Here is a 57,671-nt window from a genome sequence, read left to right as displayed (position 1 = left end):
GTCTTTCCAGCCATAGTTGACGCGGCCCATGTAGGAGAGCAGCGCTCTTTCAGACAGGTCGCTGTTGATGCCCACAATGGTGCCGGCGGAGCCGAGGTTGTGCCAGCCTGATTCGTACGGCAGGTCTTTTACGGATATCATATACTGCTCGTCCCTTCTTTTATAGGCGCTTTGCAGGGCGGTGATGTTCAGGCTGTGTTTGGACACGTTCAGCTTGTAGGTAACCAGGTTATCCAGCGTATAGGATGTTTGTGACTGCGTTTCGTGTGAGGCCGTGGGTTTGGCGGAGCCCAGGTTGGCCTTGGTAAAGGTACCACGGTAGTCCCCAATGCCAGTACCATACACGAAAGTAGAAAGGGAAGAGCGGATAGAGAGGCCTTTCAACGGCGTCAGTTCTACAAAGCCCCTGGCGTTGAAACGGGATTGCTTGGTTTCCAGCAGCTGGTTACCGTCATAAGACTCTACCAGCGGGTTCAATACCTGGTGGTCGTTAATGCCCATCCAGAGCGCATAACCTTTAAAGTCTACATCGGTGCTTTCTGAGGGGTTCAGCACTTCATCGTAATAAGACACGCCGGTAGGGCGCGCGCGGTAGGCGGAGCGGATGGTTTCCAGGGAACCGGTGTTCTGCACGCTGTACGCAAAGTTGGTATTGAAGCCGGCTTTCAGCACTTTGTTGATCTGCGTGGTGATGTTGCCGTTCAGCGTATATCTTTTATAGTTGATGCCGCGGGCAATACCGTCCTGGTTGAGGTAGCCGGCGGAAAAGTAGTAGTTCACTTTTTCAGTGCCGCCGGAAGCAGCCAGTACATGGTTGGTCTGCATGGCGGGGCGGGTAATGAGGTCTATCCAGTCCGTAGATTTGCCGGCGTCTACCAGGGCCTTTTCGGTACTGGTAAGAACGGCAGTGGGATTGGCTTTTACCCATTCCTGCGCGTTTTGCATGGCGGGCAGGTGAGCGGCCTTGCGCATGCCTACGTAGGCATCATAGGTAATGCGGATGGTGCCTGCAATACCCTGTTTGGTGGTAACGATGATCACGCCGTTAGCGCCGCGAGACCCGTAGATGGCGGTGGCGGAGGCGTCTTTCAGCACATCTATGGACGCAATATCACTGGGGTTCAGGCTGTTGAGATCGCCGCCCATGTTACCGTCTATCACCACCAGGGGCGCATTGTCATAATTGATAGAGCCGAGGCCGCGGATGTCTATCTGGAAATCTGTGCCGGGCAGGCTGCTGGTTTTTGCAATGTTAACCCCCGCCGCCTGGCCCTGCAATGCCTGCAGGGGGCTTACCGGGTTGCCGCGCTCTATAACGCCGGAGCTGACGGTGCTGATGGAGCCGGTGAGGTCTTTCCGCTTTTGCGTACCGTAACCTACTACCACTACATCGTTCAGCGATTGTGAAATGGGCTCCATCACAATGTCTACCGTAGCCCTGCCGGCCAGGGGGATTTCCTGGCGGTTGTGGCCCACGTAGGTAAATATCAGGGTATCGTTCAGGTTGGGCACATCCAGGGAATACCGTCCGCTGGCGTCTGTAACGGTTCCTTTTTTGCCTTTTTTTGCTTGTACGGTAACGCCCACCAGCATGGTGCCGGAAGGGTCTGTTACGTTGCCGTTAACGATCACCAGGGGAGCGGCGGGGGCAATGGTTTCCCGCAGTTCAGGCACCGGCGCCCGCACGGGAGCGTCTAGCGCCTCATAGCTCAGCGCTATGCAGTCGTTAACTACCCTGTACCGGATCTTTTTTGGCAGCAGCAGCCTGTCCAGTACTACTTTGAGCACTTCTCCCTGTGCGTTCAGCGTTACTTTCTGGCTGGCGTCAATAATATTGTTACTGTATATGAATTTGACATCTGCCGATCTTTCCAGTTTTTTCAACACCTGGTCCAGGCTGATGCTCTGAACCGAAAGGTCTACCTGGCGGTCAAGAATGGCCTGTCCGTCTGCCGTATGCGCATAGGTAAAGCTGGTAAAGGTGAACGCTATCAATAGCTGGCTAAAGGTGATTCTCATGATTTTACACCAGTTGACGCGAGTTTGTAAATTAAATTTCATAACTTGGAGTGTTTCATTTTGTTAAAAAACTGAGACATAGCAATCTCCCTTCACACGCCAATGTGTTCACTCAGGGTGGTTGCCTGTAACGGTCTGAAGGTGCTGACTCACTTTCAGGCCGTTTTTTCTTTTTTTCCGGTTAGTTAGTTACGTTATCACGGTTTATTATTTTTTGAAGAAAATGATTTGGTTGCCTTGTAATTCATAAGTGATATTCAGGGATGTTTGCATCATGTCTAGAATATCGGGAAGATTTTGGCCGGTGAAATCCGCGTTGAGCAAATATGCCGCGGTAGATTCATCTTTCAGTAATATCTGTACGCCAAACTGCTGGTTGAGCGCTTTAATAACTTTGCTGACAGGGGTGTTGCTGAATGAAAGGCCGGCTTTCTGCCATATGAGCATGGATGCGGCGGCGGAGGAGTCCATGTCCAGCTGCTTGCTCCCCGGTTTATAGGTAATGTGCTGGTCCGGCAGCACGAGCTTTTCCGAACGGTTATCCCCTTCAATGGCAACAGACACCTTGCCTGTGGCCACAGCCACTTCTGTGGGGGCATTTTCGAAAGATCTGATCCGGAAACTGGTACCCAGCACCTTTGTCACAATGCCGTTGCTATAAATGATAAAAGGGCGGCGGGCGTCTTCCTTTACCTGGAAAAACGCTTCACCCGTCATTTTCAGCTGGCGGGCGTTGCCGCTGAACTGCTGCGGGTATTCCAGGCGGGAGTTGGGGCTGAGCCAGACAATGCTGCTGTCTGGCAGCATTTGTTTATGCATGCCCGCGGTAGTGTTGGAAATGGATATCTCGCCGGTAATGCCGGCGCCCGGTACCGCCGGGCCGTCTTTTATCAGCCACCGCGTGCCGAAGGCCAGCGCCAGTACCGCGGCCGCGCCAGACAGTACATAGGCCAAACGCCTGACGGTGGCCTGGCGCTTGTAAACGCGCTGCTCCGCTTCTGTGATGTTTGCCCGTATCCGGCCTCTCATCCGTTCCTGCAATGCCTGCTGGCTGGAAAGGGGGAGTGTCTCGTCAAGCCCTTCTCCAGATTCCAGGGCATCGTACCAGTCATACAGTGCCTGTTCTTCCTCAGCCGTACATTGCTGCTGAAGGTATTTTTCTATAAGCCCGTATGGTATTTCGTTTTTCATTTTCGGGTTGCGGTGTTTGATAGTATGTCCGTTCAAAACACACTTACCCCCAAAGCGGGTCAAAATTTTTTTTCTGGAAGGGCAGGAGGAGATCAAAAAAGGAACAGGAACATTTCCTTGAGGTTCAGGCGGAGGTACTTCAGGGCGCGGGTGAGGTGGTTTTCTACGGTCTTTTCGGAAATTCCCAGTTCTTCCGCAATTTCCCGGTTGGTTTTATGCGAGTGGCGGCTCAATTCAAATACGGAGCGGCACTTTTCCGGCAGCTGGGTAATGGCCTTTGAGAGGTTGTTGCTGAGATCGTTGGCCAGCACCATTTCCTCCGTGAAATTGGTATCACGCACGGGCTGGGCTTTCAGCGATTCGCTGTATTTTTTCCTGATAACTTCTTTCTGGATATAATGGAAGAGATGGTAGCGCACGGCGGTAAAAGCGTACGCTTCAAAAGAGCTGCTGATCTTCAGCTTGCTGCGTTTCAACCAAAGGCTGGTGAAAAAATCCTGCACAATGCTTTCAGACCATTCCACAGACCTTGTTCTGCTGTAGATGGCATTGTATAACTTTTTCCAGTAGCGGTTATAAAGTTCTTCAAATGCAGCCTCATCGCCCTGCTGCATCAATACCAGGATCTCTTCGTTCGATAGTTTATACATACGTGGCTATGTTTTGGCGATGGAACAAAAATATTCATTTGAACATAAAAATTTCATAAATAAAAAACAGATCATGTTATCAGATCAGAACATGTGTATTTTTGATGGCAGTATGGTTGTTTTTAGGAGATTCTGGTTATTTTTATCTATAAAACGGATAAATAATAGCGTGTTTTTGTATTTTACGGTCAGTAAAGTTGGTATGTAAATATTAATAATATTATTTATTCAGTAACCGGAGGGTCTCCCAGCGGCCCCAATTCCTGCATGCATGTGAAAGCCGTGAAGGAACCCTCCGGTTTTTAGGCCGATTTGTCTTTATCCTGTACGCAAAACATTGTGGCTCATGATCAGTGTTACCGCCGCCATTCAACAGATCGCGGCCTGCCGGACCAGTTGGGGAACAGAACAGGTGCTGCCGGAGCACGCCGTTGGCAGGGTATTGTCTGAGCCGCTGGTTACGCCGGAAGGGAAGCCGTTGCTGGATGCCGGCACCCGCATCAACTTTCAGCATATGGCCCTGTTGATGTCTGAAGGCGCCGGCGCGCTGAAAGTACACCGGCCGCCCCGCATCACCGTTCTCAACCTGGGGGAGGAAGCGGCCAATAACTATACGCTAAACACCTTGCTGAAGCAATATACCATTCTGCCGACCGTGAATGAAAGGGTACCGGCGCAGCCCGCGGCTTTGGAAAATGCCATCAGGGAGGGGCTGGAAACAGACCTGCTGGTGATATGCGGAGAAGAAGGCGTACTCAAAATATTACAGGAGCTGGAAGTGGAGCAGGTGTTCCACAAAGTACGGGCAAAACCTTTTAAATCTTTCTGGCTGGGTTACAGCCCTACCAAAACCAGGGTGATGGTGCTGCCGTCCAATACTTTCGGGGTGCAGGTGGGCGGCAAGCTGTTCCTGGAATCGTATATCCGCGCCTGTTGGCAGCTGCCGGCCCTGAAACCCTGGCTGCTGCCCTTTTCGGAAAACAGGTCTGCGGTCAGCGTGCTGGACGAGTTTGTGCCGGCGGCCATGGTGAACAAGAACGGGTTGAAGATCAGGGGGCTGCATTTTTCCAGGAACGCCGAGGTGGCCGCCGCCGCGCATGCAGACGGGTTCATCTGCCACAGTACAGACGCCGGCAGCCTGGAGCCGGGCTCACTGGTGCCGTTCTATCCCTGGATAGATCCGTTCTCGCCACCCGTAAACGGGAGTCATTAACCAACAATTGCCATAATCGGGAAAGGGTGCTTCCAATGTTGCAGAACAGGAAGCACCCTTCAATTTTCAGCAGCGGACCATATTTTTGAGGGGTAGTATCTTATTTAAAAAGCCGGATCTTGATACCTAAACCAAAATTTCCATCAATATTCATATTCCCTTGTACATTTGCGGTTTGCGAAGTGTAGCTGGCCTGCACTTCAATAGAGTTCTTGAACTGGAAGCCCACCCCGGCAGATACGGCGTTGTTGGAGTGGTACAGCGCAAACATGTTCACCGTATTACGGTAGAAGTTCACCTTGGCGCCCACATCGGCTACGGCCTTGTATCCCTTCACGGCGCGGAAAGCCACCAGCGGCTCAACGGAATTGATCTGCGGGCATTTGGTACCGAGCTTGTAAGAAGCGGAGGCAAAAAAGCTGGGACTGCTGCGCGGTTCCACCTCATCCGTATTCCTGAACGTGCGCGTCAGGTTGGGCAGAGACGCCTGCAGGGTCAGCTTCTCATTGGTATAGGCTACGCCAAGGTCTGCCTGGAACTCGTTCCCTTTATTGTTAAATTCATCCACATAAGGGTCTTGCGGGGCGTTCTTGCGTTTTTCTATATGCCGGTTGTCTATTGCACCGGTAACGCCTATATGCAGGTCCTCTTCTTCACTTAGTTCCACATGGTAGGCATAGGTGAGGGCCACACGGTTTTGTTTCAGCACGCCGGCCTGGTCATTCAGAACGGTTAAACCGATCCCCATGCTTTTGCCAAGGCGGTAGTCTCCCGTAAGCGCAAATGTAACAGGCGCGTCCGTTACCTCTTTCCATTGCTTCCGGTAACCGATGTTGATGTTCAGGCCGGAGTCCGCGCCCGCCATAGCGGGATTGACCAGGTACCGGTTCTGGAAATAGGAGGTCAGCAGCGGGTCCTGCGGAGGCATGTTTTTATCAAAGCCCTGTGCTTGAAGTAAATTGGGCAATGAAGCCATGCAAACTATTAAAAGTAAACGAAGAGTAGAGTTTCTTTTCATCAGATATCAATTAGGTACAGGAATATCAATGGGTACAAATCAGTCGGACAACAAATATAGAATTAAAATTAAATTAAACAAAAACATTAATATGATTAAATTTCAATGGGGTGGCGGGTTTGAGAGATTAACTGACTGGTTTTTAACCTGAAGAATACGTATGATGAAAGTTGAAATGCAGGAAATGTTTTTTTCCAAATTGAGGTAAGGGGCATAGAACAGTGCCGGGAAAGGATACTTTGCCCGGCCAGATAAGGGAGGGAGACATCTTTCAGGTTACCTCGCGGCGTTTCTCCCATAAAAGCCTAGAACGGGTACCCGATGGCAATGTTCAGTATCAGGTTCTCTTTCCGCCACTGGCCATCCCCGAAGCTGATCTGGTCAAATACCCATCGCTCTCCGTCAGGCAGCCAGGGTTTCCTTAAAGGGAATGCCACATCGAAGCGTATCAGCAAAATGGATGCGTCAATTCTTAACCCCAGGCCCGCACCTACCGCAATTTCTTTCATGAAGCGGTTAAAGGCAAACACCTGAGACTGCAACGTATCAGGCGCTTTGCCCAGCCAGATGTTGCCGGCATCTACAAAGGCGGCCAGTTCAAGTAAATTGTTAGGCTTGTAGCGCAGCTCGGAGTTGTACTCCAGCTTGATGTCCCCGGCTGCATTGGCCAGCAGCAGGTTGCGGTCAGGGTTGGTATCGCGGTAGGAGCCGGGGCCCAGCGTTCTGGCCCGGAAAGCCCTGATGCTGTTGCTACCGCCGGTAAAGAATTGTTTTACAAAAGGCAGCGTGGGCGGAACGCCCTCTGAATTTTTCCCATAGGCGTACCCGTACCCGGCAAACAGCCGGTTCACCCAGCGGAAGTTATCACTTAGTTTCCAGTAGTGCCGGCCATCCACGTTGGCACGGATGTACTGGGATATTTCGTTGTTCAACAGGCGTTTCACCCCGTCCGCGGCAGTGGGTACCACCAGGCCAGACAGGTTGCCGGCTATGTCTATGTTGAACAGGCCAAAGAAACTGTGATATTTTACAGGAGATTGATTATTAAATATTAAGCTATAGTTACTTCCTAAAATGAATTGCTTGGAAATGGACTGTTTCAGCGCCGGGTCCTGCTCTTTTTGTGCCAGGAACTCGGCAGATTCGTTGCCGGGCAACACGTAGGTGATGGCAACAGGGTAAAGGGCGTGATCGAGAAAACGCGTCTGTTTCCAGAGGTAACCGTACTGGCCGGTAAAGGCGTTCAGGTTATAGAGGTTGGGCCGGTTCAGCAATTCGTATCCCAAACTGAACCTTGTTTTAGGCACAAAAGGCGTGCGGGGGTTGAACTTGATGAAGGGGGTATAAAACCGCGGCATGGTAATGGCCACTTCCGCATTGAGACTATAGGCATTGGTAGACAATTGCGTGGTTTTGCCGCCCACCTGCGTTTCAAAGCCGCCGCCCAGGTTGATCTCCAGCAGGTTGGCCTTTCGCTGAAAGTTCCTGTTTTTGGCGGAGACCTTCACCTGCGACCCTACAAAGCCATTAGACTTGGAGGTGCCTGATACCTCAAATTGCAGGGAACGCTTGGGGTAGGGCGTCAGGAAGAAACGGGCCAACAGCAGCGCGCTGTCACGCATGGGCCTGAAATTGCCGCGTACAAATTTGAAGGTGCCCAGGTTCACCAGCCGCTGCAGGGTGATGTTGTGAGAACTGATACGGTACAGGCTGTCCCGCTGCAGGAACACGCTCCTGTCAAATACAACGGGTTTGTACAGGGAGTCCGGGTCAATAATGGTGAAGTTCTGGTACTTGACGCCCTGGGCATTGCGCTGTACGCTGTCTTTGGCCAGGTCATAGTTGGTGTACAGCTCTACTTCCTTCATCCAGTACTGGCGGATGGCGGTGGCGGGCGTGTTGGGTTTCAGTTTCACGTACAGGTCTACCTGCCCCCTGAGGGAACTGTCTATCTGCACCAGCATGTAGTCAGGCGTAAAATAGTAGAAGCCTTCTTCCTTGAGATGGTCGTGTATGCGCTCCCGTTCGGCCTTTATTTTATCAAGACTGAAATTGTCGTCCGGTTTCAGCAGGGTTTTCCTGGCGTGCAGCATGATCATCCTGCCCAGCACGCCGGTATCGGTATCGAACCGAACGCGGTGAATGGTGTACCGGTGGTTGGGAGTGGCGGTAAATTCCACGCCGGCCTTTTTCTTTCCCTTGTTTTTGATGGTATGGGTCACCTCGGACTGGAAGTAGCCGTTGTCTTCGAGGTAGCTGGTCAGCACTTCATCGTTCCTGTCTGCATTCAACTGGCTCAGCAGCACGGGGGCCTCTCCCCATTTTTTGCGCAGCAGGTAATTAAGGCCCTTGCCCTTGGGCTCGTTGCCGAGGTTATACAGCCACAGCTTGAAGGGCATGCCCAGGAACTTGCGGTTGGGAGTGGGGCGTACGCGCTCGTCTATACCGGCTTTGAGCACGCTGTAGTCTTTTGGTTTCTTTTTTTCCGTCCATTTAACTTCATGGCCGGTGTACAGGCGGTCTCCCTCCGGCACGGTGCGGGTGGAGGAACAGGCGGCCAGTAAAAGGGCCAGTCCGCATAAAATGAGATATTGTCCTGATCTGTTCATGCTACTTATCTTCTTTCCGCAGCCGTTCCTGCTTTTTTTCTTCTTTTTTCCTGCCAAATATTTCCCGGAACTCGTCATAGTCCATTACCAGCATAAAGGTCAGCCCGGTTTCAACGATCTGCCCCTGCACCACGGTTTCCGTTACGTTCCGCTGGTAGGCCCTGATGCGGTAACGCCCGTCCCTGGTGAGGGTGTATTCAGCAGATACGTCTCCTATAATGGAACTGGCGTTCTGGTTTTGAGACTGGGCGCCTGAAATACCGATGTTGGAGCCCACGCTTACGGTAAGGCGGTCACTGAAGAGGCGCTTGCTCACGTCTACCTTCAGGTTGGTGCTTTCTTCCCGGCTGCCGGCGTCTGTATATTCGTTTTCGCTCTGCAGGTCAAAATTCACGTCAAAGCCTTTTATAAGACTGCCCGCCAGGTTGTTGAGCTGCTGAGACACAATTTTGCTCACGCTCTTGCGGGCAATATCTTCCGCCGCGCTACCGCTCTTGCTGTCCAGCTGGTCAAAGGGGCTTTCGGAAATGAAGCGGTTCAGCACCAGCAGGCCCATCACCTGTTTGTTCAGCTCAGACTGCACCTGGTTGATCTGTTTGATGCGGGTGTACACCATACCGCCCAGGGCGCCCTGTTCCCGCTCCGGCATGTCCAGCTCAAAGGCGATCTCCGGCTTCAGCAGCTCCTTGGTGATCTTCAGGTATACCTCTACGGGCACCTTCTGGTTGAAGCGGCCGCGGGTAGGGTCTGTTGAGGATATCTGGTCTTGCAGCAGGTCTCCGGCCACGGCGTTCACGTCGTAGCGGGCGGTTATGTTCACGTCCGCGCTCAGGGGATCGCCGTTCCAGATGATGGTGCTGCCTTTTTCTATCTTGAACTCGCGCTTGATCAATTGGTTGAGAGACATCTGGTATTTACCGTCGTCTATCTCGTACCGGCCGGTAAGGCTCATTTTGCTGCTGGGGTCCATGGTGAGGTTGAGGGTGGCGTTGCCCTTCACTTCCAGGTAGTCTCCGTTGGTACGGTCTATCACTATTTTCATGGTAGATGCCGGCGTTACCGTAATGTCTCCGGAAAATACAATGCCTTTGAGGCCGGTGGTAGCCAGGCGAACGGTGTCTTTGAGCTTGAGCGTGGTATCCAGCCACATGGCGGGATCAATAAATTCCACTACGCCGGCGCGGTCCGCAATGCCGGGGTCTTCTTCGGGTATCATTACCGTTACCTGGGATTTTTCGCGGAGCTTGAGGTCCATTTCCACGCGGGGAAGGTCAAGCGTGCCGCGGATGCGGGCGTCTACATCCACCCAGGCCGGGCCGTAATAAAACTGGTCAGGGTCGTTGTTGGCCTGCGGGCCCAGCGCCTGAAAGTTCTGGGCGGTAAGGTCCAGCTGCAGCTGGAAGCGCTCCAGGTCCCGGGTGAGTATCTGCCCGGTGATCACGGCCTCATTGCCGCTGCTGTCTGCAATAACGAACTGGTTGAAACGCATGCCGGCATCGTCCAGCACCAGGGCTTCAGCGGGTAGTTGTATGATGCTATTGATGGCGGTTACCCGGCCTTTTACTTTTTCAAAATGCAGGTTACCCCTGATTACCGGCTTCTCTGTAGTGCCTTTTACAGTAATGCTGCCGGTGGTAACGCCGCTCATGCCGCTAACGTTGCCAAAGGTGAAGGGCTCGGCGCTTTTCATGCTGAGCGCGGCAATGTCCAGCCGCAGGTCCATAACGTCTGCATAGGTGCCCTGCAGGGTAAGGTCATTGCCATTGCCCTTGATGCCCGCGTTGAGGCTCACGGCTTTTTCCGCAGTGGTCCGCGCGGTGAGGTCAAGGGTGCCGATGGCCGCGCCCATGGCGGCAAGACTGTCTATTTTCAACTGCCCGTCTATAAGCGGCGTGGCATCCAGGTTGCTGACGGTGATGCTGCCGTTGCTGATGCCTTCCGCCAGGGCGGTGTCTTTTTCAATGAGGCTGGTAATGGTGCTGAGGCGGAAGTCTTTGAGCATCACCGTCAGGTCAGGCAGGGTAGCGCCCCCGGCGCGCTGGCCGGTGGTGATTTTCAGCTCCTGGTTGCCTTTCTGCAGGCCAATGTCTGCGAAAGCCACGCCGCCGCCCTGTATCACCATATTATTATCCCCGCTTACGTTCCATGGCTGCCGGTTCAGCAGCAGGTCTTTTTTGAGGGAAATGAGCAGGCTGTCTTGTTCCCCGAACCGTACCAGGCCGCCGAGCTTATACTTGGGCCGGTCGCTGTTGCGGCCCATGAGCAGGTCCCAGTCAAGCAGGCCGCCGCTGGCAGCCACGCTGAGCGAGGTGCGTTGCAGGGGGATCTGCGGATGGTGCAGTGCGCCCAGCAGTATTTTGGTGTCCATGCGGGTGGTGTCTGCGGCCAGGTCTACCTCCAGGGTGTCTACCTTGAACGAGTCGTACCGCATGGTGGGCACGGCAATGTGGGCCAGGAGGAAGCTGCTGTCTGTGTCCATGCGGCCGTTAAGCGTTACGGGTTTGGGCAGGTCTATGTCAGGCAGCAGGCTGCGCAGGCTTTTGGGAATGGAGAGGCTGCCGCTGAACTGCACCCACTGGCTTTCCTGGCCGGCGGGGGCGGGCGGCGCCTGGGCTTCCAGGTGGCGGGTAATGAGGTTGCCGGCGGCGGTGGCAAGGGTCTGGTAATTGAAGTCCCCGAAGGCGCGGATGTAGCCGAAGGGGCCGGTGAGGCTGATCTGCTGCAGGCTGTCTGCCGTGGTGGCTTTCAGCAGAATGCTGTCCATGGCGTACATCTCCTTGTCATCCGTGATCTGTATTTTATGAATAGCGGCAAACCCGGTGAGGCGGCGGGGGGAGAGGTTGTCTACCTCCGCGTCCAGGCATGATTTGACGGTCATGGGAGTGGCGCTGAAGTTGGTAGCCAGCAGGTCCAGCTTGTCCAGGTCGGCGCGCAGCCGCAGGTCAGGGTGAAGGGTGTCCAACTGGCCGGAGGCCTCAAAGCGGGCCACGGCGGCGGGGTCATTGATGCCGCCTTTTACGGCGTAGGCGCCTTTTTGCAGGCGGCCGTCTATTTTCACGCCCTGGTAGGTGTAACGGTTATAGGTGAAAGAGCGGATGTCTACATTGGCCAGGGCGCTGGCGGTTTGCGGATCTGTACCGCTGCCTTTGGCCGTTACGCTGCCCGTGAGGTTGCCCAGGGTGGTGTCTCCCAGCAGGTTGCCCAGTTGCAGGCGGTCTGTATGGAGGGCTACATCATAGCGGATATTTTTGGTGTCCATAAAATTTGCCAGCTCGCCTTTGATGCTGGCGTTGCCCATGTCTGTGGTCAGCGCCAGGTCTGGCCGCAGCAATTGCATGCCGCCGCGCATGCTGCCGTTGAGGGCCAGGCGGTTGGGCAACTTCACGGAGGCGGGCAGGGTGTTGGGCGGCAGCCAGGATGCAAGGCCCCGCCGGCTGCTTTGCAGCTTAACGTTCACCAGGTCTGCCCCCACACGGTCGGGATCTGTTACCTGGTAAGCGGTGCCTTTTACGAAGAGGTAATTGGCGTCATTGTCTTTCACTTCCAGCCCGTCAATGCCGAGTTGGGCCAGGCTGCCTTTCATGCTACCGTGGAGGGATACACGTTTTTTCCAGAGCGGCTGCAGGGAAGGGGTGTTGCGCATGTCCGGCACAAAGAACAGGGCTTCCTTCATGGCCAGGGCAGATGGGCGGATGTCTGCGTTTATTTCCAGCAGCGGCAGCTGGTCTGCCACCGTGGCCCAGGAGCCGGTTTTCAGGTGTATGTCCGCATCAATATTGCTTTCCGCTGTTTGCAGCAGGAAGTTGCTCAGCTGCGCTTCCTGGCTGGTGTAGCGCACCTTGCCCCTGAGCGCTTTGAGCCGCAGGCCGCTTTGCTCCTGCATGGCGCCGCCCAGCAGGGTCACCAGCGTACTGTCTGCGCTGTAGGCCAGGTCTTCCGCCCGCAGCGCCAGCTGGCGGATGTTCATATAATTATAGTCGAGGGCGTTGCGGTAGGGCAGCCTTTTTTCCAGGTGGTTGGACATGGCAAAGTCCACCCCGTTCACCTCCAGTTTTTTGGCGGCCACCTTCCAGGTGTTAGGCGCGGTGCTGGTGTCTGCCGGGGTTTGCAGGGTGTCTTGCGGTTGGGAGAGGTCCAGCGCGGCGGTGGTTTTTTCCAGCAGCAGCTCGTCCGCGGCTACAAGGGTCTGTACCAGGTCAAAACGGGCCTTGCGCAATTGCAGCTTGCCCATGCTGCCGGTGGTGCCCAGGCCGCTGGCTTCGTCTGTATAAGACCATTGGGTATTGCGGATGGCCAGCTCGCGCACGGCCAGGTCAAAGGGCGTGGCGGCCGTGTCTGGCGGCGCGGTGTCTGGCGGGGGAGTGCGGTATTGCTGCAGAACGGAGGCCTGCAGCCCGTCCAGCTGGAAGTTCTTTATATAATATACGCCGTTTTCCGGCTGCAGGGTATCGGGCAGGGCTTCCAGCTTTTGCAGGCGCACGGAAGCCAGCATGCCGCCCAGGGAGTCATTGAAGTTTACGTGTATCCGTTCAAGTTGTATGTTCCCGATCTGGTACCGCAGCGTGGTGCCGGATTCTTCAATGAGGGTATCTTCCTTTGCGCCGGGGCTGCTGAAGGCGTCTATGATAAACTGGTAGTTGAAAGAAGAGTCTGCCGCCGGGCGGTAAATGTTCACCACCGCATCTTCCCAGCGGAGGGTGTTGATCTTTAGCTCGTTGCCGAGCATGGCCAGCAGGTTGTATTTTACGGCCAGTTCCCCGCTGGAGAGCAGGGTGTCTTTACGCGTATCTCCCACGTACACGTTTTTCAGCGTCATGGAATTCCACCAGGAAAAACGGAGGCTGCCGATGTTCACCTCCGTTTTCAGCTGCCTGCGCAGGTAGGATTCGGCTTTGGAGCGCATAAAATCCTGCACCACGGGCAATTGCAGCAACAGAAGAAGGAGAACGGGCAGCAAAAGCAATGTCAGCACGCTACCTATGATCCAGCGTAAGATTTTTTTCCGGCGGGGGGTACTCACGTATTAATTACAATTTATATCGGTAAATGGTTACTTCCACTCAAATATCATACCTGCGGCAAAAATAAGGCATTAGCCCCTATCCTGTTAGAAAAGAACGCGTAATCATATGATTATAATTGTAATAACTGTGAAAAAATGTATAATTTAGTCCCCGGTTATGGTACATGTAAATACTTTAAACGGCATTACAGCGTTCTAATAATCGGTAACCTGTTAAAACCATACAACCTTGAAAAAGATCATCGGGTTTGTTTTATTCATCTCTGCCCCTTTTATCAGTACAGCACAAGATTGGCATGTAGGCCTCATAGGCGGTATCAGTAACTATAGCGGGGACCTTTCAGAAAAACGCGTGGACTTCCGGTATACCAAACCAATGGTAGGTTTAATGGTGAAGAAGGATATGAACCGCTACCTCACCCTGAGGGCGGGGTTCAGTTTTGGTATGATAGCCGCGGCAGATGAAACGAATGAAAGCGTAGCGCTGCAGGCCAGGAACCTGAGTTTCCAGTCCAACCTCTGGGAAGGCCAGATAGGCGCTGAGTGGAACATCCTGGATATAGACGATAAAGGATTCACGCCTTATATTTTCGGCGGGGTGGCCGTATTCAGTTTTTACCCCTGGGCAAGAGACACCGCCGGCAACAAAATACCGCTGCGCCGCCTGAGCACGGAAGGGCAGGGCCTGCCGCAGTACCCTGAAAGGGGCAACCAGTACGCCCTGCACCAGGTAGCCATTCCGTTTGGCGTAGGGTTCAAATACCTTTTTACAGACCGGTGGACCGTTGGTGTGGAAATAGGCTTGCGCCCCACTTTCACAGATTACCTGGATGATGTCAGCACCGGTTACGTAGACCAGAACACGCTGCTGGCGGAAAGAGGCCAGCTGGCGGTAGACATGGCTTACCGGGGAGACGAGCCGGGCAAAGGCCCCCTGGGCACTTACCCGCTAGATGGCGCGCAACGCGGCTCCGCCAAATACAAAGACTGGTACACTTTCTCCGGCCTCACCGTAATGTACCGCTTTGGAAGCGGCTCCGGCGGCAGGCGCAGCACCAACTTCTCCCGCTGTTTCAAAATGTAGATATTATTTGGCATGATGGTTGTTGATAAGAGATTATCACACCCCCAATCAAGTCCACATAGAAAAAAAGGAAAAGACTGCTTTTATTGGCAGTCTTTTTTTATAGTGATGTTTTTGTTGTCCTAAAACCCTTTCCCATCAAGCGTTACAGCGGCAACAACCATATTGGCATACTTCTTGGATTTAAGCTTGCAAGTCCGTCCGCCAACAAAAAAAGGGGATCAACGGACGCAGAAAAACCAATTTTAAAACAGCAGGCTATGAAGAAGCTACTTCTGGTAATGCTCCTCCTGGGAGCAACCTATGCAACGCAGGCACAGAGACGGGGCCACGACCGTTACCCGGTGCGCACGGTGTATTCGGAACGTCATTATCATGACGACGATCACGACCGCCGCGGCAGGGGGCACGGGCACGGCCATTACAAGCACAAGAAGTACAAGCATCGTGACTACAGAAGGGACGATTGCTACCGTGCAGAAAGAGTAGTGGTGGTACGGCCGCGCTATCCTTACCCGCCTCCGCCGCCCCCGCTTCCGCGCAGGCCAAGGGTATCTGGTGTAATTGTGTTCGGTAACTAACATTGCACCTTCCGTTTTAACCTAATTTATTCTTGTTGTCACAATAACTTGGACCGGGCCGCTTTTCAGCGGCCCCTTTTTTCCACTTTTTTTATCCCGATTGTTTTACTCACAACCCCTGGGCCCCGGTTTTCCGGGGTCTTTTTTTATGTGCCTGAACCGCCGTACTTTTGTGCCTTGAACGAAAGCATGGACCTATGGCATACAAGCATCTCAGGCATTTTATAGACACGCTTGAAAAAGCGGGAGAAATGGTGCGTATCAGCACGTATGTAGACCCGAAGCTGGAAATAGCGGAAATAACGGACCGTATCAGCAAATCTCCTGACGGCGGCAAGGCCCTGCTGTTCGAGAATACGGGGTACGATTTTCCCGTGCTGATCAACTCCATGGGCAGCTACCGCCGCATGTGCATGGCGCTGGGCGTGCAGGAGCTGGATGATGTGGCCCGTGAAATAGAGACCTTGTTCAAAATGCTGTCCAAACCCAAGGAGAGCATCATAGATAAATTGCAGATGCTGCCCAAGCTGGGGCAATTCGCATCCTGGATGCCGAAGGTGGTGGGTGGCAAGGGCGCCTGCCAGGAAGTGGTGATGGCCTCGCCAGACCTGGGGAAGCTGCCGGTAATGACCTGCTGGCCTAAAGATGGCGGCCCCTTCATCACCCTGCCGGTGATCCACACCAAAGACCCGCATACCGGCTCCCGCAACGTAGGCATGTACCGCATGCAGGTGTTTGAAAAAGACATGACGGGCATGCACTGGCATAAACACAAGGTATCCGCCAAACATTTTTCCGAATACAAAAAGCTGAACAAACGCATGCCTGTGGCGGTAGTGCTGGGGGGAGACCCCGTGTACACCTATTCCGCCACCGCACCGCTGCCGGAGAACGTAGATGAATACATGCTGGCGGGCTTTCTGCGTAAAAAGAAAGTAGAGCTGGTGAAATGCATCACCCAGCCCGAGCTGGAAGTACCGGCAGATGCGGATTTTGTGATAGAAGGATATGTAGAGCCGCACGAAGAGCTGATATGGGAAGGCCCCTTTGGGGACCATACCGGGTACTATTCCCTGGCAGACTGGTACCCCCGCTTCCATGTTACCGCCATCACCCACCGTAAAGACGCCGTGTACCCCTCCACCATTGTAGGCATTCCCCCGCAGGAAGACGCCTGGATAGGGAAGGCCACGGAAAGGATCTTCCTGGCGCCCATCAAGATGACGCTGGTACCCGAAATTGTTGATATGGAAATGCCGGTGGAAGGGGTGTTCCACAACCTGGTTATTGCGCAGATAGCCAAAGACTATCCCGGGCAGGCCCAGAAGGTCATGAACGCCATGTGGGGCGCAGGGCAGATGATGTTCAATAAAATTCTGGCCGTAACGGATACGGGCACACGCATTGCCGACTACAAAGCACTGGCGCAGTACGCCTTCAGGAACCTGAACCCGGCTACAGACGTGTACTTCAGCCAGGGCCCTATGGATGTGCTGGACCATTCCTGCTCCCGCATGGGCTTTGGCGGGAAGATGTGTATAGATGGCACCGCCAAACATGAAGAAGAGAAAGACGAGCGGTTTGACGATGGCGTTTTTACGCCCGCCGTGAACGAAGCCGCCCTCAAAGCCGCTTTCCCGGAAATAAAACAGGTGAACGCCTCGTTGCTGCAGGCAGGCATTCCCTGCATCATCGTAGCAGTAGAAAAAAGCCGCCGCAACCATGTACGGGAGCTGCACTCGCAACTCTGCGCGCAACCCGGTATGGAAGGCGTTAAAATGGTGCTGTACGTAGAACATACGGTAGACGCGGCAGACCTGCCCTCGGCGCTCTGGCGGTTCTGCAATAACCTGGACCCCAAGCGGGACAATATCCTTACAGAGGTCCCCTCCAGCCGCAACCCTCACAAGGTAACCGCCTGCCTGGGCCTGGACGGTACTATCAAAACAAAAGAGCACGATGATTTTCAGCGTGACTGGCCCAACATCATTGTAGCAGACGATGCCACCATCAAGGCCATAGACGAAAAATGGGGCCAGTTGGGCCTGGGGCCTTTCCTGCCTTCACCATCGTTAAAATATAAACAGCAGATATATGGGGACGGGGCTGTAGTGGCGCTGTAGAACTATATTTTTACACTACAGATGTTGGTGATAGCGGCGCTGTAGAATAATATCAATCAGGCCGGTCTGCGATGACCGGCCTTTTTTATGCCCGGATACAGCCGCTTTTTATTTTTCCGCATTTCGCAAATGTGTTTCCCGAAATCGTAAACCCTTGCGGGCGGGGGCGGTTACTTTTGTAACCATCTTTATTTCACGCAATAATTGAGTTGGTCGTACATGAAAACGGCGCCTGTTAAGGCGCCGTTCCTGTTATTACTTGTGAATTTCAGAGCTGAAGTGGAACTCAATGTCGGGGTTGTTGGCCCTTTCCGTGTTCAGGTACCATTCTGACTGGGCCAGGTACACCAGGTGCCCGTCTTTATCTTCCACCACGTTGGCGCCCTTGAAGCGGATAAATTCTTCCAGCTTCTTTTTATCGCCCGTTATCCAGCAGGCCTTGTAAAAGGGCAGGGTGTTGAACTGGCAGGAGGCGCCGTATTCCTGCAGCAGGCGGTATTGAATTACTTCAAACTGCAGGTCTCCCACGCAACCAATGATCTTGCGGTTGCCGTTGTGCTGGGTGAAGAGCTGGGCCACCCCTTCGTCCGTTAACTGGGAAATGCCTTTTTCAAGCTGTTTGGTTTTCATGGGGTCTTTGTTCACCAGTTCCTTGAACAGTTCAGGAGAAAAGCTGGGAATACCGGTGAAGTAGAATTTTTCGCCTTCCGTGAGCGTGTCGCCTATTTTGAAGTTGCCGGTATCGAACAGGCCCACCACATCGCCGGGGTAGGCATCGTCTACAATATTTTTTTCCCGCGCCAGGAAGCTGTAAGGGTTGGCGAAGCGTACATCCTTGTCCAGCCGGATATGACGGAAATATTTATTCCTTTCGAACTTGCCGGAGCATACCCGCAGGAACGCGATCCTGTCACGGTGGCGGGGATCGAGGTTGGCGTGTATCTTGAAGATGAAGCCGGAGAATTTGTCTTCCGTTACCTTGATGGTGCGGGTGGTAGCCTCCCGGTCCCGCGGGGTGGGGGCAATTTCCACAAAGGTGTCCAGCAGGTCTTTTACGCCAAAGTTGTTTACGGCGCTGCCAAAGAACACGGGGGCCAGCTTGCCTTCCAGGTAAGGCTGTTTGTCAAAGGCATCGTATACCCCTTCTATCAGTTCCACGTCGTTCCGGAGCTGCGCCGCGTCCTGCGCGTTGAACAGTTCGTCTACCTGTTCGCTGGCCAGGTCCGCCATGGGTACAATGTCTTCGTCCGTAGCCTTCCTGTTGGCGGCAAAGGATACAAAACTCTTGTCATACAGGTTATATACGCCCTTGAAGTCTTTACCCATGTTGATGGGCCAGCTGAGCGGGCGCACCCTGATGTTGAGCAGTTCTTCCAGTTCGTCCAGCAGGTCAAAGGGGTTTTTACCGTCGCGGTCCAGCTTGTTGACAAAAATGATCACGGGCGTATCGCGCATGCGGCACACTTCCATGAGCTTTTTGGTTTGTTCCTCCACGCCCTTCACGCAGTCAATTACCAGCACCACGCTGTCTACCGCGGTGAGCGTACGGTAGGTATCTTCCGCAAAGTCTTTGTGGCCGGGGGTATCCAGCAGGTTCACCAATATATCCCTGTATTCAAAGGTCATCACGGAAGTGGCCACGGAGATACCCCTCTGGCGTTCAATTTCCATGAAGTCTGACGTAGTATGTTTTTTGATCTTGTTAGACTTTACCGCACCCGCAGTCTGGATGGCGCCGCCAAAAAGCAGGAACTTTTCTGTGAGCGTGGTTTTACCCGCATCCGGGTGGGCAATAATGGCAAAGGATTTCCTTTTATTGATCTCGTTCAGGTATTTCATCTTTTATAAATGGCTGCAAAGGTACATATTTCCTCCGAAAACCCGGGTTTACGACCTTTCTTCACAAGCATATGGCTTGCATTACATTATATACTAAATTTGGAATATGCTTTCTACCCTCAAAATATTGCTGAACAGCCTGAAAATGGCCCTGCAGGAGCTGCGGGTGAACAAACTCCGCACGTTTTTGTCCCTGCTGGGCATCACCATCGGCATCTTCTGCATTATTGCCGTGCTGACGGTAACGGACAGTATGGAAAGCTCCATCCGGAACGACCTGAAATCTATGGGCACCAACGTGGTGTACCTGCAAAAATGGCCGTGGGATGGGGATGGAGAGTGGTGGAAGTACGTGAACCGGCCGGAGCCCGAGTATTCGCAAATGAAGGCCATCAAGGAAAAGGTGAGCACGGCCGATGCGGTGACCTTCCTTTTTTCTTCCGGCGGCCGTAAAATAGAGTACGGGCCGGATTATATGGAGAACGTGGAGCTGCTGGCCACTACCATGGACCTTGACAAGATGCAGACTATGGATATTGCCTCGGGCCGGTATTTCAGTCCCTCCGAGCTGACCGCCGGCAGCAACGTGGTGGTGCTGGGCGCCAATATCTGGGAAGGGCTGTTTTTCAGCCCCGAAGCGGCCGTGGGCAAAATAGTCCGTTTTTCCGGCCGTAACGTAAAGGTGGTGGGCGCTCTCAAAAGAAAGGGGGAAAGCATGCTGGGCGGCGTTTTCGGGGATAATACGGTGATCATGCCTTACCTGTTTGCCCGTACTATTGTGGATGAAAGACGTTTTGCAGACCCGTTTTATATGATCCGCGCCCGGGCAGACATTCCCCTGGGCCAGATGAAAGATGACCTCACCGGCGCCATGCGCGCCATTAACCGGCTCAAACCCACGCAAGACAATGATTTTGCCCTGAACGAGATCACCACGGTACAGGGCGAACTGGAATCCGTTTTCGGGGTACTGAACACGGCCGGCTGGCTGATAGCCGGTTTTGCCCTGATCGTAGGCGGTTTCGGCATTGCCAACATCATGTTTGTAACCGTGAAGGAAAGAACGAACATCATCGGGCTCAAAAAAGCCATTGGCGCGCGCCCCGGCATTATACTGCTTGAATTTTTGCTGGAAGCCATCCTGCTTTGCCTCATCGGAGGGGGGCTGGGGCTGCTGCTGGTGTTCAGCGGCACGCTGATCGCCAAAAATATGTTCTCCAGCTTTACCATAGGGCTGTCTACCGGCAACATCATCCTGGGCTTTTCCATTTCTGCTATTGTGGGCATTGTAGCCGGGTTTATCCCGGCGTTTTCCGCCAGCCGGCTTGACCCGGTGGTGGCCATCAGGAGTAACTAGATACCGCTAAATGTGGTACCTTTGCGCCTCGTATGCCCGTAAATATTCTAGCCATAGAGTCATCTTGCGATGAAACCAGCGCCTCCGTGATCTCGGACGGCAAGGTACTGTCTAACATCATTGCCAACCAGACCGTGCATGAACAGTACGGCGGCGTGGTGCCGGAGCTGGCCTCCCGCGCGCACCAGGAGAATATTGTGCCCGTGGTGGACCTGGCGTTCCGCAAGGCCGGCATGCAGCCCGCAGACCTCAGCGCGGTGGCCTTTACCCAAAGTCCCGGCCTCATCGGTTCCCTGCTGGTAGGCAGCTGTTTTGCCAAATCAATGGCCCTGGCGCTGGAGGTGCCGCTCATAGGCGTTCACCACATGCAGGCCCATGTGCTGGCCAATTTCATAGAAGATCCCAAACCTTCATTTCCTTTTCTCTGCCTCACCGTTTCCGGCGGCCATACCCAGATCGTTTATTGCGAAAGCCCGCTGCGGATGCGGATCATTGGTGAAACGCTGGATGACGCGGCGGGCGAGGCATTTGATAAAAGCGCCAAACTGCTGGGCCTGCCGTACCCCGGCGGCCCGCTCATAGACAAATATGCGCAAACCGGTAATGCCATGCGCTTCAGGTTCCCCGAGCCGCAGATACCCGGGCTGAATTTCAGCTTCTCCGGCCTGAAGACCGCCATCCTCTATTTCTTGCAGGAAAACAGGGCCAAAGCCCCTGATTTTGCGGAGCGTAATATGGCAGACATCTGCGCGTCCATCCAGCACCGCATCATCACCATATTGATGAACAAGCTGGTGAAAGCCGCCATGGAAACAGGCGTAACGGAAATAGGCATTGCCGGCGGCGTCAGCGCCAACTCCGGCCTGCGCAAGGCGCTGGCGGAATACGGCGCCAAACACGGCTGGAACACGTACATCCCGAAATTTGAATACTGCACGGACAACGCGGGCATGATAGCCATTGCCGCCCACTACAAATACCTGGCGGGCGAGTTTACTGGTATGGACGCGGTGCCGAGCGCAAGAGCGGTGTTTTAGGCGGAGGCCAGGCATCAGTCAGCCACGTTTGTTAAAGTGCTTCTACGATGGGTAACGCTTTCTTCCAATTCAAACAATTCACCGTGCAGCAGGCCGGGAGCGCCATGAAGGTCTGCACAGACGCCTGCATCCAGGGCGCCTTCACCGCCGCGTACCTGCAAACCCGCCTGCCCGGTGTTCAACGGGTGCTGGATATTGGCACCGGCACCGGGCTGCTGGCCCTCATGCTGGCGCAGCGCGGCCGTTATGCCATAGATGCCGTAGAACTGGACGCTACGGCTGCGCAGCAGGCAGGGGAAAACTTTGCTGCATCACCGTGGCCGCACCATCTGCAGGTATTCCACACAGATATAAAAGACTTCCGTCCGGCGGCCGCTTATTCTTTCATCATCACCAACCCGCCCTTTTTCGAGAACAATCTGCAAGGGCCGCGGCAACGGCGTACAGCGGCCATGCACACCGTTTCCCTGGGGCACGCGGAACTATTGGCGGCCATACGGCAGTTGCTGGCGCCTGAAGGTTCATTTTCCGTGTTATTACCGTCGGGGGAGTTTGAGCGGTTCCGGCGCCTGGGTGAGGAGGCAGGCTTTACCTTGCGGGAGCTGCTGGAAATACAGCAAACGCCCGCTCACGCGCCGTTCCGCTGCGTAGGCATTTTTGGGCCGGCGGGAAACCTGCATGCCGGCAAACTGGTGATCCATGATGAGCACCGGCAATACACCCCGCCGTTCGTTACGCTGCTGAAGGATTACTACCTGTACCTGTAGCGTACGCTTCCAGGTAGGCATACCTTTTGGTGAGGCTGCCGTTGCGGGTGATGGTGGCCTTTTCTATCATTTCACTGCTGTCTTTCATCAGTTCGTCAAACACATATTTCATGAGGTGATCGCCAAAGAACTGCGAGGCATCCCGCGGCAGCTCGTTGGGCAGGTTGCCCACGCACATCATGGTAACGGCGTCTTCATGATAGGGGGCCGTTCTTTCGCGCGTGTAGCGGTTTACGCCGTAGGAGGGGGCTTCAATGGTGCCGTCTCCGAGGTTGCAGGGAATGGAGCCGTTCTTGTCGTCTGTTACGTCCGCTATTACCTTGATGCGGAAGTTGTCTTTAGCCAGGTCTTCCCACTCAAAAAGGCGTTCAATGTTCTTGTCCCAGTAGATGCCGTTCACCAGGATGTCGCTGCAGGTCACATAGGGCAGAAATTTGCAGTCGTACGCGCCGGGGTTGGCGTGAAAATCTTCCCGGCTATAGGTTTTATCTGTTTTCCGGAGGTATAGTTCCCCGGCTTTCAGCTGGGTATATACCGGGTAGGCGTAGTTGTTGATGAGGTACTCTTCCGGCGGAATGTATTTGATGCCCAGCAGCCCCATTACTTCCAGGATGCCCGCCGTTACCCGGCCGGAGCCTGTGGCCACAATTTTCAGCGGCGGCAGTTTGACGCCGAAGTAATGGGTGATCAGCTCCTGGAAATCGTGGCATTCGTGTACCCGTTTGAAGTTGAACTGGCCCATGCGGCGGCCGTATTCCAGCAGGCCGTTATGCGCGCCCACCACGCCCGCAAAAAAGCCGAAGCCCAGTATGCGCTGCCCGTCTTCATGCACCAGGCATTCATAATCTATGAGGGTGATGTTCTTTTCCAGGATGCTGTGGAGCATAGCCTGGTTTTGCGGCTGCTGCTTTTTGGTGTGGGAAAAGAAAAGATAGGTCTTTCCAGGCAGCAGCTTTGCTACCGGTACCTCTTTAATACCCAGTAATATGTTGCAGTGAGAAAGGTCTTCCGCCAGCCGGATGCCGGCCGCGGCGTACTCGTCGTCTTTAAAGCAGCGGTGGGGGGAGGGTTGTACGGTAATGCTCACGTGGGGGTAATGCGTCATGATCCACTGGCACTGCAGCGGGGTAAAAGCCACCCGGTTGTCTTCCGGAATTTTTTCCTCCCTGATAAGCCCGATATGAAGGTACTGGTCTGCCATGAGATTGTTTAGGGTATTGTCAACGAATGCATGCAACATTACTGTAAATTTGCATTTTAGCAAAATCAGGACAGTGGCATGAATTACTTTGAATTGTTTGATATACCGGTATCCGTAGTGGTGCAAGACGGCCTTTTGCAGCAGCGGTACCTGGGCCTGCCCGGCTCGGACGAGAACAGGGCGGCCTATGAAACGCTGGCAGACCCGCAGCAGCTGCTGGCTTACGTGCTGGAGCTGAAAGGTGTATTGCGGCCGGGGGAAAAAATGCAGCTGCCGCATATGTTCATGATGGAAATGATGCCGCTCAACGAGCGGTTGTTTGCGCTGGAGGCGGCGCCTGAAACGGAGGTGCGGAAGTTCAGGCAGCAGATGGAGAAGATGCAGGCCCGGCTTTGGGAGGAAGTACAGCCGGTAGGGGAGCTGACCCCGGCCAAACTGCAGGAGCTGAAAGAGCTGCATTTCAAGCAAAAATATTTGTTGCGGATAATGGAGAGATTATCTACATTTGCATCCCGCGATCAGGTTTTATGATCGTGATTGCCCAGATGGCGGAACTGGTAGACGCGCTAGACTCAAAATCTTGTTTCGGCAACGGAGTGCAGGTTCGATTCCTGTTCTGGGCACGGTACTTAAAAAATAAAAAAAAAGGTTCACGAAAGTGAACCTTTTTTGATTGATGGCCTGAGTGATAACGGATCAAGTTGGAGAAAGGCACAAAAGTGCTGATAATCAATATTATAGTGATGGTTTGGGCGTTTGACATAGCAACAGGCCGCCGCCTTCTTATCGCCTTGTTATCGGCTTGGTTCCCCCGGCTTATCGCCTTCTTATCGGCTTCTTATCGCCTTGTAAAAATTGGGATAGCAGCATTTTGCCGTTGTCCCATTTGATATATCCCTGAACAAAACTGAACATCTTCTATTAAAAATGAACGAAATGAACAGCGGCGGATCGTTTAATTTTAGTACATCTCCAATGGAGGCCGGGTAACCACCCGTATCAACGAAATAATCCCGCCTTTCCGGTTATCCTGTAACGCAACCCGAAAGCAACGGCCTGTACACCCGCTGTTTATTCCTGCCTGAAAGAAACCGCATCAACGTTTTATTGTACCATCATGTGAATGCAGTTGCACAGCTTCAAATGCCGCATTATCCCGCTGCTTCATTCCATGGAACCATCACCCTGTCAGGCTTTTTTTAACCAAATCCTATAAAAATGGAACAACTGAAAACCAGGAATTACGGTTGCACAGAACTGAATGCAACGGAAGCAAAAGACATCAATGGCGGCGCACTTCCCGGCATGCCGGGCCTTCCTGACCTGAGCGGCCTGCTAAACGGCATTCCCATTGTGGGCGGCCTGTTGAGCGGTTTGGTCGGTACGGTTACCAACCTCCTTGGCAGCTTGCTTGGCGGGGTGCTCCCGCGTCTGTAATGTATACTGGGGGTGGGGCGCATCTGTAAATGGGTGCGCCCCTTTTTTTATTTTGCCGGCCTTATTCGCCACCAGGGCCGGTGGTGGCAACAGAACCGATCTCATCGAACAGGCGCATGGCCAGCAATCCGTTCCCCACTGCTCCGCCGGCCCGCAACGCGGCAGCGATGAACACCGTTTCCGCAATTTCTTCTTTTGTGGCGCCTTCACGTACGGCGTTCTGCATGTGAGATTCAATACAGTAAGCGCATTGGGTGGTCAGCGCTACGGCAATCGACATCAACTCCCGGTACTTGGCGGGGATGGCGCCGTCTTTCCGCTCTGCGGTGTGTTTCAGGTTCATAAATGCGGCAGATTCCTGCCTGGCTGCATTCAGCAAGGTTTCCGTGTACCTGCGGTCTTTGGGAGTCTGGTATTCCTTCATAAAGCATGGATTTTTCCTAAGTTAAAGAAAACCGCCCGCAAGCGTAACAACATGTCTCATTTCTCATTCCTTCAAATACCGAAGCGCAACATGCCCCGATTCGAATACCTTAGACTCAACAAGGCTCAACCGCAACTGCTGCTGCAGCTTGCCAGTGTCCGGCAACCGCCTCCCTTCTCCCGCCACCAGCGGGTGAATAACAAAAACATATTCATCCACCAGCCCCAGCTCAATCAATTGTGAAGGAAGGTCAACCCCGCCGGTCATGATTTTTTTGCCCTCTTCCTGTTTTAATTTAAGTATTTCCTCCCGGAGGCCTGTACTGGCAATCCTCGTGTTCTTATCTTCAACGCTGCTCAAAGACCGTGAGAAAACAAGTTTGTTGATAACGTCAAACTTTTGGGCAAAGTCGTTCATCGCTTTTGTTCCGCCAGACTTGTTCCTTGCAACGTTTGGCCAGAAGGGAACCATCAGCTCATAGGTTTTACGGCCATAAACGACCAGGTCAGCTTCCTGCATGATGTCCGTGAAATATTCATGTAACTCTTCATTAGGATAGCCTTTGGTATGGTCACAGCAGCCATCCAAAGTAATATTGATGCCGAAGATCAGGTTCCTCATTTGATCGTTTTTAGGTTTGGTTGAAATTATCCATCCATTCATTGAAAACTTAAATATAACCCCTTTCCGGTTCATAACTTTATCTACATAAAAGTTTAAATACCCCAAAATAAAGGCCTGCCCCAAATCAATAAAAAGCACATGAAACATCTACATAGATCATTGCTGCTGCTTATTAGCGCAGTAATAATTTTCTCCTGCGGCAAAAACAGGAAAGTCACCCCTTCGCCGCCTGATGGCGCCAATTTGCAAATAAGCGTGGGCGACAATCATACTTTAATACTTAAAGCGGATGGAACCGCCTGGTCAACGGGATTTAACGGCACAGGGCAACTGGGAGATGGTTCGCTGACAGCCAGGAATACCCCGGTAAAAGTGCTGGATAACGTAAAGGCCATTGCGGCAGGTTATTCACACAGCCTGTTCCTGAAAACTGACAATACGCTTTGGGCATGCGGCAATAACCTGCACGGAGAATTGTGTGACGGTACTGCTGTTCCACAAACCATTCCCGTACAGGTAATGACCGGCGTTAAAGCCATGGAGGCCGGCGAGCGCTATAGTTTTATCATAAAAACAGACAACAGCCTCTGGTCAGTTGGGGAAAATAAAAATGGCAGGCTGGGAGATGGCACTACTACCAATATACCTGTTCCGGTAAAGATATTAGATAATGTATTGCAGGTGTCCAGCGTCAGGAGCCATACGCTGATACTAAAAACTGACAATACGCTTTGGGCATGCGGGAGAAATGACGATGGCCAGTTGGGAGATGGAACTACTACAGACAGGTGGACACCCCAAAAAATGACGGATGATGTAAAATGGATAACCGCAGGTGCGCTCAGCAGTTTTGCCATTAAACCAGACAACAGCCTTTGGGCCTGTGGCAACAACTCTTCCGGACAATTGGGAGATGGCACTACAACGGACAGAAAGACGCTTGTGAAAATATTGGACGATGTAAAGGAGGTTTCCGGGTTTTCCCAAACACTTATACTCAAAACCGACAATACGCTTTGGGCCACGGGATTTAACGGCGTTGGGCAATTGGGGGATGGTACAACAGACAACAAACAAACGACTATAAAGATACTGGAAAGCGTGATGATGGTTGAAGCAGGAAACAATCATAGCCATGTCATAAAAATGGACAACAGTTTTTGGGGATGCGGCGCCAATACGCATGGGCAGCTGGGAGATGGCACCAACCTGCTGCGCAAACTGTTTGTAAAAATGAGCCTTCAATAAAATAGCTGAAGATGAAAACACAATACAGACTATTACTGCCTTTTATTATCGCTGTGCTTATTTGTTCCTGCAGTAAAAAAAAGAAGGATGATCTTCCTCCCCCGCAAGAGGATAAAATTTTACTTTCCACAGTATATGGAAACGGTAAGCCCGCGGCCAAATTTCACTACGATGCTGATGACAGGTTGACCCGTATGGATTTTTTCTCCGGAGATGGGGCGCTGCTGACTTATGTAGCGATTTCCTATAATGCCCAGGGATTCCCCGCACAAACGGCTACATACAGAAACCCGGGAGATATCCCGTTAGAAAGAAAAGTAATCGCCTGTGATGCCAGGGGCCTTCCGGTGAGGTTTGATTATACCTACCTGGATGGGCCGCCTCCGCCCGGAATAACCCGGCCTGACTATGAAGAACATTCCTATAACGGGCAGAGCCAGTTGATAAAAACAGAATCAAAAGAGACAGACGGTACCCTGATCACCCGTACCAACTTCAGCTACTTTGCAAACGGCGCCCTGAAAGAGCAAACAAGCTGGAAGACCGGTGGATTGGGCTTGTGGAAATTTTCCGAGACCATCTATAGCGTATCTGAAAAAGACAGCATACCCGGGCTTGATGCGTTCAATCAATTACTGGAACATGATTTTATAGCCACTTTCTACAGCGAGTTGATAACGTTTTATGTATATGATCAAAACGGTATAAAAAAACGGCATGAAACTACTGCTGCATCAGGAAGGGTGTATCATGACAATGGAACGCTGAACAGGCAAAACCAGCTGAGAAAAACGATCATCCCACCGCAGGAGGACTTCGAAAGTGTGCTTTCCTATGAATATACCGCAGAATAATCAAAAAAGCCTGCCCGCACCGGGCAGGCTTGCGGTATAGGTATAAATCCTCCCCGTGCTGCAAGAAGAAAGGCATCTCGCCTCAGGCCTTGAACGGTGTCAGGTGCTTTTAAATTGAATGTTAAGGTGAACAAACAACTAATTTTTGCTACTTTCGCGCCGATAAGCGTTCTCCACTAACGGTGCAGAACCCAGTTCAGTAATGAGTTTAAGGCCGCCGCTATACCTGTGCTTCGTACTATTGGCTATTCCCGTCATTTTGCTTTCCTGTACCTCCGGTTCCCGGACTGCAGCGCCTGAGCCGGAGATAGCCCATCTTGCCGCGCACCTTTTCGTGTGGGAAGACAGCAGCGGCAAAGCCACCGCGGCCTCCGCTCTTTCCCAACTGCCTGTCTTCAGGCCCCTGCAGCATTTCCCGCTACAGAACAAAACCGGCATTTACTGGCTTACCGCTCCCTTGCCCGCCATTGCCGGGCCGGTGGGCACCAGCGTTCTTTCCTTCAGCAACCTGACCTATGTAGATATCTATATTTACAAGGCCGGCCGCTGCGTGCTGCATAAACAGGCAGGCGCCTTCCGCAAGCGGAGCCAGCTGGCCAGGGGAGACGGCCGCTTCTGGGCCTCCCTGCCCGCCGGGCTGCCGGCAGACAGCTGCACCTTGCTGCTGAAGGTAGAACATACCAAACATTACGTACCCCGCTTTGATTTTACGGTACAGGACAGCTATGATTTTTTTCGGCGGCAGCAGCAGGATGAGGCCATGGAGCTGCGCCTGCAGGGCGTGTTATGGATCTTTGTGCTCTATACCCTTTTATGCTGGTTTGCCACCCGCAACAGCACTTACGGCTGGCTGCTGCTGACCATTGCAGCCGTTACCTTTTACAACCTGTGCCCCAGCGGGTATTTTATAGCATGGTTTTTCCCGGAAGCGCCCGCCATCGGGTGGTTGTTCAACATCCACTTTGTACACGTAGGCATGATAGGCCTGTACATGTTAACGGTCAATTTCTGGCAGGTCCGCGCCCAATCCCCCCGTTTATACCTCGGCAGCATGATAGCCGTGTGGTCCATAGCCGTGTTTTCCGGGATCAGTTTCATCATCAATTACTTTACCGGCAATTTTGCGTTCATGAATTTCCTGAACCTGGGGTCTTACGCACTGCACATTGGCTTTGCGGCCGTGGTAGTGGTGAGGTTCTGGCCCCGGCTCGATCCCACGCAGAAGTACCTGGCTTACGGCATACTGATGTTCGTGGCTTCCTGCCTGTTCGTGTCCGTGCGGATCATTGTGTTGCGGGAACAGGCGTTCGTGAATATCACCTACATGTCCAGCATCATGATCATCAGCATTTTCTTCATGCTGTTTGCCGGCCTGGCCAAAAGCCAGCAAAGAACAGAAAAGGAAAAGCAGCTGGCACTGGAAAAACTGAACCGGCTGCAGGAGCATCAAAAGACACTCCTCGAAGAAAAAGTGAAGCAGCAAACGGCGGAGCTGAATAACAACAATGCCCGGCTTACCCTGAAAAACAGGGCGCTGGCGGAAAGGAACCAAAAGATCGCCATCCTTATCAACGAGCTGAACCACCGTGTTAAAAATAACCTACAGCTTCTGTACAGCCTGATCAGCCTGCAGCTGCCGGGTATTAAAGACCGGGCCTCCCGGGATATACTGACCAGCAATATCAACCGGATCAAGGCCATGATATTGGTGAACAGACGGTTTTTCCACCTGGAAGAGCTGCAACTGGTGAACCTGGAAGACCTCACCAGAGAAATGGCCGCCAATATCAAACAGATCTACGATACCCAGCGGCCGGTGCTGATAAGAACGGATTTTGATGAAGGGATACAGTTAAGCAGCCGGAAGGCGCTGTATTTTTCACTCGTTATTTCCGAACTGCTGACCAATTCCTTTAAATATGCCTTCGCGCACGTATCAACGGGGCTGATCCAGATTTCCGCCATTAAAATGAAAGGCGTGATCGTTTGCCGGTATTCAGATAACGGAACGGGGCCCCAGCGGCCGCATGCCAACAGTTCTTCCATAGGCCTGTCTCTGGTGAAAGACCTGGTACGGCAAATGAACGGGCAGCTGTCTGAATATACCGCCCCCGGTCTTGCGTACGAACTCACTTTCCCTATAGACCTGTAAAAAACGAATGTATTATGACGCGTGTGTTGATCGTGGAAGACGAAATTATCATTGCCCGGTTCATAGAACAGCAGCTCAAGGCCCATTTCGATTGCGAAACGGCCATCGCCATTTCTTCCGCGGAAGCGCAGGAAGCAATGCCCAAACTATTGCCCCACCTGCTGCTCTGTGATATTAACCTGGAAGAAACTGTCAGCGGTATACAGCTGGTGCGGGCGCTTCAGCAACAGTATAGTTTTGAGGTGCTCTATATTTCGTCTTACAACGACAAAAAGATCATTGAAGAAGCCATACAGTCCGATGCCTCCAACTATATCATCAAACCCGTAGATGAAATGCAGCTATTTGCCGGGGTACGGCTCATTATGGAAAAACTGGCCAGGAAGAACAGCGGGGAAACACCGGCCGCGGCGCAGCTCAGTTCCGCCGAACAACGGATCGTGCAGCTGATCAGCCTGCGCAAGTCTACCAAGGAAATTGCGGAGATCATGTTCCTGAGTCCCTACACGGTGAAGAACCAACGGCACAAGATCTGCCGGAAGCTGGGCCTGAAAGATGAGAACAACGCCCTGCTGAAGTGGGCGCTGGAGAACGGGCAGAAGTTTGTATAAAACAAAAAAACGAGGACATATCAAAAGTAATTTGCCCACCGGGAACAATGCCCGGCATAAATCTCAAATTTTCTGAAGATATATCCTCGTTTCTTTTTGCCGCTACCTACAAGCCTACCTCAAGGCCAAAGCGCAGGGTGTTAGACAGCGGGTTGCGGCTCAGGTCGCTTCCTGCCGGAACAGCATAAGAAATGTTGATGCGGGCAACGCTATAGGCAAAGCCCGCGCCTAGCGTAAAATACCGCCTGTTGGCTTCCTTCCTGGCATCATAGAAATACCCCGCGCGCAGGAACACCATGTGCTGGTAATCATATTCCACACCCAAAGAAGCCGTGTAAGCCTTGTTGCCGGCAGACTTAAACCAGCCGCCTACCACGCTCTGGCTGCGGTATTTGGCAAGACTGGCGGAGTCTGCCGCGGGAGCGGCGGGCACCAGTAGCTTGTTAATGTCCAGCCCGAAGGTGAAAGCATGCTGCTCGCTGAGCACCGTGGTATAGCTGGCCCCTATGCCCAGGTTGGCGGGGATGTACTCTTTTTGCGATGCCTGGTCTGTATAGGCGATCTTGCCGCCGAGGTTGCTTAACGCCGCGCCAAAGTTCCAGCCTTCACCTTCTTCGTTTCTGCCGTTGTAGAAAAGAGAGAGGTCTCCCGCAACAGTAGAGCCGGCCTTGTAATTAACACCGGTACCATCCGCCCCGGAAGCGAGGTTGGAATAAATAAAACGGAAAGCAACGCCAATAGACAATTTACGGCCCAACTGGCGGGTGTAGCCCAGTTCGGCCGCCCACTCATTGGGATTGCTGTAGCCGAGCCGTTTGCCGTCAATATCCGTCAGCTCAATGCTGCCCAGGTCAAAATAACGGATGCCCGCCGTGATGGCCGCTGTGCTGTCCAGCTTGTAGTACCCCGATGCGCTCAGCAGGTACATACCGTCTACGCCGTAGCCTTTCATCCAGGGCGTGTACGTAACGGAAGCGCCTTTAGGATTGGTGAAGAACGCGGCTTTGGCCTGGTTATAGAAAAGCGCGTTGGCATCTGGCGATGTGGCAATGCCTGTTTCGCCCATTCCGCCGGCCCTTGCGTCTGGAGAAATGCGGAGGAAGGGTACGGCATTGGTCACGATGTCTATAGAACTGACGTTTTGCGTCATTCCTTTTAAAGGTGCTCCCAGCATCAGCGCTGCGAAGGCCAGTTTTTTAGAGAAAGCATATTTCATGTCAACTGGTTATGATCAATCAATGAGAAAATGATTCCCCGGCACCGTTGGCGGCACCGGGGAAAATGGCCTAGCGGATAATGCTGACCCGGGTTTTATAAGAATAATTTTTGGTGTTCACGATCAGCACATAGATGCCCGGTGCAAGCCCCGCGGCATTTACCGTGAGCATGTTGCCTTCAAACCCGAGCTGCTGCCGGAGCACGGTTTGTCCGGATACGCTGATCATTATGGCGGTGCCTGCTGACGGTACTACGCCATTGTAACGGATGTAGATCTTGCCCCTGGAAGGGTTGGGGAACACCGTTTCAACCACTGCGCTGAACGCTGCTTGAACGGTCAGGATGTTAGACTCCCTGTTGCCATTGCCGGCCAGATCGGGTACCGCGCCGGTGTTTACCCGCACGGTAACGTCATTTTCAGATACAGGTGTTACAGTGATCCGGTACTCCGCAGCACTGATCCTGGTAAAGCCGGATGCGGTGCCGTTAGACAGGGTGATGGCCGAAACATCAAACCCTTCCACCGCTTCGTTAAACACAATATCTACCTGGAACGGGCCTTTCACCACAGTAGCGGCAGACGAGATAACCGGTACGGGTAGCTGTGTGTCAACGGTAAACAACAGTGCTTCACCGGGCGCGCTCGTATTACCGGCCGCATCCGTTACGGTAGTGGTAATACTATTCTCACCATCGGCCAGCGCGGTGCCGGGCGTAAAGCTCCAGGTACCGTCTGCTGATACCTCGGCCGTTCCAACAGGTTCCCCGTTGTTATAAATAGTAACCGTGGTATGAGGTTCCGCTGTTCCGCTTAATGTGGGCGTGTTGTTCTTTGTTCTGCCGTTCTGTTCGCCGGCCAGTACTGGCAGGGGAGCGGTAACCGGCACTTCGGTGTCAACGGTGAAGCTGATCGCTTCGCTGGCGGCGCTGGTATTGCCCGCTGCATCGGTAGCGGTGGTGCTAATGGTATGCGGGCCGTCTGCCAGTGTAGCCGGAAGCGTATAGCTCCATTGGCCGTTGGCATCCGCGGTAGCGGTGCCTACTACAACGCCGTCTACATAAATATTTACGGTGCTGTTAGCCTCGGCGGTACCTGTAAAGGCAGGCTGGCCGCTGTTGCTGTGGCCATTATTGCTGCCAGACAGCGCAGGGGCGGAGGGCGCAACCGGTACTTCCGTATCTATCACAACGTTCAGCGCTTCACTGGCAGGACTGGTGTTGCCCGCGGCATCTGTTACGGTAGTGGTGATGGCGTGGTTGCCGTCTTCGAGGGCGGCCGGAATGGTATAGCTCCATTTACCGGTAACGTCTGCCGTTGCAGTGCCTACCGCTTCGCCATTTACATAGATGATGACGGTGCTGTTGGCTTCCGCCGTGCCGGTAAAAGCAGGCTGGTTGTTGCCGCTATGCCCGTTGCTATTGCCGGGCAGTACAGGCAGAGACGGGGCAGCCGGTATACCGGTGTCTATCACCACATCCAGTTTTTCACTGGTACTGCTGGCGTTGCCTGCGGCGTCTTCAGCGGTAATGGTAATGCTGTGCGCGCCATCGGGCAGGGCGGAGGGGAAAGTGTAGCTCCATTTGCCGGATGCGTCTGCGATGGCAGTACCCATCTCCACATCGTTCACATAAATATGAACGGTGCTGTTGGCTTCCGCGTTGCCGCCCAGGGCAGGCTGGTTGTTTTTCAGCGGACTGGTACCGGCCGCCAGCTCAACAGCGGGTTTAGCCGGCGCTTCGGTGTCTATTGTAATTGACAGTGTTTCACTGTCAACGCTGATGTTGCCGGCGGCATCCGTAGTGGTCACGTACATGGTGTACGGGCCATCTGTCAGGGGGGAGGGTATAGTGTATGTCCAGTTACCATCGGCGTCTGCGGTAGCTGTACCCGTTAATGTTCCGTTCACGTAAATGGTAACGGTGCTGTTAGGCTCCGCTGTGCCACCCAGGGACGGCTCGTTGTTTTTGATCGGGGTGCTGCCCTCCGTTAATCCCGCTACCGGCTGGGCAGGGGCTTGCGTATCGATAATGATGTTCAGGGTGGCAGGTCCCGCACTTACATTGCCCGCAGCGTCTGTAGCGGTAGCTGTAAACACATAAGGCCCATCTGCCAGTGCCGCAGGCAGCGCAAAGCTCCATTTGCCGTCAGCATCCGCGGTAGCGGTGCCTGTTTCCACGCCATCTGTATAAATAGTGACGGTGCTGTTGGCTTCCGCCGTACCGCTCAGGGAAGGCTGGCTATTGCTGACCGGGCTGCTGCCGCTGGCCAGCGCCATAACCGGTTTGGCCGGAAGCTCCGTATCAATGGAGAACAGCAGCGCATCGCTGGCATCACTTTCATTGCCTTCCGCATCTTTAGCCGTAGCCGTCAATTCATGCGGGCCGTCTGCCAGGTTATTGTCCGGCACAAAGGTCCAGTTGCCGTCAGCGTCTGCAGTGGTGGCGCCTACAGGCGCGCCGTCTTCATAAACGGTAACCGTGCTGTTAGGCTGCGCTGTGCCTTTGATGCCGGGCTTGCCTTCATTTAAAGGGCTGCTGCCGGATACCAGTACAGGCGTGGCCGGTTTGGGAGGTTTGGCGGTGATGGTGAGCAGCAGCGGTTCGCTGGCGCTGCTGGTAGTACCGGCGCCATCACTCGCTTTTACCGTGAGGGTATGTGTTCCAACTGCCAGTGAAGACGTTGGCGTAATAGTATAGTTACCGTCCGCATCTGTTGCGGCGGAGCCGATAACGGTTGACCCATTATATAGCGTTACCGTCAGGCCAGGTTCCGCGTTGCCAGTAATAACAGGCTGCTTGATGCTGGTGGGTGAGCCGCCTGCGGAAACCGGCGCCGGCAATTTCACCATTTGTACTTCAATGGTGGTGGAAGCGCCGGTACCGCAGCCATTGACGCCCTCTACGCTGATGTTGCCACCCGTGGCGGAGGGGCCGAAGTTCACCGTAATAGTATTGGTCTTGTACCCGGAAACGAAGGTGACGCCGGGAGGAAGCGTCCAGTTGTAGCTGCTGGCGCCTTCAATGACGGGTATGCTGTAGCTGGCATTGAGACCGGCAAACACGGTGTCACGGCCGGTGATCTCAGCCGCATCTTCAGGCGGGGCGGTGATGGCCGGGTTTAGGGTTATCGTGATGCTTCTTGTGGTACCACAGGTATTTACCCCTGACGCTGTATAAGTCATGGGCCCGGTGAGGGTGGCCTTTACAGAAGACCCCGTGGTGGTATTCAGGCCGGTAGCAGGCGCCCATGTCCAGGAAAACCCATCCCCGTTCACCACCTCAACGATCTGTTCCTGGCCGGCGCAAACATCTATGGAGGAGCCGGAAGAGTAGGAGGTGGTCTTTACATTGAACAGAGGATCAGTACGGTCCATGGCATCAGGCAGGTCAGACGCATTCAGTACGTAGGCGAATGCCAGTGCGGTAGACTCACCTGCGGCCAGGTTGCCTACTTTGAATGCGATAGACATAGCCCTGTCTCCCGTAACATTGCCCACTGTTGACAATGCCTGCCCGGTGCCTGCCCATATCTGGCTGCCGTTGGCATTGGGCCAGCCGGTGGGTACAGATACCTTTGCCCGGCAATCCCGGCTACCAAGGCCCAGGTAAGATGAAAACATCAAACCTTGGGCAGATATCAGGGCCGTACTGATGGCATTGGGGTTCTGCTGCTCAATCACGTTCTTCGTGTTGTAATCACCACCCTGTGCTACTTCGTTATCCGGGTCTACTTCCCGGGTATAATAGATATTGTTCAGCGTTGTAGTCCCTTTGTTGGTCAGGTAAACCCTTACCAGGATGAACCCTTTAGTTTTTTCTACAGAAAACTCCTGGCGTACCTCCAGGTTGTTGATGTTGCCCGTCCATTCTACCGTTTGGCTTACATCCGTAGTGCTGAAGCCTGTAACGGAACCGGGAATAGCGTTGTGCCCCCAGCCGGAGTTAAGGTGCAAAGTACCATCAACCTGTACCGAAAAGCCTTCGTAAGGCGAACCGGGCAGAAAGTAGTCGCCAATATAGGCCGGCGATCCAACCGTCCAGCCATCTTTCCCTACATCGGAAATGAAGCCTACCCGGCCTTCAAAGTCGGGCCTGGTAGAATAGAAAAAGTTTTCAGGGCTTTTGACCGTACTGCCAAAAGCACCGTTAGCCTGTATGCCGGCTTCTATGAAATCCGCTTTGAGAAAGCCGTTGCCGCTCACCACCTGCGCTTGCGCATTGGTTGACAGCAGGACATAGCATGCCCCTATGAAAAGATATTTGTATAATTTTTTCATGCAAATCGTTTTTTCTCCAGGAAGAGAAAGAATTAAAGAATGGTTGCCAGGCGCCCGTCTATTTTAATGGCGCAGGGAACGTAGCAGGTAACCGCCTTGTTTTGAACAAAAGAAGGGCCTTGTGTTTTGGTGTTCAGCAGCAGCCCCTTTAAGGCATCCGCATGCCGGGCGTTGTCTGTTTTTATGACTTCGATCTCCCTGATAACCCCCTTATTGTCTACCAGCAGCATATACTGCAGCAGGAACGTTCCGTTCACCTCTTTGGCGTATTGCTGCACTGCCTTGCCGGCCGCCCAGTTTTCCAGCTGGTTAAGCGGCGTATACTCTGCCTGGGGCAGATGGGCGTATTTTTTTGCCTGATCGCCGGAGAATTTGATGGAGAGAGAGGACCAGCGGTGTTTTGCGGCGGGTGCGGATTGTGCGTAAGAATAGCCGGTGCTCTGAATGACAAAAAATAGAAGTAAAAGCCATTTCACATGTCTAGGTCTGTTCATAAATTGGATTTAGGTATAATATGAATGTGTATGTGTATGCGGTCAGCAATTGAGCACGAATAAATAAAAGGCATAGGAGTGTGCTCACATACAGATTACCACAGGTATTTTAAGATAAAAGCAAAACGGTATCAGGATATAGTGATTTTAAAATCATACTGCAAAGGTGGGAGATATTATAGACCCGCGCAAGAACCCCGGGGTTCTATTATTTTCTGGGAAGGGATGTAGTAAATTTATAGTGCATTGAGAGGGAATGATCCATGAATGAACACTTATATAATGGTTGCCCCGTACAGGAACGGGATGTTAACATCAGGTAGATTTTTGGATTAAAACAACAAACAATTGCAAAGCTTGGTTCTTGATGCTGGCTGGCTATGTGTAATTTACTTTTTTTCTTTATCAGCAACTAAAATTATTTTCTTTCACAAAGTTGTTTGGATAGGTGCAGCCGGCAATCAAGGCATATATAAAAAAAGGATGCCTCAAAAAGAGACACCCTCATTGCTATATCTATGTTCCCTGTATTATTTTACTGTATCACCGCACTTGCATTGCCAAACCCGCCATTCACCACGCGGCCGCGCCCACGCCCAAAGGCGCCCGCATTCAGCAGCTTGTGATAGTAGATGTAAGATACCACCAGTATGGCCATGATCACCAGCGGGAAAATGGCAAAGCTGCCAAAACCATATACCACTGCATTGCTTGCGGAAGCACAGATAAGGCTGATGCCAAAACCGGCGTATGCCCATTCCTTCACGCGGGCAGGAACAAAAGGAAGTACCAGGATGATGGCGCCGATCACTTTAAACACGGTGAGCATTACCCTGAAATAGTCAGGATACCCCAACTTTCTGATAGATTCTACGGCTATCTCGGTATGAGAAGTGAGGCCGGGCATCACACCGTCCCACAGTACAATGATGATGGTGGCAATCCAGAAGATGATCTTATTCTTTTTCATGGTTCAAGATTTTAGGTTTGTTTGTTGAATACAAAACTATTTCTCTTCCATGAAAGAGGGAATGCGTGAATACGACAATTTGAGGGGGAATTGCGACAAGATGACCTGCAAAAAAGGGTGTATCATACTTTGATACGCGCTATCCTAAGATTTGAATTACAGCCTATTCGGGTTTTTCCACCGCCAGCCGTTGCTGGTTGGCTATCAGCGTTTTAGTTTCTCATACTGAAGGTCATGCAGGCGCACCTTGCCATCAATAGCCAGCGCCGCCGCAATAGCGGAAGACTGCCCTAAAACCATAAACATAGGCTCCATCCTGATAGCCCCGAAGGCTATATGGCTGGCGCTTAGGCATACGGGTACCAGCAGGTTGCCGCATTCCTCTTTTTTCAGGATTATTTAACACCGGGTTGGTACGCAGACAGGGATACGTTACGGGGGCTTTTCGCCGGTGGGGCCATTTTAGGCACATTTATTGAAACATACTGCGCAGACCAAATAGACCGGCATTATGAAGGCGAAATATGCTTATACGCGTGAATTGCAGGCATCAGGCACATCTTTTCAATTCTCTTTTGCGCTTAAAGACCAGCTGAATCTCCTGATCATAGCACACCTTTTGTTGTATGCCGCTTATCTGGCGCTTGGCTGGGCTGGTACGCTGGACGCGCCTTTAGGCGAAGGAAAGGTAGATGATCTTTTCCGGCATTTCCTGCCATTGTCGGCCCACGCGGATGATGTGGTGAGCAACTGGTCTGCCAGCCTGGTTACCTACCAGTTCATTCACTCCAATTTTGCGGAGCTGCTCATCAGCATGACCATGTTGTGGTTCTTTGGCCACATCCTGAAAAGCCGGGTGGGTGCGGTAAAAGTGGTGATGCTGTATTTCATCTTCGCTGTGATCTCGGCCCTCACCTTTAATATAGCGCATATCATTTTTCCCATATTTGCAGGCCCCGGAGAAATAATGGACGGTGCTTTCGGTGGCGTGCTGGGTGTTATGACCGTTGCCACTTCTTTATACGGGAAAACACGTTTCCGGTTGAGCAACCGTATACAGCCCACGCTTTGGCAGATCTATGCGGGTGTTGTGTTGCTGAGCCTTTTCCTCGTATGCAAGAATAATATTTCAGATGTTATGGTATATGCCGTGACCATTTACCTCGGCGCCAGATGGGCATCTGTGTTAAAGAGATCACAACCGGGCAATTCTTCCGCCATGGCGGAAGTTCATGACCGGTCAGGAGCTTAACGGTCTGTTTGTATGTATCTCCCGGCCAGTTGCGTAAAAAACTCGCCCACTTCGCTGTACATTTCTCTGGTCATCCTGTTGATCTCATGCGGGTATTTTACCTGTAAACTGTTTTTTTGCCCATACAGGCCATATACATCACTTACCTGCCCCACCACCTTTTGCAGGGCTTTTATGTCTGTATACCGGTCTGCGTCCGGGGCAATTAACAGCACCGGTTTGGGCGCCACGGCCGCCAGTATCTCCCCAAAGTCAACGGGCGCATTCCCGGGATTTTCCGCAAAAAAACCGAGCCTGGGAATGAAGCCGTGCAGGTGAGCATAAGTTCTCAGGCTTTCATACTGTTTATTGGAGGTACGCCATGGCGAAAAAGCGGCTACGGTTGCCACGCCTGCTACGCGTTGGTCTAGCGCGGCGGTTATTAATGACAGGCTTCCCCCGATGGTATTCCCTAACAGGTATATCCGGCTTTCATCCAGGTAATCCAGGTCTTCTACGGCATCCATGCAACTTTGCAGGTCCCTGACCATTTTCCCCATTTTTGACCAGTGCGGGTGCCGTTGATAGAATTGGGTGGCTTCTTCTATACGGGTGCCAAAGCCGAACAGGTCTATGGCCAGCACGGCAAACCCGCGGCTGACCAGTTCAGCGAACAGGTCAGCGGTGCCATTTCTGCCGTTTTTATCATACCCTTTGGAGAAACCGGTAGAGTAAGCATATTGATGAGAATAGATGATCACGGGGAACTTTGCCGGGTTACCTTTTTTATCCGCAGGGCAATATAATACACCATCTATATGTTCGCCGATGGATGAGTACGGGCTTAAATGGATCATTTTGGCTCCCTTCACCACGGGCCGGGGAACAATGTTCGTGATCCAGTCTGCTTTAGGGCTGTTCCAGGAACCTGCATCAACCGCTTTTACGCCGGGAGGCGCTTCTCCTAAAAGCCATGCCAGGTTGGTTGTGATCTGCTGCCTGTGCCGGTTAAAGGCGTTTGTATCTTTATAGCTGTCTCTTAAAACAACCGGTTTGATGTGTGCGGCTTCTGTACGGGCCGGCGCATTGTGTTGTTCCCAATCACGGTATTGGTAAGGGTAGAGCAGTACATTATTCCATTTTTGCGGCGCCTTCTTAAAATGTATGTTCAGGAAATCAATTGTTTTTTCAACATCCCTGGCGGCAACGGCATGCTCGCCCATACGGGTCAACACGCCTATTTTGTCCGATGCATTGAAAAAATCGTATACCTTTTTGACCGAATAATAATTCTGTTCATTGGCCCATGAATTGAGGCCCCGCTCCACGGTGGAATAGTGATACAGCAACGGTCTTGGCGCAATAACGGCGCCCAGCAGGTTCTGGTCAACCGGCAGCTTGTCTTCATGGCCAAAAAAGAACCGCAACCGCGGATGGAACCAATGGCCCTGCAATGCCCCTACATAGTCAATGGTCTCACTTGCGTACTGCGGGTCCCCGAAGCGCCAGGGGGCATCGCCGCCGGTACTTGAACTGCTGGAGATTACAGCGCCTATGCGCTCGTCAAACGCGGCTGCCCACAGCGATTGTTTCCCGTTCCTTGAATGCCCGGTGATGGCGATCTGGTCAGCCTTTACTTCTTTCCTGGTCAACAGGTAGTCAACCACCCTGGAGGCTCCCCAGGCACGGCGCATCAGGAGGGTGAAATCATAATCAGGATAGAGGAACTGATAAAGGTCTGTATCGTCTTTTATATCTGACGCCGCATACACACAACCGATGTAGCCTCTTTTTACTGCCAGCAAAGCCCATTCACGGTGCGTCCACTGCGTTAGATACACCGGGAACGGCCCTTTTCCCTCCGGTATCATCAGCTCAACGGTCATGATGCCTTTATAGGCAGGCCCGAAGCTGAGTTGCAACAGTTGTACCTTGGATCTGTACTCCGTCCGTTCGGACAAGATCTCAACCTTGATGTCTTTGGGTGGCGGCGGGGCATGCCCGGATATCCATTGCCTGTATTCTTTTTTGATCCATTCCCGTTTCTCCTGCCATTGCGCTTTAGTGGTGATGGGATGATCTTTACCATTGCGGGTAAGCACTAAAGGCTCGGGAAGCATGGGTACGGAAGGCATGGTCTCAAAGTCAGGCGGCAGCTCGCCGGTCCTTTTCAGCCAGTCCGCCCAGGTACTGTCCTGCACGGATATTCTCCGGGTATTGGGTTGAAAGCGTTGTTCGATATTGAATGTAAGCGCATCTTGCAGGTATTTTTTTTGCCTTTCCATTTTGGTTTGGGGGAAAGCGGCGTTACTGTAAAGCAACAAAAAGAATATACCTGCGGAAACATATCTGGTCATCCTACTAGTTTTTACTGTTGGTGCGGGCCAGCCGCGGGAGTGAGCGGTACCAGCCCAATGCCTTGTTCTTTAATTCCGTTGTTGCGGCGGCATGCTGTGTGGCTACATTGTGTTGCTCGCCGGGGTCTGTTGCCAGGTCATACAACTCCGCGCCGGAACCGTCCGCATGCACCAGCAGTTTCCATTTGCCTTCTCTTACCGCTACAGCCGGGCTGCGGTTTTTCCCGCGCGGGTAGCCGAAAGAGCTGTCATTACGCCCGTACTCCCAAAAGAGGGAACGTTCCCGGGCAGAGGGTTTTCCCAGCAGTACTTCAGCCCGTTCCATGCCATCAACGGCGGGTTGCTGCCCTGGTTGAACACCGGCCAGCTTGCAGAAGGTGGGCAGCATGTCTGTAGCGCTCAATACAGAAACGCTGTCTACCTGGCCGCCTTTTACTGTACCGGGGTACCGCACTATGAAGGGCATCCTGATACCGCCTTCGTACAAAGACAGCTTGGAGCCCCTGTACTGCCCGGAGCGGGTGTTGAACGTGGGCAGCGCGCCATTGTCTGACGTGAAAATTACAATGGTGTGCTGATCTATGCCCAGCTTTTTTAATCCTTCCAGTAACCTGCCTATCTGCACGTCATAGTTTTTCATGACCGCTTCAAACTGCTGCTGCCCCTGGGCGCCTTGGGGCGCCCGCAGCATATCGTCTTCATCCGCTATCCAGGGTGTATGCACATCGTCTGGCCAGAGGTTGACAAAACAGGGCTGGCCTTTGTGTTTGGCCAGGAAAGCCAGCGTTCTGTCTACAAAATAGCCGGTGCGGTCCCAGCGTTTGACGCTGTCTGTTTTTGACCATATCCAGTTCTCCGCGGTGATCAGCGGGTCGGGGTCGGGGCTTTCCCAGGTGCTGCTGTATTCATCAAAACCATAGGCGTGAATGGAGGGCGCGTTTGTTACGTCTCGGCCGCCGCCGAGGTGCCATTTCCCGAAATGGCCGGTGTGATAGCCGGCGTTTTTCAGCAGTCTTGCCACGGAAGGCGCGTCTGCAGTCAGGAAATCAGCCTGCCCGCAGGCCGCGTTGCCTTTTTTTGTTTGCAGGTAGCTGGTAATGTTCCACCGGGCGGGACAGGTGCCGGTGAGGAGGCCTGCGCGGGAGGGGGAGCAAATGGGAGAGGCGCTGTAATACTGCGTAAAACGGATGCCTTCGGCCGCCATCCTGTTGAGGTGCGGGGTGGGAACGAGGCTGCCGCCATAGCAGCCAATGTCTCCCACGCCCATATCGTCTGTCAACACCAGGATGATGTTTGGCTTTTGCTGCGCAAAGGCGGCAGATGCGGCCAGGCACAGGCATATAACGGCTGTGGATATACTTTTTTTCATAAACGTTGGTATGTTATGGTTTAGGCTGCACCTGGTTTTGCTCCGCCCATTGCTGCCAGCGTTGTTCCAGTTTTTTCACTACATCAGGGTGTTGCGCGGAGAGGTCTTTCAATTCGGTTTCATCTGCGCTGATATGGTACAGGCGCCAGGGTCCATCCCGGCGTGCCACCAGTTTCCACTTGCCGGTACGCGCGTATTTTGCGCCCATATGTTCATTGAAAAGGGCTGTATGCCCCTGCTGGCCGGCGCCCCTGAAAACCGGCGCCATGCTGAGGCCCTGCATGGGTTTAACGGTGTGGCCGTTGTAAGATGCGGGATAGGCGGCCTGCGCCAGTTCAACAAAGGTGGCCATAAAGTCCATCACATGGCTGAGCCGGCCGGATATATCTCCCTTTGCTTTGATCCCTTTGGGCCAGAAGGCGATCATGGGCGTGCGGATGCCGCCTTCATAAGAATCCGCCTTGGCATACCGGTAGGGCGTATTGGCTACGTTGGCCCACAGCGGGCCAATGGAAGCAAAGGTGGTTTGCGGGCCGGGCATCACGTTTTTGCCTGCCGGGTAAACGATCTTTTCGCCGCTCCGGGTACTGCCGGGGCGGTCAAAGCCGGGGCCGTAGCCGGCGGCATTCTCGGGGCTGGCGCCATTGTCGCTCAAAAAGATGATGAGCGTGTTATCCAGCACGCCCGCCTGGCGCAGGGCGTTTACCACGCGGCCAATTCCCCTGTCCATCCGGTCTACCATGGCGGCATGTACGGCCATGGCCCTGGCATCCCATTCCCGGTGGGGATTGTTGCGCCATTGCTGCGCACTGTCTTGCCGGGGAGAAAGCGGCGCGGTAGCCGGGTTGATCAAACCCAGCGTGGTCATTTTCCGGTACCGTGCTTCGCGGATGACATCCCAGCCCTGGCGGTACACGCTGTCGTATTGCTGAATGTCTTCCGGGAGGGCATGCAGCGGCCAGTGTGGCGCCGTTTCAGCTATGTAGAGGAAGAAGGGACTGTTGTTCCCCGCCAGTTCCCGGATGTAGCTGACGGCGGTATCATGTATGGCGTCTGTATGGTAATAACCGGTGGGCACGGTGGCAACCGGCTGCGTGCCGTTTACCAGGCTGAAGGGATCAAAGAAATCTACCACGCCCCATATGTTGCCGTAATACTTTTCAAAGCCGCGATGAGTGGGGTACTGGGCAAGCGGGGAAAACAGCGGGTGTTCCGTTTGGTGGTTGAGCCACTGCAACTGCGCTTCTTTACCGGGTTGTTCCAACGTGTTGGACACATGCCATTTGCCTACCATGGCCGTACGGTACCCGGCTGCTTTTAATACTTCCGCCAGCGTTACCGTGTTGGCGGACAAGGCGCCCCGGTAGCCCGGCAACTGCCGGTCTGCCGTCATCTGGCCAATGCCGGCCTGGTGGTTGTAAACGCCGGTGAGCAGCGCCGCCCGTGTAGGGCAGCAGCGGGAAGTATTGTAAAAGCGGCTGAAGCGCAGGCCGTTGGCCGCCAGCGAATCCAGGTGGGGTGTTTGTATTTCGCCGCCATAGCAGCCCAGGTCTGAGTACCCCAGGTCATCTGCCATGATCAGCACAATGTTGGGCCGCTGCTGCGCCGCGGCCGGAAGGCTTAGGCTGCCCAGCAGCAGCAGGTTCAGCAATTTGAGCTTCATTGTACAGGCGTTATTGTTCCATCACTAAAGATACGCGAACGCGTGTATTATTCTAGTCGTATTTATTCCAGCCGCATTCCTTCTTCCATATCTACTGTAGGCCTCAGCAATATCTTTTCGTCTCCTGTCAGGTTGCCGAACACTTCGGTACTGTCATGCGCGCGGAGCCCTTCTTTCACTGGTATAAAATGCGTTACGTGGTTATTGACGCCTATGAGATATTTTCCGGTGGTGCTGTTCACAATTGTACTGGCCGGCACCACAAATGCATTGGCATCCGCCTTCAGCGCCATTTGCACTTCGGCGAACATGCCGGGCTTCACCGTACCGTTGGCGGCATTCACGTCCATTTCGTACGCTTCAGACCGCATGCCGGTGCTGATGGCGCCTGCGTAGCGGGTTATACGGGTATGGTACAGCACGCCGGGCTTGCCGTTGATCTCGTAATGCACGGCGCCCTTTTCATCCACGTTCCCGGAGAGAGACTCGGGCACGTATACCACCAGCCGCAGGCGATTGGCCTGCTGCAGCACCAGCACCGGTTTGTCGCTTTTAGTGTCCGGGCCAACAAGGGCGCCGGAGTGAATGTTCCTTTCGGTAATGATGCCGTCAAACGGCGCGGTAACGGTGAGGTAGCCTTTGGCGGTCTCAAACGTGGCCACGTTGGCCTTTTCGGCTTCCAGCGTTGCTTCATCCGCTTTCATTTTGGATTTGGCGCTTTCCAGCTCAAAGGGAGAAATGGCGCCGGGCGTGGCGGCGGTTTTTTTGATCCTTTCATAGCGGTCCTTGCTGTTCAGGTAAATGGCCTGCGTTTGTGCCAGCCGCGCTTTGGCGGCTTGCAGGTTCTGTTCTACCTCGGGCGCTTCCAGCGTCATGAGCACCTGTCCTTTTTTTACGGGTGTACCCATGTCTACGGGTATTTCTTTCACAAAGCCGGTCACTTTCGGGTAAATGGCCACGGTCTCGAACGGCTTGAACTCGCCGGGCAGTTTTACCACGGAAGTGAGCGGGCGGCTGGTAACAGCGGTCAGTTCATATTGCCCTTGTTGATGTTTGCCGGCAGACAGGTCTACCGGTTTTTTTGTTTCTCCGCAGGCGCTGGTGAGCAATACCACGGCAATCAGTATGCTGGCAATTTTTTGCATGGCTGTAAATTTTTCTTTTTTTCTTCCCGGCCAGAGAGACGGGCTTTCGAACTTCGTTTTTCTTTGTATGGCCGCAAAAGCGAGCGGCAGTATGAACAAGGCGGCGAGGGTGGAGGCTATCAGCCCGCCTATCACGGCGCGGCCCAACGGCGCGCTTTGTTCGCCCGCTTCGCCCATGCCGGCGGCCATTGGCACCATACCGGCAATCATGGCCAGGCTGGTCATAAGGATGGGGCGGAGGCGTATAGCCGCCGCCGTAACAGCGGCCCTGCGCGCGTCTTTGTAACTCAGGCGCAGTTGCTCCGCGTTGGTCACTATCAGGATGGCATTGGCCACGGATACGCCAATAGACATAATGATGCCCATGTAAGATTGCAGGTTGAGCGTAGAGCCAAAGGCCAGCAGCATCAGCAGCGCGCCGAGTATAACGGCGGGCACGGTAATGAGCACGGTCAGGGAGAGGCGGGGAGACTGGTAGTTGGCCGCCAGCAGCAGGAATATTACCAGTACGGCAAACAGCAACCCGGTCTGCAGCCCTTCCATGGTTTCGTTAAAGAGGGCTGAAAGGCCCAGCAGCTCTGTTTTTACACCTTTGGGCGGCGTGCCCATGCCCTGCAGGATGCGCTGTACGTCTGCCGTGGCCGTGCCCAGGTCCGTCTGGTGAATATTGGCATTGATGGTGAGAAAGCGGCGGGGGCCTGTTCTGTCATATTGCCCGGGCGTTTCTTTGGTGGAGAAGGCGGCAACGTCTGAGAGTATGGGCCGGCCGCTGCCTTTGGTGAGCGGTATCTGCTTCAGCTCGTCAAGCGTGCTCATCACGTATTCCGGTACCTGTACCTGCACCTGGTAGGTGTAGGCCACTCTTTCGTCCAGCCACTGTATTTTTTGCGTAAAACGGCTGGAGGAGGTGCTGGCCGTTACGGACTTGGCTATTTCTTCTACCGTAACGCCCCATTGCGCGGCCTTTTGCCGGTCTATGGTGATGTCTATCACCGGGAACTTCAGCGGCTGCGCAATCTGCACGTCGCGCAGGTAGGGAATGGTTCTCATTTTACGTACAATGCTGTCTGCATACCCGGCCAGCTCGTTCATGTCTTTACCGGCTACCCGCACTTCTATAGGTGTGGCGGCGCCCTGGCTCATGATCTTTTCCGTCATGTCTATTGGCTCAAAGGAAACCCTCACGCCCGGGAGGCGGGTGGCTATGTTCCGGCGCAGCACGTCTTTCAGCTCGTCCATGTTCACCTTGTACTTTGGGTCCAGCTGCACCTGCATTACGGCCTCATGCGTGCCGGTGTTGAAAATGTACAGGTTGCTGGTGCCGTAGCTGCTGGGTATCAGTCCTACGTAGGCGGAGCTCATGCTTACGTGGTGTTCTACCGTGGTGTCTATGATGGCCAGCGTTCTTTTCAGCAGGGCTTCCGTGCGCTCCAGGCGGGTGCCGTCCGGCGCTTTCAGCCTGATCTGGAACTGCGAACCGTTCACGCGGGGCATCAGGTCTTTCCCGATGGTCATGTAACAGAAAGCGGAGAGGCCCAGCACAGCCGCCAGGTATAGCGATATCACAAGCGCCCGCCGCCGCATCAGCCCTTCCAGCACCTTCATGAACCGCAGCTTGGTCCTTTCAAACCCGTCGTTCTTTTCCGGCTCTTCCCGCTCATGTTGCAGGTGTTCGTTTACCTGCCTGATCTCGGCCTCGTTCATGGCCTCCCCGGCATGTGCGTGCAACTGCCCGTGCTTGTAACGGAATTTCTCTTCTTTCAACAGCCAGTTGGAAATTACGGGCACCAGGCTTTGCGCCAGTATGTAAGAGATGATCATGGCAAAACCGATGGCCAGTGACAGCGGCAGGAACATGGCGCGGGGAATGCCCGTCATGATGAACGCTGGGGCAAATACGGCCAGAATGCACAGCAGTATCAGCAGCAGGGGGAAGGCGATCTCCTTGCAGGCATCGTAAATGGCCTCTTCCTTGGGTTTGCCCATTTCCAGGTGCTGGTGAATGTTCTCGATAGTTACCGTGGCCTGGTCTACGAGGATGCCCACGGCCAGCGCCAGCCCGCTGAGGGTCATGATGTTGATGGTTTGCCCGAAGAGCTTCAGGCATAACACGGCGGTAAGGATGGACACGGGAATAGTGATGATCACCACCAGGCTGCTCCGCAGGTCCCGCAGAAAGAGGAGCACCACCAGGCCGGTGAGCAGCGCGCCCAGCGCGCCTTCGAAGATGAGGCTTTTCACGGAGTTGGCTACGAAAACGGACTGGTCAAACTCGTAACTCAGCCGCACATCGTCCGGCAGCAGGCTTTGCATTTCGGGGATGCGGGCCTTCAGGTCTTTCACCACCTGCCAGGTAGAGGCGTCCGCAGTTTTTACCACGGGGATGTATACGGAGCGTTTACCGTTTACCAGGGCGTAATCTACCGTCATGTCCATCCCGTCTGTTACCCTGGCTACGTCACTCACGTACACGGTGGCGCCAGGCTTGCTTTTCAGTGGAATGCGGCTGAACTCTTCCACGGTTTTCTGCAAGGTGTTGATGGTAGTGAGGTACATGGTGTTGTTCATGCGCAGGTTGCCGGAGGGAGACATCACGTTGGATTTGGCAATAGCGTTCACCACGTCATCCGGAGAAATGCCGAAGCTCCGCAGTTTGGCGGGGTCTACATTCACCAGCAGCGAGCGGGAGTTGGCGCCGAAGGGCGGCGGGGCGCTCAGCCCTTTTACGGTAGAGAACATGGGGCGCACCCGCGTGGCGGCCAGGTCATATATCTCCTTGAGAGACCTGCCGGGGGCGGAGAAAACCAGTTGCCCCACGGGCAGCGAAGAAGCGTCGAACCGCACCACCTGTGGCGGCAGCGCCCCGGGTGGAAAGAACTTCATGGCCCGGTTCACCTGCAGGGCTACCTGGGCGGAGGCTTCGGCCATGTCTGTGCCCTCGTAGAAACTGAGCTTGATCATGGTGAGGCCCTGTATGTTTTTGCTTTCAATGTTCCTGACGCCGTTTACGTACAGGAACTGGTCTTGCAACCGGGTGGAGAAAAAACCTTCCATTTGCTGGGCGGACATGCCGCCGTAAGATTCAATGATGTAAATGGTAGGAAGGTTCAGGCCGGGGAAAATGTCTACCGGTATCTTGGGTATCGAGATCACGGAAAATATCAGCATGCCCAGTACCAGTATGATAGTGGCGATGGGTTTCTTCAGCGCGCCTGTAACGATGTCCATATGTACGCTTTTAATGTTGAGTAATTAGTAGGGAAGCTGTTGGGTGAAGATGGAAAGGTCTCCGGCCGCGGCCGCTTCCATCAATACTGCTCTCCATACGTTGTTGTAGGCTGTCAGCTGGTCTGCCGCCGCCCTGTTGAGGGTGTACAGCGCCTGGTACAGTTCCGGCAGGGTAGAAAGGCCGGAGCGGTAGCGTGCCTGGGATTGCAGGTAGGCCTGCATGGCCGCGTTGTATTGCAGCGGCGCCTGCTTTACCTGCTCCAGCGCTGTTTCCAGCCGCAGGCGGGCGTTTTCCAGCTGGGCGGAGGCTTTCAGTGTGGCCTCGTTCAGCAGAAAGCGGGTGGCGGCCAGGCGTTTCAGCTCTCCTTCGTATTGCCGCTTTACCTGCGGAACAGACAGCATGTTCCACCGGAAGGCCACGCCAAACATGTAGTTGAGCGCGCGCGGGCGAATGCCGTCCCACAGGCCGCTGTTGAGGTGGTTGCTTACATTGTCTATACCGCTGCCGCGCGCCCAACCGGCGGAAAGCAGGCTCAGGGAAGGGTAGCGGTTCAGCCGGGTAGCGGTGGCCCGAGACGCCTGCTGCGTAACCAGGGAACGGTAATACCGGAGCAGGGGGGAGCGGAGCGTGTCTACTGACGCCGGGTGGCCGCCTACGTCAGGAATGGTGTTGCTGAGGTGTACGGTGTCTATTTCCCAGTGATGGTCCTGCACGCCCATCAGCTGCGCCAGGCGTACACGCTGGGAGCGCGCTTCCTGCATGGCCTGCAGCAGCGAGAGGCGGGCTTTGGCCACTTCCGCGTTGGCAAGAGACGAGTCCGCGCCCGGGCGCAGGCCGTTCATGGTATTGGCCAGGATGGCGGACCGGAAGGTTTCCGCCCTTTCCAGGTTCTGCTCCTGTGTGGTCACGAATTGCTGCATGGCTATCAGCAACAGGTAGGCGTCTGCTACTTTCACCTGCTGCTGGAACATTTCGTTCTCCAGCTCCGCGCGGCTCCGTTCCAGCGCGGTACCGGCCACTTGTACATTGGCTTTTATACGGCCAAAGGTGAATATTTTCCAGTCTACCAGCAGCGTGGCGTAGCTGGTCCACACACCCTGGTAAATGTTCTGGTCCCGAACGCCGCCGGTAACGGACAAGGTAGTGCCGCCGTTGGAGAACGTGGTGCCCTGCACGTTGTTGGTGCTGGAAAAAAGGTATTGGTCCTGCACGATCACCTGCGGCAGAAACTCCGTTCTGGCGGCAAGCAGGTCTTGCCCGGCGGCATCCTGCGCCGCGGCCCTTGCCTTGATAGAAGGGTAGTGTTGTAAGCTGATGGCCAGCGCCTCTTTCAGGTCGAGCAGGCTGGCCGTGTCTCTGGAAGTGGGGCCTATGGCGGATGCCGGCAGGGAAATGACCAACGTGGAAAAGAGCATCCATCCCCAGGTTCTTTTTTTCATAAGTACTAGCATATAGATAAAATCCCAATACCGCACGTGGTAACCATGCGGCGTTCAATTAACTGATCTTAAAAAAAAGGAAGCGCGCGTCTCTATCTGAGCAGGACGCAATGGTAGAGGAAGATCTTTTCAGGAATATAACGTGTAATAAAACGGTCTGCGGGAATTATGTTCTTTATAACGGAAGCCGTAAAGCTCCTGACCAGGCGGACAAGGGAGGGCAGCAACGGTATTTGCCGCATGCTGAAGGTGGCTGCGGCGGCTTCTTCCGCGGCCTGGTAAACGGTAACCGAGCTGTTCTCTTCTTTCCTTTTCCGCTGTTTGCTGAAGTTCTGCTGCCAGCCGTAATCTTCAGACAATAGCCTGTCAAGGCAGATGTTGTGTACCGCCAGCGTGAAAACAGACCCTAGTATCAGCGATTTGAAAAAAAGAGCAAACAATAAAATATAGCTTTGCCAACTCCGCCGGTAATTACGCATTCACATCAACCTTTATTTCAGTTTCAAGTAAAAACTTTTTCGGCAGGAATTTTTGTATTCTTGATCAGCGGCAGAATATATGGATGAGCAGCCCCGTCAAAGGTCTATAAGGACGCCGGATTTTTTATTCTTAATAAAAACTTAACTCGTAATAAGGCCCTGCAAGAAAATAAAATGCATTCTTTACGCCCCAAAAAAATCTCCATGAACAGGTTCAGCAAAACGGCGCGGTTAACCGCATTTTTCCTGCTTACCGGCGCCGCCCTTTCATTTGCACAGCAAACAGCCACCGGCTTTGTGTTTCATGATGCGAACGGCAACGGCAAAAAAGACAGGAAAGAAGCAGGTATTGCCAATGTATCCGTGAGCAACGGGGTGGACGTGGTGGCAACAGATGCCCGCGGCCGCTACCAGTTGCCCGTAGGCAACGATAACATTCTTTTTGTGATCAAGCCTTCCGGCTACAAAGTGCCGGTGAACGAACTGCAGCAACCGCAGTATTATTATATCCACAAACCCGCCGGCTCGCCCGCCCTGAAGTACAAAGGCGTTGCGCCTACAGGAAAGTTGCCTTCTTCTGTAGATTTTCCGCTTACGCCCTCCGAAGAGAGCGGTAACTTTACCGCCCTTGTTTTTGGAGACCCGCAACCATACACGCTGGATGAGATCGGGTATTTTTCAGAAGGCATTGTGGCCGAAGTGAGAGGCATTGCCAATATCGCCTTTGGCCTGAGCCTGGGAGACCTGGTGGGAGACAACCTAGACCTGCACAATCCTTACATCAAAGCGGTCAAAGAAGTAGGGCTGCCCTGGTACAATCTGATGGGCAACCATGACATGAACTACGACGCCGTGGCGGATTCCCTGTCTGACGAGTCTTTTGAAGCCTCCTTCGGCCCCGCCAACTACGCTTATAACTACGGTAACGCACACTTCATTGTGCTGGACGATATCCTGTACCCCGATCCGCGGGATGGCAAAGGTTACTGGGGCGGTTTTCGCAAAAGCCAGCTGGATTTTATCGAGAACGATCTGAAGCAGGTGCCGAAAGACAAGCTCATTGTACTGGCGTTCCACATACCGCTGATGCACCACGAAGAGAACGCGTTCAGGAATGCAGACCGCCAGCGCCTGTTCGACATCCTGAAAGACTATCCCCACACGCTTTCCCTCTCCGCCCATACCCACCTGCAGCGCCAGAACTTTTACGGAAAGGCGGACGGCTGGCGCCAGGAGAAACCGCATCACGAGTATAACGCCGGCACTACGTCCGGAGACTGGTACTCCGGTGGCATCACCGGCAAAGGTGTGCCCGACGGTACTATGAGAGACGGTACGCCGCGCGGCTACGCCTTCCTGAACATCAGCAATAACCAGTATACAATTGACTATAAAGTGGCCGGCGCGCCGAAAGAATACCAGATCAAACTGTTCCACCCCAAAGTGGTGAACCAGCAGCGAGGTACGGCCGCAGGTATTTTTGCCAACTTTTTCATGGGAGATAAAAGCAGCAAGGTAGCATACAAGGTGGGCAACGGTAACTGGAAGAAGATGACGTATGTGGAAGAAGCAGACCCGGCCTATGCGTTGGAGCTGTTCAAGTGGGACACCGCCGAAGAGCTGCTGCCGGGGCGCCGCCCTTCCAACCCTGAAAACTGCACCCACCTCTGGCGGGGCGCGGTTCCCAAAGGTTTGCCGGCAGGTGAGCACGTTATAGAAGTGCGTGCCACAGATATGTTCGGCAGAACTTTCACACAAACCGGCAAGATCCGCTACGAACTACCGAAGTAAGTTCCACGCCACCATAAAAGGGTGTACCGGAAGGTGCGCCCTTTATTTTTTGAGTATCTTGCAGGCAAACAGCCATGTTATGCAAAAAACAACCACATTCCTGATGTTCTCCGGTCCGCAGTTCGGCAAGGCGGAAGAAGCCATGAAGCTGTATATTTCGCTGTTTAAAGACTCCTCTGTTAAACATGCGGAATATTTCAAGGCGGGTGAGCAGGGCGGCCGCGAAGGCACCGTAAAACATGCCACCTTTTTGCTGGCGGGGCAGGAGTATATGGTCATAGACAGCATGTACGATCATGCCTTTAACTTTACGCCTTCGATGTCTATTTATGTGCAGTGCGAAGATGAAGCGGAGCTGGACAGGCTCTACGGCGTATTGTCTGATCAGGGTCGTGTGATGATGGCGCCCAGCAACTACGGCTTCAGCAAAAAATTTACCTGGATAGCTGACCGGTACGGAGTTTCATGGCAGCTGAACCTGCAGGAATGATCAGGCGTTAACGATCTTTACCGCATCCCAGACCTTCAAAAATGTTGTTCCCTTTACGGGCCATTTGCCCCTTCACCTTGCCGCTGTGTGCGCCCGTACCCACCGCTGCCGGCACTTTACCAGCAAATAATCTTAATTTAGGGGAACACCAATGTTCCATGTTATGAAACAAGCCCGCAGGTTGTTCCTGAAAACAATGGCTACCCTTCCCGTACTGGCCGCGGCGCCCGCGGCATGGCTGCCCGCTGCCGCAAAACCACTGCCCGCAACGCACAAGCTCCGCCTCAGCCTTAATGCCTATTCATTCAATACGCTGCTGCGCAACGGCAGCATGGACCTGGACGGCCTGTTGGAATTTTGCGCCGCTTTGCCGCTGGACGCGGTAGACCTTACCGGTTATTATTTTCCCGGCTACCCCGCCGTTCCGCCAGACGAATATATTTACCACATCAAACAAAAGGCCTTCCGGCTGGGGCTGGATATCAGCGGCACGGGCGTACGTACGGACTTTACGCAGGCAGATGCCGCTAAAAGACAGGCAGACGTGCAGTTGGTAAAAAACTGGGTGGTGGCGGCTTCCAAGCTGGGCGCGCCGGTGATCAGGATATTTGCAGGCGCGGAAGCTCCCGCCGGTGAAACATGGGGGCAGGTGGCGGCCCGCATGATGGAGCACGTGCAGGAATGTGTGGCTTTCGGGAAAGAACATGGCGTGATGATAGGCCTGCAGCACCACAACGATTTTATTAAAACCGCGGAACAGGTACATACCATTTGCCGGATGAACACGTCTCCCTGGTTCGGCCTCATTCTTGATACCGGCAGCTACCAAACGGGAGACCCATACCGCCAGATTGCGGAAACCGCAAAATACGCAGTGAACTGGCAGCTGAAAGAGAACGTGTTCATTAACGGCAAAGCGGCGCCGGCAGACCTGGACAAGATCATCAGCGCGGTGAAGGCCAGCGGTTACCGCGGCTACCTGCCGGTAGAAACGCTTGGCCCGGGAGACCCGAAGGAAAAGGTGCCGGTTTTTGTGGAAAAGGTGAGAAAGGTGTTGTATGGCTGATAGTGCTGGTTTTTGCAATGCATTGCTGTAACAAGCATTAAGCGGCCGCTGGCAGGATCAATTTGTTCTCAAATACCTGCCTGTTAGTGACTGCGGCGCATTCACCAGTTCCGCCGGCCGCCCTTCAAAGATCACGTTCCCGCCCTTTCTGCCGCCTTCCGGCCCCATGTCTATCACCCAGTCCGCATTACGGATCACGTCTACATTGTGCTCTATCACGATCACGGTGTTGCCGCCGTTAACGAGGTGGTCTATAATGGCCAGCAGGTGCCCCACGTCAGACATGTGCAGGCCGGTGGTAGGCTCGTCCAGCACATAAATGCTGCCTTGCTTGTGCAGCTCTCCGGCCAGCTTGATGCGCTGGCATTCCCCGCCTGAAAGCGTGCTGAGCGGCTGCCCCAGGGTGAGATAGTCCAGCCCCACATCGTAAATGGCCTGCAGGCGTTTTTTCAGTTCTTTCTTGTCAAAAAAATGCAGCGCCTGCTGCACGGTCATTTCCAGTACATCGGCAATGGATTTGTTTTTCAGCCTATAATCCAGTACTTCCGCGCTGAACCGCTTGCCGCCACAGGTTTCGCAGGGCGTGCGGATGGCTTCCATAAAGGCCAGGTCTGTATAGATAAAACCAAGGCCTTCACAATCCGGGCAGGCGCCTTTGGAATTGTAGCTGAAGAGCCCTGCGTTCACTTTGTTCTCTTTGGCAAAAAGGCGCCGGATGTCGTCCATAATACCGGTATACGTGGCGGGGTTGGAGCGGATGTTGGTGCTCACGGCAGACTGGTCTATGTTGACGGCCTCCGGTACCTGCATCAGCAGCGCTCCGTTGATCAGCGAACTTTTGCCGGAACCGGCCACGCCTGTTACTACGGTGAAAATGCCGGTAGGGATGTTCACGCTGACATTTTTCAGGTTGTTGCGGGTGGCGCCGGCAATGGAGATATGACCGGTGGCCTGGCGGCAGGTTTCCCGGAGCGGCAGGCTGCGGCTCATATATTGGCCGGTAAGGGTGGGGGCCTGCAGCAGCCCGGCTACATCCCCTTCGTACACTACCTGCCCGCCTTTGGTGCCCGCGTGTGGCCCTACGTCTACAATGTGGTCTGCCGTTCTGATCACTTCCGGGTCATGCTCCACTACCAGCAGCGTGTTGCCCTTGTCCCGCAGCTTGCGCAAGGTCTCGTTCAGCCGGTGTACATCCCGCGGGTGCAGGCCAATGCTGGGCTCGTCAAAAATGTAAATGGTTTCCGTAAGGCTGCTGCCCAGGTGCCGCACCATTTTGATACGCTGGGACTCGCCGCCTGAAAGGGTTGCGGTTTCCCGGTTGAGGCTGAGATATTCCAGGCCGATATCTATCATATGCTGCAGCCTGTCAGCAATGGCAGGCGCCAGCGTGGCGGCCGCGGGTGCTGTGATCTGCCGGATGTGGCCGATGAGGTCCGTTATTTCCATGGCGGCCAGCTCTGCAATATTGAAGCCGTTGATGCGGCAGTTGAGCGCCGCCTGGTTTAGGCGGGCGCCCTGGCATACGTTGCAGTGGCTGTACACCAGGTAACGGTCAAGGTTGCTGAGGGTAGATTCTGCCAGAGAGCTGGTATCTCTTTTGATGTACATGCGGTTAAACCGTTCAATTACGCCTTCCGGCTCCTTGCCGTACAGCAGCGCGTTCCATTCTTCTTCCGTGTAATTGCCCAATTTCTTGTCCAGGTCAAACCGGCCGGAGTGGGCATAGGTATTCCAGTACCAGGAGCCGGTGTTGAAAATGGGAAAGAGAATACCGCCTTCGTTGAGGGAAAGGTTTTTGTCAAAGACCTTGTTCAGGTTGGCTTCCACACGCTTTCCCAGGCCGTTGCAGGCAGGGCACATGCCGGCGGGGTCATTAAAGGAAAAGGCGTTGGAATAACCGGCATACGGTTGGCCTGCCCGGGAAAACAACAGGCGCACCAGGGAGTAGATATCTGTAATGGTACCTACGGTGGAGCGGGAGTTGCCGCCGATCTTTTTCTGGTCTATCACAATGGCGGTAGAAAGGTTCTCAATAGCGTCAGCGTCGGGCTTTTTGGCCCTTGGCAGGAAGTTCTGCACAAAGGTGGTAAAGGTCTCGTTCAGCTGGCGCCGGGCTTCGGCCCCAATAGTCTCAAAGGCCAGCGAGCTTTTGCCCGAGCCGGATACGCCGGTGAACACGGTGATGCTGCCCCGGGGAATGCGCAGGCTCACATTTTTCAGGTTGTTTTCCCGCGCGCCCCTGATCTCGATAAATGATTGTTGCATAGTAGTGTTTTAAGAAAGTACGGAACAGGTAAAATTGTGCTGTCTGAAAAGGGCGATCACCTTTTGGGTGATATCTTCCGCGGAGCATATCCGGAAAATTTTATCGCAGTCTTCCAGGTCAAAATTGCAGGTGCAACCGGGAAATGCCGCCGCGCATAAGGATTCCATTCTGGCAGCATCCGCAGGCTGCAAAACATTTGTTGAAAAAACTTCCACCATAGATCGGGTTTCGGCAAAGATGCGCCGGTACAAAAAAAGCGGCCCCTCCGCGCGGGATTTTTAACCCGCAGGAACGGATTTTTCCCCTTCTTTTTTCGCGGGGCGGCAAAAAAGTGCTACCTTTTCACCCTTATTTCCATTACCATTTATGAGCAAAAAAGATATGCACCCGAGGCTGTTCCCGGAAGGCGGCAGGGAATATCATTATATTGATGACAGGGGCGCCAGCAGCCGCATTGTTGTGAAAGAAGACTATCTGCCCGGCGCGTCCGTTTTTTTTGCCAGCAGTGAACAGCAGCAGGAGGTAAGGATGCGGGAGCGGCAGGAAAAGCCGATGCTGGCCATGTATTTTTCACTGGAAGGAGATACCGGCTCCCAGCCGGAAACCAATGACTCCTACATGTTGAAAGGCCAACAGCACATACTCTGCTACACGCCCCGCTTTGAAGGGTACTACCTGCTCAACAGCCCCAGGGTCAGCAATTTCGGGGTCATACTGGAAGAATCCTTTTTCCGCCGGTTGTACATGGAGGACATGGACTGCCTGAAACGTTTCTGGGACAAGGTGCATGCCGGCCGGGAAGCGGATATTGCGCCCGGCCCCATGGCGGTTACGGCGCGCCAGCTGTCACTGATACGGGACATGGCGCATTGCGGTTTTACCGGGCAGATGCGGCAGCTGTACCTGGAATCCAAAATTGTAGAACTGTTCCTGCTGCAGGCGGAGCAGGCGGAAGAGCTGAAAGGCATGCCGCCCGTGCAACTGGCGGCAACGGACATAGACCGGCTGCACGCCGCCAAGGCTTACATCAGGCAGCATATGTTTGAAACGCTCAGCCTGCAGCAGATATCAAGAGAAAGCGGGTTGAACGAGTTCAAGCTGAAGAAAGGTTTCCGGGAACTGTTC

At 53.7% G+C, this 57,671-nt stretch carries 40 protein-coding genes and 1 tRNA gene (2 of these 41 cut by a window edge); 19 read left to right on the top strand and 22 right to left on the bottom strand.

Features of this window, described 5'->3' with window-relative positions; translation table 11 throughout:
• From D3A97_RS23915 to D3A97_RS23905, 3 genes are all read right to left on the bottom strand, one after another.
• Positions 1–2,019: the 5' portion of a SusC/RagA family TonB-linked outer membrane protein gene (locus tag D3A97_RS23915; RefSeq protein WP_157986738.1), read on the bottom strand. 1,254 nt of this gene lie to the left of the window's left edge; the window shows 2,019 of its 3,273 coding nt (coding positions 1–2,019); it begins with the start codon at positions 2,017–2,019; the stop codon falls past the left edge of the window.
• A gap of 207 nt (positions 2,020–2,226) precedes the next feature.
• A complete protein-coding gene (locus tag D3A97_RS23910) occupies positions 2,227–3,210 on the bottom strand; it encodes a FecR family protein (protein WP_157986737.1) in 984 nt (327 codons plus the stop codon).
• Between the two features lie 92 nt (positions 3,211–3,302).
• On the bottom strand, positions 3,303–3,860 hold the full coding sequence (locus tag D3A97_RS23905) for an RNA polymerase sigma-70 factor (RefSeq protein ID WP_119081098.1): 558 nt from the start codon (positions 3,858–3,860) through the stop codon (positions 3,303–3,305).
• A gap of 346 nt (positions 3,861–4,206) precedes the next feature.
• Here D3A97_RS23905 and D3A97_RS23895 point away from each other — a divergent pair, with 346 nt between their 5' ends.
• Positions 4,207–5,073, top strand: coding sequence for a molybdopterin-binding domain-containing protein (locus tag D3A97_RS23895; protein WP_119081096.1), 867 nt, complete (start codon positions 4,207–4,209; stop codon positions 5,071–5,073).
• A 100-nt stretch (positions 5,074–5,173) separates the two neighbouring features.
• On the opposite strand, the gene D3A97_RS23890 is transcribed toward D3A97_RS23895, so the two are convergent.
• The 3 genes from D3A97_RS23890 to D3A97_RS23880 all read right to left on the bottom strand — a co-directional run bounded on the left by D3A97_RS23890 (position 5,174) and on the right by D3A97_RS23880 (position 13,672).
• Positions 5,174–6,001, bottom strand: coding sequence for a PorP/SprF family type IX secretion system membrane protein (locus D3A97_RS23890; RefSeq protein ID WP_157986736.1), 828 nt, complete (start codon positions 5,999–6,001; stop codon positions 5,174–5,176).
• A 395-nt stretch (positions 6,002–6,396) separates the two neighbouring features.
• Positions 6,397–8,700, bottom strand: coding sequence for a translocation and assembly module lipoprotein TamL (gene tamL, locus D3A97_RS23885; RefSeq protein WP_157986735.1), 2,304 nt, complete (start codon positions 8,698–8,700; stop codon positions 6,397–6,399).
• A gap of 1 nt (position 8,701) precedes the next feature.
• The gene (locus D3A97_RS23880; protein ID WP_157986734.1) at positions 8,702–13,672 is read right to left on the bottom strand and encodes a translocation/assembly module TamB domain-containing protein; all 4,971 of its coding nucleotides are present in this window, start codon (positions 13,670–13,672) and stop codon (positions 8,702–8,704) included.
• Between the two features lie 280 nt (positions 13,673–13,952).
• Here D3A97_RS23880 and porG point away from each other — a divergent pair, with 280 nt between their 5' ends.
• The 3 genes from porG to D3A97_RS23865 all read left to right on the top strand — a co-directional run bounded on the left by porG (position 13,953) and on the right by D3A97_RS23865 (position 17,511).
• Entirely contained in the window at positions 13,953–14,807 is an 855-nt protein-coding gene (gene porG, locus D3A97_RS23875; RefSeq protein WP_119081092.1) for a type IX secretion system protein PorG, read from the top strand.
• 260 nt (positions 14,808–15,067) lie between these two features.
• A complete protein-coding gene (locus D3A97_RS24965; RefSeq protein WP_157986733.1) occupies positions 15,068–15,388 on the top strand; it encodes a hypothetical protein in 321 nt (106 codons plus the stop codon).
• Between the two features lie 197 nt (positions 15,389–15,585).
• Complete coding sequence (locus D3A97_RS23865) at positions 15,586–17,511, top strand: menaquinone biosynthesis decarboxylase (RefSeq protein ID WP_119081090.1); 1,926 nt, start codon at positions 15,586–15,588, stop codon at positions 17,509–17,511.
• A 255-nt stretch (positions 17,512–17,766) separates the two neighbouring features.
• Here D3A97_RS23865 and D3A97_RS23860 read toward each other — a convergent pair whose 3' ends face one another.
• Entirely contained in the window at positions 17,767–19,350 is a 1,584-nt protein-coding gene (locus D3A97_RS23860; protein ID WP_119081089.1) for a peptide chain release factor 3, read from the bottom strand.
• A 106-nt stretch (positions 19,351–19,456) separates the two neighbouring features.
• Between D3A97_RS23860 and D3A97_RS23855 the strand changes: the two genes are divergently transcribed.
• The 3 genes from D3A97_RS23855 to D3A97_RS23845 are packed head-to-tail and all read left to right on the top strand — an operon-like array spanning position 19,457 to position 22,511.
• The gene (locus D3A97_RS23855; protein WP_119081088.1) at positions 19,457–20,707 is read left to right on the top strand and encodes an ABC transporter permease; all 1,251 of its coding nucleotides are present in this window, start codon (positions 19,457–19,459) and stop codon (positions 20,705–20,707) included.
• Between the two features lie 32 nt (positions 20,708–20,739).
• The gene (gene tsaD / locus D3A97_RS23850) at positions 20,740–21,744 is read left to right on the top strand and encodes a tRNA (adenosine(37)-N6)-threonylcarbamoyltransferase complex transferase subunit TsaD (protein WP_119081087.1); all 1,005 of its coding nucleotides are present in this window, start codon (positions 20,740–20,742) and stop codon (positions 21,742–21,744) included.
• Positions 21,745–21,791: 47 nt separating this feature from the next.
• Positions 21,792–22,511, top strand: coding sequence for a tRNA1(Val) (adenine(37)-N6)-methyltransferase (locus D3A97_RS23845; protein ID WP_119081086.1), 720 nt, complete (start codon positions 21,792–21,794; stop codon positions 22,509–22,511).
• Here the strand turns inward: D3A97_RS23845 and D3A97_RS23840 are convergent.
• Positions 22,477–23,751 carry an NAD(P)-dependent oxidoreductase gene (locus D3A97_RS23840; protein WP_232826065.1) on the bottom strand — a complete coding sequence of 425 codons (1,275 nt, stop codon included), beginning with the start codon at positions 23,749–23,751 and terminating at the stop codon, positions 22,477–22,479. The two genes, D3A97_RS23845 and D3A97_RS23840, sit on opposite strands and share 35 nt — an antisense overlap.
• Positions 23,752–23,790: 39 nt before the next feature.
• On the opposite strand from D3A97_RS23840, the gene D3A97_RS23835 reads away from it, so the two are divergent.
• The 3 genes from D3A97_RS23835 to D3A97_RS23825 all read left to right on the top strand — a co-directional run bounded on the left by D3A97_RS23835 (position 23,791) and on the right by D3A97_RS23825 (position 25,149).
• Entirely contained in the window at positions 23,791–24,243 is a 453-nt protein-coding gene (locus D3A97_RS23835) for an iron-sulfur cluster co-chaperone HscB C-terminal domain-containing protein (protein ID WP_119081085.1), read from the top strand.
• A gap of 8 nt (positions 24,244–24,251) precedes the next feature.
• Positions 24,252–24,335: transfer RNA gene (locus D3A97_RS23830), tRNA-Leu, on the top strand.
• Positions 24,336–24,930: 595 nt separating this feature from the next.
• On the top strand, positions 24,931–25,149 hold the full coding sequence (locus tag D3A97_RS23825) for a hypothetical protein (RefSeq protein ID WP_119081084.1): 219 nt from the start codon (positions 24,931–24,933) through the stop codon (positions 25,147–25,149).
• Between the two features lie 61 nt (positions 25,150–25,210).
• Here the strand turns inward: D3A97_RS23825 and D3A97_RS23820 are convergent, their stop codons facing one another.
• Positions 25,211–25,573: a carboxymuconolactone decarboxylase family protein gene (locus tag D3A97_RS23820; protein WP_119081083.1), complete on the bottom strand. Its 363-nt coding sequence runs from the start codon at positions 25,571–25,573 to the stop codon at positions 25,211–25,213.
• 63 nt (positions 25,574–25,636) lie between these two features.
• Positions 25,637–26,194 (bottom strand): dihydrofolate reductase family protein, encoded by a 558-nt coding sequence (locus tag D3A97_RS23815; protein ID WP_119081120.1) that lies wholly within the window; start codon positions 26,192–26,194, stop codon positions 25,637–25,639.
• Between the two features lie 141 nt (positions 26,195–26,335).
• Between D3A97_RS23815 and D3A97_RS23810 the strand changes: the two genes are divergently transcribed.
• The 4 genes from D3A97_RS23810 to D3A97_RS23795 all read left to right on the top strand — a co-directional run bounded on the left by D3A97_RS23810 (position 26,336) and on the right by D3A97_RS23795 (position 31,062).
• The gene (locus D3A97_RS23810) at positions 26,336–27,445 is read left to right on the top strand and encodes an RCC1 domain-containing protein (RefSeq protein WP_119081082.1); all 1,110 of its coding nucleotides are present in this window, start codon (positions 26,336–26,338) and stop codon (positions 27,443–27,445) included.
• 11 nt (positions 27,446–27,456) lie between these two features.
• On the top strand, positions 27,457–28,299 hold the full coding sequence (locus D3A97_RS23805; RefSeq protein ID WP_157986732.1) for a hypothetical protein: 843 nt from the start codon (positions 27,457–27,459) through the stop codon (positions 28,297–28,299).
• Positions 28,300–28,501: 202 nt separating this feature from the next.
• A complete protein-coding gene (locus tag D3A97_RS23800) occupies positions 28,502–30,451 on the top strand; it encodes a histidine kinase dimerization/phosphoacceptor domain -containing protein (protein ID WP_119081080.1) in 1,950 nt (649 codons plus the stop codon).
• Positions 30,452–30,465: 14 nt separating this feature from the next.
• Positions 30,466–31,062, top strand: coding sequence for a response regulator transcription factor (locus tag D3A97_RS23795; protein ID WP_119081079.1), 597 nt, complete (start codon positions 30,466–30,468; stop codon positions 31,060–31,062).
• 106 nt (positions 31,063–31,168) lie between these two features.
• Here the strand turns inward: D3A97_RS23795 and porV are convergent, their stop codons facing one another.
• The 5 genes from porV to D3A97_RS23770 form a co-directional block, all read right to left on the bottom strand.
• Positions 31,169–32,278: a type IX secretion system outer membrane channel protein PorV gene (porV, locus tag D3A97_RS23790; protein WP_119081078.1), complete on the bottom strand. Its 1,110-nt coding sequence runs from the start codon at positions 32,276–32,278 to the stop codon at positions 31,169–31,171.
• Between the two features lie 70 nt (positions 32,279–32,348).
• Positions 32,349–36,557: an Ig-like domain-containing protein gene (locus tag D3A97_RS23785; RefSeq protein ID WP_119081077.1), complete on the bottom strand. Its 4,209-nt coding sequence runs from the start codon at positions 36,555–36,557 to the stop codon at positions 32,349–32,351.
• Positions 36,558–36,589: 32 nt separating this feature from the next.
• Entirely contained in the window at positions 36,590–37,051 is a 462-nt protein-coding gene (locus D3A97_RS23780) for a hypothetical protein (RefSeq protein WP_157986731.1), read from the bottom strand.
• A 535-nt stretch (positions 37,052–37,586) separates the two neighbouring features.
• Positions 37,587–38,021 (bottom strand): DoxX family protein, encoded by a 435-nt coding sequence (locus D3A97_RS23775; RefSeq protein ID WP_119081075.1) that lies wholly within the window; start codon positions 38,019–38,021, stop codon positions 37,587–37,589.
• A 204-nt stretch (positions 38,022–38,225) separates the two neighbouring features.
• Positions 38,226–38,414, bottom strand: a complete 189-nt coding sequence (locus D3A97_RS23770; protein WP_262697068.1) for an FAD-dependent oxidoreductase — start codon at positions 38,412–38,414, stop codon at positions 38,226–38,228.
• 118 nt (positions 38,415–38,532) lie between these two features.
• On the opposite strand from D3A97_RS23770, the gene D3A97_RS23765 reads away from it, so the two are divergent.
• Positions 38,533–39,273, top strand: a complete 741-nt coding sequence (locus D3A97_RS23765; RefSeq protein ID WP_119081073.1) for a rhomboid family intramembrane serine protease — start codon at positions 38,533–38,535, stop codon at positions 39,271–39,273.
• Here D3A97_RS23765 and D3A97_RS23760 read toward each other — a convergent pair.
• The 6 genes from D3A97_RS23760 to D3A97_RS23735 all read right to left on the bottom strand — a co-directional run bounded on the left by D3A97_RS23760 (position 39,270) and on the right by D3A97_RS23735 (position 50,894).
• A complete protein-coding gene (locus D3A97_RS23760; protein ID WP_119081072.1) occupies positions 39,270–41,609 on the bottom strand; it encodes an alpha/beta fold hydrolase in 2,340 nt (779 codons plus the stop codon). The two genes, D3A97_RS23765 and D3A97_RS23760, sit on opposite strands and share 4 nt — an antisense overlap.
• A 4-nt stretch (positions 41,610–41,613) precedes the next feature.
• Entirely contained in the window at positions 41,614–42,978 is a 1,365-nt protein-coding gene (locus D3A97_RS23755; RefSeq protein ID WP_119081071.1) for a sulfatase family protein, read from the bottom strand.
• A gap of 13 nt (positions 42,979–42,991) precedes the next feature.
• Positions 42,992–44,641 carry an arylsulfatase gene (locus tag D3A97_RS23750; protein WP_119081070.1) on the bottom strand — a complete coding sequence of 550 codons (1,650 nt, stop codon included), beginning with the start codon at positions 44,639–44,641 and terminating at the stop codon, positions 42,992–42,994.
• A gap of 62 nt (positions 44,642–44,703) precedes the next feature.
• On the bottom strand, positions 44,704–49,014 hold the full coding sequence (locus D3A97_RS23745) for an efflux RND transporter permease subunit (RefSeq protein WP_119081069.1): 4,311 nt from the start codon (positions 49,012–49,014) through the stop codon (positions 44,704–44,706).
• Positions 49,015–49,038: 24 nt separating this feature from the next.
• Positions 49,039–50,454: a TolC family protein gene (locus tag D3A97_RS23740; protein ID WP_198674159.1), complete on the bottom strand. Its 1,416-nt coding sequence runs from the start codon at positions 50,452–50,454 to the stop codon at positions 49,039–49,041.
• A gap of 92 nt (positions 50,455–50,546) precedes the next feature.
• On the bottom strand, positions 50,547–50,894 hold the full coding sequence (locus tag D3A97_RS23735; protein ID WP_119081067.1) for a hypothetical protein: 348 nt from the start codon (positions 50,892–50,894) through the stop codon (positions 50,547–50,549).
• Between the two features lie 243 nt (positions 50,895–51,137).
• On the opposite strand from D3A97_RS23735, the gene D3A97_RS23730 reads away from it, so the two are divergent.
• The 3 genes from D3A97_RS23730 to D3A97_RS23720 all read left to right on the top strand — a co-directional run bounded on the left by D3A97_RS23730 (position 51,138) and on the right by D3A97_RS23720 (position 54,280).
• On the top strand, positions 51,138–52,724 hold the full coding sequence (locus tag D3A97_RS23730) for a calcineurin-like phosphoesterase C-terminal domain-containing protein (RefSeq protein ID WP_119081066.1): 1,587 nt from the start codon (positions 51,138–51,140) through the stop codon (positions 52,722–52,724).
• A gap of 79 nt (positions 52,725–52,803) precedes the next feature.
• Positions 52,804–53,214: a VOC family protein gene (locus D3A97_RS23725; protein ID WP_119081065.1), complete on the top strand. Its 411-nt coding sequence runs from the start codon at positions 52,804–52,806 to the stop codon at positions 53,212–53,214.
• Between the two features lie 163 nt (positions 53,215–53,377).
• A complete protein-coding gene (locus D3A97_RS23720) occupies positions 53,378–54,280 on the top strand; it encodes a sugar phosphate isomerase/epimerase family protein (RefSeq protein WP_198674158.1) in 903 nt (300 codons plus the stop codon).
• A gap of 57 nt (positions 54,281–54,337) precedes the next feature.
• On the opposite strand, the gene D3A97_RS23715 is transcribed toward D3A97_RS23720, so the two are convergent.
• Complete coding sequence (locus D3A97_RS23715; protein WP_119081063.1) at positions 54,338–56,545, bottom strand: ATP-binding cassette domain-containing protein; 2,208 nt, start codon at positions 56,543–56,545, stop codon at positions 54,338–54,340.
• A 367-nt stretch (positions 56,546–56,912) separates the two neighbouring features.
• Here D3A97_RS23715 and D3A97_RS23710 point away from each other — a divergent pair, with 367 nt between their 5' ends.
• On the top strand, positions 56,913–57,671 hold the 5' portion of the coding sequence (locus D3A97_RS23710; protein WP_119081062.1) for a helix-turn-helix transcriptional regulator. Its footprint extends 180 nt past the window's final position; only the first 759 of its 939 coding nucleotides appear in the window; its start codon is at positions 56,913–56,915; its stop codon lies beyond the right edge, outside the window.

It is taken from the genome of Chitinophaga alhagiae (genome assembly GCF_003568665.1).
Classification (GTDB): Bacteria; Bacteroidota; Bacteroidia; order Chitinophagales; family Chitinophagaceae; genus Chitinophaga; species Chitinophaga alhagiae.
Note: the sequence above shows the minus strand (reverse complement) of the source record. Positions and strands in the feature narration are given on the sequence as shown.

What these genes read in the sequence shown, in the direction of transcription:
- D3A97_RS23910 (WP_157986737.1), bottom strand. Translation starts at nt 3,210, where the DNA reads ATGAAAAACGAAATACCATACGGGCTTATAGAAAAATACCTTCAGCAG.
- D3A97_RS23905 (WP_119081098.1), bottom strand. Translation starts at nt 3,860, where the DNA reads ATGTATAAACTATCGAACGAAGAGATCCTGGTATTGATGCAGCAGGGC.
- D3A97_RS23895 (WP_119081096.1), top strand. Translation starts at nt 4,207, where the DNA reads ATGATCAGTGTTACCGCCGCCATTCAACAGATCGCGGCCTGCCGGACC.
- D3A97_RS23890 (WP_157986736.1), bottom strand. Translation starts at nt 6,001, where the DNA reads ATGCCTCCGCAGGACCCGCTGCTGACCTCCTATTTCCAGAACCGGTAC.
- tamL (WP_157986735.1), bottom strand. Translation starts at nt 8,700, where the DNA reads ATGAACAGATCAGGACAATATCTCATTTTATGCGGACTGGCCCTTTTA.
- D3A97_RS24965 (WP_157986733.1), top strand. Translation starts at nt 15,068, where the DNA reads ATGAAGAAGCTACTTCTGGTAATGCTCCTCCTGGGAGCAACCTATGCA.
- D3A97_RS23865 (WP_119081090.1), top strand. Translation starts at nt 15,586, where the DNA reads ATGGCATACAAGCATCTCAGGCATTTTATAGACACGCTTGAAAAAGCG.
- D3A97_RS23860 (WP_119081089.1), bottom strand. Translation starts at nt 19,350, where the DNA reads ATGAAATACCTGAACGAGATCAATAAAAGGAAATCCTTTGCCATTATT.
- D3A97_RS23855 (WP_119081088.1), top strand. Translation starts at nt 19,457, where the DNA reads ATGCTTTCTACCCTCAAAATATTGCTGAACAGCCTGAAAATGGCCCTG.
- tsaD (WP_119081087.1), top strand. Translation starts at nt 20,740, where the DNA reads ATGCCCGTAAATATTCTAGCCATAGAGTCATCTTGCGATGAAACCAGC.
- D3A97_RS23845 (WP_119081086.1), top strand. Translation starts at nt 21,792, where the DNA reads ATGGGTAACGCTTTCTTCCAATTCAAACAATTCACCGTGCAGCAGGCC.
- D3A97_RS23840 (WP_232826065.1), bottom strand. Translation starts at nt 23,751, where the DNA reads ATGTTGCATGCATTCGTTGACAATACCCTAAACAATCTCATGGCAGAC.
- D3A97_RS23835 (WP_119081085.1), top strand. Translation starts at nt 23,791, where the DNA reads ATGAATTACTTTGAATTGTTTGATATACCGGTATCCGTAGTGGTGCAA.
- D3A97_RS23825 (WP_119081084.1), top strand. Translation starts at nt 24,931, where the DNA reads ATGGAACAACTGAAAACCAGGAATTACGGTTGCACAGAACTGAATGCA.
- D3A97_RS23820 (WP_119081083.1), bottom strand. Translation starts at nt 25,573, where the DNA reads ATGAAGGAATACCAGACTCCCAAAGACCGCAGGTACACGGAAACCTTG.
- D3A97_RS23815 (WP_119081120.1), bottom strand. Translation starts at nt 26,194, where the DNA reads ATGAGGAACCTGATCTTCGGCATCAATATTACTTTGGATGGCTGCTGT.
- D3A97_RS23810 (WP_119081082.1), top strand. Translation starts at nt 26,336, where the DNA reads ATGAAACATCTACATAGATCATTGCTGCTGCTTATTAGCGCAGTAATA.
- D3A97_RS23805 (WP_157986732.1), top strand. Translation starts at nt 27,457, where the DNA reads ATGAAAACACAATACAGACTATTACTGCCTTTTATTATCGCTGTGCTT.
- D3A97_RS23800 (WP_119081080.1), top strand. Translation starts at nt 28,502, where the DNA reads ATGAGTTTAAGGCCGCCGCTATACCTGTGCTTCGTACTATTGGCTATT.
- D3A97_RS23795 (WP_119081079.1), top strand. Translation starts at nt 30,466, where the DNA reads ATGACGCGTGTGTTGATCGTGGAAGACGAAATTATCATTGCCCGGTTC.
- porV (WP_119081078.1), bottom strand. Translation starts at nt 32,278, where the DNA reads ATGAAATATGCTTTCTCTAAAAAACTGGCCTTCGCAGCGCTGATGCTG.
- D3A97_RS23785 (WP_119081077.1), bottom strand. Translation starts at nt 36,557, where the DNA reads ATGAAAAAATTATACAAATATCTTTTCATAGGGGCATGCTATGTCCTG.
- D3A97_RS23780 (WP_157986731.1), bottom strand. Translation starts at nt 37,051, where the DNA reads ATGAACAGACCTAGACATGTGAAATGGCTTTTACTTCTATTTTTTGTC.
- D3A97_RS23775 (WP_119081075.1), bottom strand. Translation starts at nt 38,021, where the DNA reads ATGAAAAAGAATAAGATCATCTTCTGGATTGCCACCATCATCATTGTA.
- D3A97_RS23765 (WP_119081073.1), top strand. Translation starts at nt 38,533, where the DNA reads ATGAAGGCGAAATATGCTTATACGCGTGAATTGCAGGCATCAGGCACA.
- D3A97_RS23760 (WP_119081072.1), bottom strand. Translation starts at nt 41,609, where the DNA reads ATGACCAGATATGTTTCCGCAGGTATATTCTTTTTGTTGCTTTACAGT.
- D3A97_RS23755 (WP_119081071.1), bottom strand. Translation starts at nt 42,978, where the DNA reads ATGAAAAAAAGTATATCCACAGCCGTTATATGCCTGTGCCTGGCCGCA.
- D3A97_RS23750 (WP_119081070.1), bottom strand. Translation starts at nt 44,641, where the DNA reads ATGAAGCTCAAATTGCTGAACCTGCTGCTGCTGGGCAGCCTAAGCCTT.
- D3A97_RS23745 (WP_119081069.1), bottom strand. Translation starts at nt 49,014, where the DNA reads ATGGACATCGTTACAGGCGCGCTGAAGAAACCCATCGCCACTATCATA.
- D3A97_RS23740 (WP_198674159.1), bottom strand. Translation starts at nt 50,454, where the DNA reads ATGAAAAAAAGAACCTGGGGATGGATGCTCTTTTCCACGTTGGTCATT.
- D3A97_RS23730 (WP_119081066.1), top strand. Translation starts at nt 51,138, where the DNA reads ATGAACAGGTTCAGCAAAACGGCGCGGTTAACCGCATTTTTCCTGCTT.
- D3A97_RS23725 (WP_119081065.1), top strand. Translation starts at nt 52,804, where the DNA reads ATGCAAAAAACAACCACATTCCTGATGTTCTCCGGTCCGCAGTTCGGC.
- D3A97_RS23720 (WP_198674158.1), top strand. Translation starts at nt 53,378, where the DNA reads ATGAAACAAGCCCGCAGGTTGTTCCTGAAAACAATGGCTACCCTTCCC.
- D3A97_RS23715 (WP_119081063.1), bottom strand. Translation starts at nt 56,545, where the DNA reads ATGCAACAATCATTTATCGAGATCAGGGGCGCGCGGGAAAACAACCTG.